The following is a 57,671-nucleotide window of genomic DNA, read 5'->3' as shown; positions in this document are numbered from 1 at the left end:
AAGTTACCTAAAACAACACGCTAAAGAAATTTAATTATTACATTATCGTTCTAACGTTTTATTCAAAAGCTTTGCGTTAACCGGAGTTTATCTCCGGTTTTTTTATCTATTATTTTATTGTAATTTAGAATTATCAAAGCATAGTTTATGCTGAACGTTTTAGTTTTTTTATATGATAAATAATTGGATAATTCAACTTATCGATAAGTAGGATCGCAACAGTGGGGTTTATGTTCTAGTAATGAAATCAATAACAGGCATTGATTAAGATTGATAATATTGCATCACATCGTCATATGTAATCCAACTACTCCAATAATGATGATAAGTAAACCAAATAAACGTTGCATATTTTTAGGTTCATTAAATAAAAATATATTGGCTAATACTGCACCAGATGTTCCAAGCCCTACCCAAACAGGGTAAACAATACTTAACTCAAGATAATGAAGTGAAAAATAAAATAATACAAAAGAGATAAAAAAACCGCCCCAATAGGCAATTAATCTTAGTATATTTTTTTTCTCTGCATAAAGCTTAAGCCCCACTGCACCTACAACTTCAAAAATCGATGCAGTCAAAATTAACAGCCAACCCATGAATACTTATCTCCTACTAATATCCTTATTGTTAACTATCAGTACGTTTAAGTTGAATAACACCAATAATAATTAAAGCCACAAAAAACACGTGAAGCAATGTGATATGTTTATCAAATAATAACACATCAAAAATGGTTGCACCGACTGCACCAACCCCTGAAAAAATTGCATACACAGTACCTGTAGGTATGGTTTTGCAGGCATTTGTTAAAAACGTAAAATCAACAATAAGTAAAGTGATAATGATAAGCCAATGCCATAATTCGGTTGCGACACTGAATCCAAAGATCCAACACAACTCAAAAAAACAGGTAAGCACGACAAATGCCCACTCTTTATTTATATTAGACATAGCTACCTCATTGCTATCATCAACTCTTTTTATCATTATTTAGTTTTGCTTTTTCACCGAATTTGTATCGTAGAAAACAAAAGATGGTTCGCAAACCAAGAAAGTTGCCACCAAAAGAAATTAGTTAATTTGTTAAAAAAGACAAAGCCTGTTTTATACTGAAATGTATATAATTACTTAAACTTTTTTACAAAATTCTATTATAAATTGTTTATAATAAAATAATTCTACAACGAAGAAATAGAAATTGCAAGGTTAAAATCGTTTATTATTCAATAGTTCAAGCTTTTATGATTAGGTTAGTTTTGCATGAATTATTACAATAACGATATAATATTAATGCTGTAACATCTTGAGATTAGCTATGAAAAATTCCGATAAAATGAAAAATACAGGGCCAAAAGGACTTGAAGCCCAAGCAATGGTAATGGCAGCGATAGATTTTATGGAGGAAGTTGGCAATTCCGCTTTTAGTGTACGTAAACTTGCCGCCAAAATTGCTTGTGATCCAATGTCACTACAGTATCATTTTAAATCAAAAAAAGGACTGGAACGGGCAATGGCTGAAGAATTAACCCGTAGAATATCAACTATTGATAACAGCATGCCTTGGGATGAACGCCTTCGACATTTAGCTTATCAATATCGGCAAATAGCTCTTGCCTATCCAAATAGTTTTAAATTAATGCAGCAGTTTTGGAGTACAGGGCTTGCCGATTATATTCGAGCTGAATATGTTTGTCAGGCGTTAACGGATGCTGGCTTTAATGATAATCAAGTAACCCGTTTTTGTTTAGGTTATTACGCTTGTATTATTGGGCTTGCGGCTTCTGAAGCGGGGGGATTACTTCGCCCTGCTGATGATGCAGATCTTAATGACATTGAAAATTTGCCTCAGCAAGGTTTTACATTGACAAAAAAATTAGCCCCCGCATTTCAAGCTGTTGAACCCGGTCAAGTATTTGCTTTTACTGTGGAATTATTTTTGTCTGGCATCAAAAAAGCGTTATAAAAAATGGTTAATAAGTCATAAATTACACTAAGAAATTTAGTTATCAATAAACTTATCTCAGATAAAATTTAAGTATTAAGCCGTTAAATAACCGAGTCGAAATTAACTTATACAGTGCTTTAAAGGTTTAACATTGGATGATCAATATTATTACGCCGACAAAGTCGGCATAATAAAATCTCATTATCTAGCTTTACGATATTCTACAATATCTTCAATTGTTACAACGGGTAAATTATGCTGTTTGGCAAATTCAACTATTTGCGGAGCTCTTGCCATTGAGCCATCATCATTGGTGATTTCACAAATGACCGCAGCAGGTTTGAAACCGGCCAAAGTCACTAAATCAACCGACGCTTCAGTATGGCCACGACGTGTTAAAACTCCACCTTCTTGAGCCACTAATGGAAAAACATGTCCTGGATGATTTAAATCACACGGTTTAGCATGATCAGCAACGGCCGCTTTAATAGTGGTTACACGATCTGCGGCTGAAACGCCTGTTGTTACGCCTTGAGCCGCTTCAATTGATATCGTAAATGCGGTATGATTTTTGCTAGTATTATTCGCCACCATCATAGGTAATTGTAATTTATCACAATAAGCTTTTGGCATACATAAACAGACAATGCCACTGCCATGACGAATAGTCAGTGCCATTTGTGGCGTAGTGATGGTTTCGGCTGACCAAACAATATCGCCTTCGTTTTCACGATCTTCATCATCTAAAACTAAAACACCTTGACCGGCTTTGATGGAACTGATTGCACGCTCTACCCGTTCAATAGCTGTTCCAAATTCATTTAAATTAAACTGATTCATGGTAAATACCTATCCTTTTATAAAATAATTATATTTATCCCAAAGCAATACAGAACAAATCTGATATCGATACATAAAAAAATTGTAACAATTAAGCAGATATCATTAAGTAAAACTATAAGTATAAATAAATTAAATACCAGAATCAGGGCAAGTGCTTGACCATAATGATTTTGCTAATAGCAAATTAAGAAAAGATAAGCTACTCTCTTTCATCCAGACTATAACTGTCGGCTTTGGAATTACACCAAATCTGCTTGTCCTTAATGTTTATCAATATTAAATAATAATAGGATAAATATTAAGCGCTCGTGGGCTATACCACCGGTGGGGAATTACGCCCCGCCCTGAGAACTTTGTCACTAAATTGACGGCATATACTATAATACAAAATAAGTAAAAAAACACGGAAATTTATTAAGTTAGCCTCAAGCAATTGTATCGAAAGTACTATATCAATTAGAAAAACACGTTTATAGCTAATTGCACTAAGCGCTAACCACTGTTATTTAGCTTATCGCTTAATGTTATTTAGGGTAACAACTTTAATAACAGTTAATAGGATTGATTAATATCGATACCTATTGTTATACATTAACAACCTAGACCTAAACGCTAAAGGCGTTTATAAACCCAGTAACAAAGCTAGCTTAAAGTCACTTAATTCTAACTATTCATGTTAATAAACCACACAAAGATAGCAAAGGCTATCATTGTCATGCAAAGTAACATCCTATTACACGCCAAAATCAGCATAATAATTTATGTTGCGCAATACATTGAACCAATCAGCACTGATACAACACAATTACAGATCATGATTTAATAATCGGCCAACAGCAATTCAAGCGCCAAATAGCTTCGACTAAATCTTTTTAACAATGGCACATGAAGGATGAGAATAAGATAAACAAATGCGGCTAAAAGTATTATGTTGAGATTGTGGCAGATGAAGAATTATCATTTTCAATGATTCATAATGTACTTTTATTAACGTAACAAAATCGAGACTAAACTTGTAGTATAAGCGCTAAAACAGGTTATAACCTGAATTTAGCGCTTGCATTGTAACACTCAAAAACAACGGTAGGCAAAGCCTAAAATCCCATTAAACATTAATATTATCTAATGTCCGCGCATTTCACGTATTTTGCGTCGTTCAGCTTTACGCATCCATAACCATGAGATAAAACCAATTATTCCTACTATGAATAAGATAATTGTTGCCAATGCGTTGACCTGAGGATCGACCCCTAATCTCACCTTCGAAAAGATTAATTTTGGCAATGTCATTGCGCCTGGACCAGTAACAAAGTTGGCAATAACCACATCATCAAGTGATAGCGTAAACGCCAATAACCAACCTGAAACTAAAGCCGGTGCAATCATTGGTAACGTAATAATGAAAAATACTTTTAAAGGATTGGCACCTAAATCTAACGCTGCCTCTTCAATTGACTTATCAAGCTCGCGCAACCTTGCACTTATAACGACTGTGACATAAGCTGTACAGAAAGTTGCATGCGCCATCCAAATGGTGATAGCGCCACGATCTTTTGGCCAACCTAATACTTGTCCCATTCCAACAAATAAGAGTAATAATGCTAAACCAGTAATAACGTCAGGCATGACTAATGGTGCAGTAGTCATAAATGAAAAAAGATTAGATCCTTTAAATCGTCTAAAGCGGATAATTGCATACGATGCTAACGTACCAAGAACAATAGCAAGCGTTGCAGCCCCTGCGGCAATGGATAAACTTAATCCTACCGCTTTAAGCAGGGTTTCGTTATGCACTAGTTCAACGTACCATTTAGTCGAAAAATCAGCCCAAACGGTTACCAGACGAGAGCTATTAAACGAATAAACAATTAAAATAATCATTGGGATATATAAAAAAGAAAATACCACCAATAAAATCAGCGCCTTTAAACTGCGACATATTAACGCTAAAGTGATAATCAAGGTAACAATCACACTGAAAATCAAACAACCAATGTATAAATGACTATTACCAATTAATTCTAATCCTGAAGACGAGATCAAAACAGTTAACAATAAAGCGCCTAAGAATGAAGCAATAAAAATAATCACAGCGGATCGCATAATAACAGGTAAATTGTTCATCTATTTACCTCCCAATTGTCGATTTTGGAATTTATTAAAGTAGTAAATAGGTATAATTAATATCAATAACATTACCGAAGCCACTGCAGATGCTGCCGGCCAGTCATGGTTATTAAAGAATTCAGTCCAAAGTTGTGTACCTATCATAATGCCTTCAGATGGACCTAATAGTTCAGGAATCACATACTCCCCAACAGCCGGAATAAAGACCAACATACCGCCAGCAATTACGCCATTTTTAGTTAATGGCACAATAATTTTAAAAAAGGTTTTAATTGGTTTACATCCCAAATCTAATGCTGCCTCGATCAACGTAGAGTCCACTTTACTTAATGAGGTATAAATTGGCAGTACCACAAAAGGTAAATAAGAATAAACAATACCAATATAAACCGCAAAATAGGTCTTCATGATGATAAGTGGTTGATCAATAACGCCTAACCACATTAAGAAATTATTGAGTAGCCCATTAGGATTTAAAATACCTATCCAAGCATATACTCGAATTAAAAACGAAGTCCATGATGGTAAGATAATTAATAATAATAAGATATTTCGAGTTGAGGCTTTACATTGTGAAATAGCCCAAGCTAATGGATAGCCAATTAAAATACATAAAATCGTTGAAATAGCCGCTACTTTCAATGATTGCAAATAAGAATCAATGTAAATGGTATCGCTCAGTAAATTTAAGTAATTACCAAAATTTAAAGCAATATTGAGTAAACCATCATCATAACTGAATAAATCAGTATAAGGCGGTACCGCTGAAGCCATTTCAGAAAAACTAATTCGAAATACAATTAAAAATGGTAATAAAAACAGTAATAACATCCATAAATAAGGGATACTAATCACTGCTAGTCGACCATATAACGTCATTAAATCTGAGTCATTACGTTGTTGGCGCATCTTTTTATAAGCAAAATAGATTGCGACCAAACCAGCAGGAATAAATAAAATACTGCCGGCAATAATCAAACGATAAGCAAATTTAGATGGCTTATAATAGGCTAAGTAGAATCCTAAACATGACAATAAAAAGCTGAATGTCATTGCAGTGAAAAGCGCATCTAAAAATAGATTGTCAAATGAATCTGTTGAGACAAAACGCCAATAAACATTGAGTAATACAAATGCATTCAACAATAAACCCAATAAAATGGATCGCATCATGATATCCTCTTTTGTTTATTCGGTAAGCACAACACAACTATCAATATCCCAACTCAGATTGACAATGTCGCCCCATGTTGGCATACCTTTACGATAACGATGTTCGTTTTGTAACTGCGCAATAATAATTTGCCCACTTGGTAATTTGACATGATAAATTGATAAATCACCAAGATAGGCAATTTCAACAACCTCACCACTTGCTACGTTGTAACCTTGTTCTGGAATTTCGTCACATAATTTAATTTTTTCTGGGCGTAGTGCAACTTGAATAGGAACACCTTCAACCGCTGGTGAATCATAATCGACTTTTAATGGGTGTTTGATCATTGGGCAGTTAAGAATCAAACCATCTTCTAATGTTTCTTGCAAAATACCATCGAAAATATTCACTGATCCAATAAATTCAGCACTGTAACGGCTGTTTGGATGTTCGTAAATCTCTTCTGGTTCACCGATTTGTACAAATTGACCTTTATTCATAATGGCAATTCGTCCTGCCATCGTCATTGCTTCTTCTTGATCGTGCGTAACCATGACACAAGTTGCACCTACTTGTTCTAAAATGCTAACTACTTCAAGTTGCATACGATCACGAAGTTGTTTATCCAATGCACCCATTGGTTCATCAAGTAATAATAATTTTGGTCTTTTCGCTAGACTGCGAGCCAACGCTACACGTTGTCTTTGACCACCTGATAGCTGATGGGGCTTACGTTTACCAAATTGTTCCATATGAACAAGCGCTAACATCTCTTCAACGCGTTGTTTGATTTCGTGCGCATTTAATTTGTCTTGTTTTAAGCCAAAAGCAATATTTTGCTCAACCGTCATGTGAGGAAATAAAGCATACGATTGAAACATCATATTGATTGGGCGATTGTAAGGAGGCACTTGCGATAAGTCCTTACCATCTAAAATAATCTGTCCGGATGTAGGTTGTTCAAAACCAGCAAGCATACGCAATAATGTTGATTTTCCACTGCCCGATGCCCCTAACAAGGCAAATATCTCACCGGTATAAATGGTGAGGTTGACATCATCAACCGCATAATAATCATCATTAAAAACTTTCGTTAAATTTTTGATCTCCAGTAATGGAGTTATCATCTTTTTTTTAGGCTGTACCTGATTTGTTGTTTTATTGTTCACTCTTTTTTCCTCATAACAACAAGCCATAAAAAACGAGACGGAAAGATCAAATTAACCTCTCCGTCTATATTAGACTAGTAAATAGTGTAGTACCAAAAATATCGGTTATTTACCAGTTTTTAGTTTTGTCCACGTGCGGGTAATAACACGTTCAAGTTTTGGTTCTTTTACTTTTAAAGTGAATAATTTTTCCATTACTTCTGGTTTTGGATAAACCGCTGGATCATTTTTCACTTCTGGTTTCACAAACTCATCATTAGCCGCTTTATTCGCACTTGCAAAGTTAACATCGTTGGTTACTTGCGCTGCAATTTCTGGTTTCATGACAAAGTTTAAGAACTCATGTGCTTCTTCTACATTTTCTGAATCTTTTGGAATAGCAAAAGTATCAAAGAAGACTAATGCCCCTTCTTTTGGAATTTGATAACCAATATGTACGCCGTTTTTCGCTTCGTTTGCTCTATCTCGGGATTGTAAAATATCGCCTGACCAACCTAAAATAACGCAAATATCGCCGTTAGCAAGATCTGTAATATATTGTGAGGAATGGAAGTAACGAATATTCGGTCTCACTTTTTCTAACAACTCGTAAGCAGCACCAGTGTAATCTTTAGCATCTGTACTATTTGGATCTTTACCTAAATATTGAAGAGCACTAGCAAAAATTTCGGTCGGAGCATCTAAAAATGCGACTCCACAATCTTTGAGTTTTTCCATATTTTCGGGTTTAAACACTAAGTCCCAGCTATCTACAGGCGCATTATCGCCTAAACGTTCTTTCACCTTATCGATGTTATAACCAATACCCGTTGTCATCCAAACATAAGGAATGGCATAGGTATTATCAGGATCGTGGTTAGCCATCAATTTCATTAAATTAGGATCTAGATTTTTCCAATTTGGTAATTTACTTTTATCTAGCGGTAAATAAATTCCAGATTTAATTTGTCTAGCTAAAAAGCTATCAGAAGGCGATACGACATCAAAACCTGAATGCCCTGCCATGAGTTTTCCTTCTAATGCTTCGTTTGAATCATAAACATCATAAACCAGTTTTATACCTGTTGATTTTTCAAAATCACTGATAGTTTGTGAACCGATTTGTCCTGCCCAATTATAAAAATGGACGACTCGATCTTTAGCTATTGCTGATTGAGATAACGCTAGTGAAACACCAGCTACGATTGAAAGAATTGTTTTACGTTGAGTAAACATGCTCACCACTTCTCCTCTAGTTTAGGGATATTACATGTTAGACACAAGCCCATTGGATAACTTCAATGGACCCCCAAATTTTACCAATAACTTCGTTAAAAAGTATGGCGAAACCGAGGTAATCAGGCAATCACAAGTCATTAATAAATTTAATGAACGAGTAGAGCTAACCTTGCATTACGAGGGATAAAATACCTTTTTTTTTTGAGATGTCTACTTAAAATATCAAATATCCTAAGTTTCGGGGTTGAGTGACGATATTTTGACCGCTCAACCCACTATTTATCATAAATTGACAATTAATTTAGCTGTTTTATTCGGCAGTCGCTTGCAAAATTTTGGCATCTGCTTGCCAAACACGATATTTAACAGTTAAATCATTTGGTACATAAAAAACGATTGGTAAACGGCTATTATAATTTAGCGTTCCAATATTGTTACCGATAGTTACAAATTGATTTTTATTAGCACTTTCTGGGCAAGCCATGAGTGTTGATATGCCATCTTTGGCTTTATCTACCACATAATATGAATATCCCCAACCTTTTAATTCTTGTTGTTTAATAGTCGCGCTAAGGCTATGCGCATTACAATCAACATTCATATCTTTACCAACTAATACTTCGACACGGGCACTATTTTCATCTTTTAATGCAGGAAGATGAATAGCATAGCGAGTATAGCCAGGCATGGCTTCTGGGAAAGGTGCTGTATCATTTACATTTTGTACAACTTTAGCTGATTTTGGTGATGTCGAACACGCCGCTAATGCAACACTCATCATCATTAATAACATTATTTTCTTCATTTTTACACCTCCGAAAAAAGTATAATGGTTAACATACAACATATGCTTTTTAAATCTTATTGCGTATAATAACATTTTCTAGACTAAATAATATGGTACAAAAATGCCAGCTGAAAACAATACGTACGATTTACTTAAATTGATTCTAAACCTATTAATAATAGGATTACTAATCATTATTACTTATCGTGTAGTTGAACCTTTTTTGTTTGGTTTTTTTTGGGCGGTCATGGTGGTTATTGCCACTTGGCCATTAATGATCAAAATCCAACAAAAACTATTTAATAAACGCTGGTTATCACTATTAGTCATGGCACTAATTTTGGCTTTCGTTTGTATTATACCATTTATATTAATTATTAGTAGTGTTGCACAAAATGGTCATTATTTAATTGAATGGGCTAGAACACTACCTCATCGTGAATTACCGACATTAGATTGGTTAAGTAGCCTACCTATGTTTGGAAATGAGTTACACCAAAAATGGTTAGAAATTATTCAAACAGATGGATCGGAGCTGATTTCTGATATCCAGCCATATATCGGTATTTTGGTTGGATGGCTTTTAGAACAAGCGACCAATATCAGTATATTCATCTTCCATGCCGGTGTAATGATCATTTTTAGTTTATTATTATTTCTTAAAGGTGAAAGTATTACAAAATACGTCTATGTTTTTGCTAATCGTTTATCAAAACACTATGGTAAAACAACCGTTACTTTAGCTGGTCAAGCAATAAGAGCCGTAGCTTTAGGTGTTGTCGTTACCGCCATTACGTTAGCACTAATTGGTGGCATCAGTTTTGTGCTTACTAACATGCCTTTCCCTGGCATTTTGACGCTCATTTTATTTATCTGCTGTGTGGCGCAAATTGGTCCGGTCATTGTCATGATAGGCTGCATTATCTGGCAATTTTGGGATGGAAATACCATTTCGGCGATTGTATTAATTTTTGTTGCGATTATTTTAACCACACTTGATAGTGTAATGCGTGCATATTTAATAAAAAAAGGCGCCGATTTACCATTTTTGCTCATATTGTTTGGTGTTATTGGAGGAATACTCGCCTTTGGTATTATGGGATTGTTTATCGGTCCAGTTGTGTTAGCATTGACTTATAAGCTTATTGAATCATGGGTCGATGAACAAGCTTAACAATAAAGTTGAATAGTCATTAATCGAAGCTTGTTACAAACTTGATTTATGCCCTTAATGTAATGTAAAAAGGAGTATTATTTTCTGGTGTATTTTATGCTATGCTACTACATAGTCCAGTTACAATAATATATAAATAATGAGAATACCTTTTATTAGATATAACCATCAAAAGCATCTTGATGATTTAGCAAAAATTCCTCAAGATGCTAGTCAATACCGCATTTTATTTGATCCAAATGCATACAGAATTGCTTTGCTCGACAGCATTTATAAAGCACAACACCGAATTTACATAATAGCGTTATATTTAGAGCAAGATGAAGCTGGACAAGAAATCTTAAATGCACTTTATCAGGCAAAAAAACAAAAACCAAATTTAGACATTAAAATTTTTGTCGACTGGCATCGAGCACAACGCGGACGGTTTGGAGAAGATAAAAACCAAACCAATGCTCGTTATTATAATCAGATGAAGCAGCAGCATCCCGATATTGACATTCCAGTTTATGGTGTACCCATTAACCGTCGAGAAGTACTTGGTGTGTTACATCTTAAAGGGTTAATTATTGATGATACAGTCATATATAGCGGGGCAAGTATCAATAATGTCTATTTACATAAGTTCAATAAATATCGGTATGATAGATATCATTTTATCACAAATAAAACGCTAGCTGATTGCATGATAAAATATGTCAATGATAATTTTTTACCTTTTGAGGGATTACAGCGTTTAGATGTAGAACACCATAAAACCCGTAAACAAATTAAAGCTGAAATAAAAACATTACGCCAACACCTTAGTGAAGCAAATTATCAATATGAAAGTTATGCAAGTAACAATGAATTAACCGTCTCGCCTATTGCAGGACTTGGGCGCAATAATAATTTAAATAAAATTATTCATCATCTGATTAATACAACGCAACATAACGTTATATTTTGTACCCCTTATTTCAATTTACCCAATATCTTGGTTCGCGATATTATTCGATTACTTAGAAAAGGGAGACAAGTGGAAATTATTATTGGCGATAAAGAAGCAAATGATTTTTATATTCCGCCAGATAAACCTTTTAATATTTCGGGTGGATTACCTTATTTATACGAAATCAATTTAAGAAACTTTATTGAACGCTTACAACCTTATATTGATAAACAACAATTAATTATTCGTTTGTGGAAAGATGAAGATCAAACTTATCACCTTAAAGGTGTTTGGGTGGACAATCAATGGATGCTTATTACAGGCAATAATCTTAATCCGCGTGCTTGGCGTTTAGATCTGGAAAATGGCATTTTAGTTCATGACCCTAAACAAGAGTTACAAAAACAAATTAAGCAGGAACTCGATACCATTCGTCAAAAAACGACATTGGTTACTCATTTCCAACAAATTCAAGCTAGTCAATTTTATCCAAAACAGGTACATAAATTGATTAAACGCTTAAGTCGCATTCGTGTTGATAGAATTATTAAACGTTTGTTATAACGTGTTAGACTAAATAAATTTAAATTAGTTGGTATTGAGATCAGTCATTACGCTTTTAATACCCCTTTAGTCATGCAATTTAAATTATTTCAAACGCAAATATCGCGCTTTTTTAATATTTTTTACAACATTTAACTGTGGGAAAATAGAATCGATGACTCACTCTCAAGATGTTTACAATGATTTCAAAAATAAAAAAATTAGTTGGTTATTTTGGCAGTATGCTTTACCGGCGGTAATTGGTACTATTGTCAATACACTGTATAACATTATTGATGGGATATTTATTGGTCACTGGATTGGTCGTGAGGCACTGAGTGGGGCTGGTATTATTTTACCTGTAATGAACCTGACCGCGGGTATCGGTATGCTTGTAGGTATTGGGTCAGCCAGTCGCATATCGATTTTTTTAGGTCGTGGAGAAACGGATAAAGCCGAAAAAATTGCTGGCACATCATTTATGTTAACGGCTGTTTTAAGCGGTATAACTTTAGCATCACTACTCTACTTTGTTGATCCCGTGTTACATTTTGTCGGCTCCAGCCCAACCAATCATCAATATGCTAAAGAGTTTTTGCAAGTATATTTGCCCGGTAGCATATTTATTACGTTAACATTTAATTATAACAATATGATGCGGGCAAGCGGTTACCCATTTAAAGCAATGGTCACCATGTTTATTAGTGTCATTGCCAACATCATTTTAGCACCTATTTTTATCATTGGCTTTGGTTGGGGGATGCGTGGCGCAGCTTTTGCAACTACTTTATCGATGTTCATTAGCTTTTTATTTGTGATGCAGCACTTTATCAGTAAAAATAGTAATATCAAACTGTATCGATGTAACTTTAGACTTAATTGGATATATATTAAATCAATTTTATCAATTGGTATGTCACCTTTTGCGATGCAAGTCGCCGCCTCTATTGTGGTTGTGTTTATTAATTGGCAACTTACCCATTATGCTCCTTTGTCAAACGTTTCAAGTGATGATGCAATTGCAGGTTATTCCAATGCTAATCGATTAATTACATTGATTATTATGATTGTTATTGGTATCAATCAAGGAATGCAACCGATTATTGGTTATAACTATGGTTCGAAAGACTATCTACGAGTTAAAGCCACTTTCTTCTATGGGGTCAAAGTTGCAACAGTCATTACTAGCATTGGCTTTATTTTAGGATTTTTTGTTCCAGATGTGTTAGTGCGCGCATTTAGTTCTGATGAGGATTTAGTGCACATATCGGCGATAGCTTTACGATACACGACTTTATCGTTTGCTTTTGTCGGTTTTCAAATGGTTACCACAAGCTTTTTTCAGTGTATTGGTATGGCAAAAATATCCATTTTATTAAGTCTTTCCCGACAAATTTTGATCTTATTGCCAACACTATACCTATTACCGTTATGCTTTGGATTAGATGGAGTTTGGGCCTCATCACCAACAGCAGATCTTTTATCAACTGGCGTTGCATTTACGGTACTATTTTGGTATTTCAAATCGATAAAGAGTCGATGTCACCAATAGTTAGTATAAAAAAATAAATTCATTACTTTTTTAATCGATATAAATTATGACCAGTTTTAAGGTTAAAGATCAAAAACAAATTGGAATATCACCAACATCAGGGTCATCACATGCTTGAATAAAGTATTGTGTTGACTTGACATAGTTTGGCTCAACAAAAACACCTTGAATAAACATTAATCCTAAGTAATATTTTGCATGAACATCAGTTTTTGCAGCATCTTCAAATAGTTTTATCGCTTGAACATAATCTGGTTGGCTGCCATCATTATTTATATACATAAGAGCAAGGTCATTTTCAATGTTTAATTTGGCGCTGTCTATAATCCATGATTTTGCATCATTATAATTTTTCTCAACGCCGTTACCATTTAAATACATTAGACCTAACATTACTTTAGCGCGATTATCGTTTTGTGCAACTGACTTATCAAACCAACTTTTTGCTTGCTGATAATCTTTTTCAACACCATACCCATTTGTAAACATTAAACCTAATTGCAATTGTGCACGTACATCACCTTGTAGAGCCGCTTTTTCATACCACACTTTTGCTTTAGCATAATCTTGTTCACCAGCATACCCATAAAAGTAATAACAGCCTAAAGCATATTGAGCATCAGCATTTCCTTGTTGTGCTGATTTTTCATACCATTGCTTAGCTAAGTGACTATTGTGTTCAATACCAATGCTATTTTGGTACAATGTGGCTAAATCAAATTCTGCACCAGCATCACCTTGTAAAGCAGCAGCGTCAAGCCATTGTTTTAATTTAATACTATCTTGTAGCTCATTACCATCAACATATTGATATTGAATGCCAAAATCATATTGCGGTTTTTCTGGTAAACTTTCAGCTGTCATTTGCAAAAGTTCATCATTACTTAATTTTTTTAATTCATTAGCGTTGGCTGAACTCACAGACAATAAAAATAAGAGTAAAGCAGTTACATTTTTATTCATCTTTTATTTCTAAACTCCATTACTTGAAATCCCCGTTGTTAGGTCATAACAATGGTGGCTTCAACTATCTTTGATTAAACCCTTACTCAGGTAAAAGCGCTAACAGGTTATTTTATTTAAATACTATTTTTTATTGAATATACACATCATCTATTTGATTATTGACAAATTTGATGTTGAAAGCCATTTTCGCAAGCGTTTTGTAACCATTGCTTAGCTAATTTAGGATTTTTTTTGACGCCTAAGCCATGTAAATACATTACCCCTAAATAATACTGGGAATGCGCAAAACCTTGTGCTGCACTCTGTTCAAAAAATTGTTTTGCTTTAGTAAAATCTGGCTTGATAACATAATTATTATAGCCACTCTTATCATCAACGCCATAATAGTAAATTTGTCCCAAGGCGCTGTTAGCGCGAGGTTGATTTTGATAAGCGGCATTTAGAAAATAATCTAATGAATATCCATTAAACTCGGTACTATCTAGACCATAAAAATCGAAATAAGCCACCATATATGATGCTTTAACATTACCTTGGTCAGCGGATTTCCAGTACCAATAATTAGCTTCAGTATAGTTTTTTAGAGGTACGCCATGCCCCATTCGATACATTTCACCAAGATAAAATTGGGCTTCATCACTCCCCATCAATGCAGCATTTTGGTACCACTGTTTGGCTTTAGTATAATCTTGTTCAACACCATAGCCCTTGTCATATATTAAGCCCAAGTTGAATGCTGCGTTAGCATCATTTTGTGCGGCAGCCTTTTCAAACCATTGTTTTGCAGCAGTGTAATCTTGTTCGATCCCCTTACCTTTGGCATAAATCAGTCCTAACGCCAGTTGAGCACGACTATCATTTTGTAATGCTGCTTTTTCGAACCACGCTTTAGCAATGGTCGAATTTTGCTCAACACCAATACCTTCAAGATAAAATTTTCCGATATTATATTGAGCATCAGCATTACCTTGTAGTGCCGCCTTTTCAAACCATTCTTTAGCTTTCTTATTATTCTGTTGTACTCCATTATTATTCTTTGCATATAAAAATGCTAACTGTAACTGAGCGGTTACATCGCCTTGTAGCGCTAACTGTTCATTCAAGGCTAACATTTTAGCTTCATGCGATAATAGCGTTGTTTCGTTTGTTACATCATCTACACTTTCGGATTTATTTGTTGCTTTTTTTCGCCACTCTTTAGCTTTAGCAGGATTGGGGGCAACGCCTTGCCCTGTTTCATACAAATTAGCCAATGCTAGTTGTGCATCCATGTTATTTTTTAAAGCAGCTCTTTCAAACCACTGTTTAGCTTTTACATAATCTTGATCGGTACCATTCGCTGTTAAGTACAAACTTGCTAATTGCACCTGCGCATCATCATGCCCTTGCTGCGCCGCTTGTTCATACCACTGCTTAGCTTTAATAATATCTTGCGTAACACCATAACCATATTGATAAAATTTGCCCAAAGCATATTGTGCATTCACATTACCTTGTAAAGCGGCTTTTTCATACCATTGTTGAGCTTTAGTGAAATTAATCTCAGTACCTTGTCCCTTTTTATATATTTCACCTAGATAAAACTGATAATTAGAGTTGCCTCGTGAAGCGGCTTTTTCGAACCACTCATTAGCTTTGACATAGTCTTGTTTAACACCTTTACCATTTTGATACATTAGACCTAAATTAAATTCAGCATGATCACTAATTTTTGTTGCCGCTTTTTCAAAAAACTCTTTGGCTTTTACATAATCTTGTTTTACCCCATCGCCATTTAAATAAAGTAATCCTAATTGCTCTTGCGGTCTTGAGTCAGGAAGTGCTGCACTTTTCTCAAACAACTCTTTAGCTTTGACAAAATCTTGTTTTACACCATTGCCATTTTTATACAGCATAGCTAAAAAGTATTGCGACAATTTATCATTTCGTTTAGCTGATTTTTCTAACCATTGCTTAGCTTGTACATAATCTTGTTCTGAACCAATACCATAATAATAGTAGATACCTGTTTCGTATTCACCATCAAGATCGCCTTGTTCTGCGGCTTTTTCGAACCATTGTTTGGCTTTGGAAAAATTGACATCAACACCATATGGTTCTTGATTGGTATAACTAAAAGCTAAAGATACCATTGCATTGATATCGCCTTGTAATGATCTTTTTTCATACCATTGTTGAACTTTACTATAATCCTGACTAAGGTCGTCAACATCTTCATTGTTATCTATTTTGTTAAATTCTGCTTGAGATAAACCTTGTTGACGTGCAGCCTCAAACCACTGATTAGCAATGTTTTCGTCTTGCTTTACCCCTTCACCACGTAGATATAGCTGACCTAATTTATATTGTGCATAAGCATAGCCCTGCTTAGCAGATTTTTCGAACCAATTTTTAGCGTCAATATAATAGTTTGCATCTTCTTGTGCTTTTGCATAGTTTATTATGCCTAAGTAGTATTGGGCTTTGGGATGATTTTGCAGAGCGGCAATGTTAAGCCAATATTTGGCACCATCAATATATTGCATTTGCCCTATACCATAAAGTGCAAACTGCCCTAAATTAGCTTGAGCATCACTGTGCCCCTGATTAGCAGCACTGGCAAACCACTTTCTTGCTAATCTATAATCTTTTATTACACCATATCCATGTTGATATAAAACGCCCAAATAAAATTGAGCATTACTATCACCTTCAGCGGCTGCTTTTTCAAACCATTCTTTAGCTTTAGCGTAATTTTTTTCTAATCCTTCATCACCGATAAAATACAAAAAACCAACTCTAAATTTAACATCATTGTTGGTTTGCGAAGTTAACTTTTCAAATAATTCTTTAGCCTTTAGATAGTTTTTTTCAACACCATTGCCTTCTTGATATCGAACCGCTAACTCATATTGTGCACTTGGAACTTGTTGTTCATAAGCCAACTGTAACAACTCATCTAATTTTAAATTTTCTTGCTCATTGGCATGAACCAAATTTATTGACATGAGTAATAATATTAGTAGATATTTCTTCATTTCTTATTTTGTTCCTTGATTATTATTACCTCAGAAAACAAGTTTATACCGAACAGTTTAAATTGTTTTATTATGATAAGCATAAACGATATAGAGAAAATTAGGAATCTAAAGATGTATTTCTGCATCAGGAAAGATTTTATTAAACATGGATTTGATGACAAAACCGTGTAATCGATTTTTCAATTAAAATAGATTTACTTTAGACCAAATGTTCTTTGGATTGATAGCTTATTTACAAATTTCACTATCCAGTCCATTTTCACATGCTTTTTTGTACCATTTTTGTGCTTGTTCTGGATCTCTTTTTACCGCATTTCCATCTTCATACATGATACCTAAATTATACTGAGCTTCAGGTTGATCTTGAGCTGCGGCTCTTTCAAACCACTCTTTCGCCAATTTTAAATCTTTTTCAACGCCTTTGCCTTCATAATATATCCACGCTAAATTAGTTTGTGCTTCAGCATCACCTTGAAGTGCTGCCTTTTCAAACCACTCTTTTGCTTTGGCATAATTTTGCTCTATTCCCTCTCCAGTGTCATACATAATGCCTAAATTGAATTGAGCATCGACAAAACCTTGTGCAGCTGCTTTTTCGTACCATGTTTTTGCTTGAGTAAAATCTTGTTCAACACCTCTACCATTCTCGTACATCATGCCCAAATTAAATTGCGCATCAACATCACCTTGTGATGCGGCTTTCTCAAACCAGTTTTTAGATTGAACATAATCTGGAGCACTTCCCATACCTGTGTAGTAAATTTGTCCTAAATTGAATTGAGCCTCAACAATACCTTGCGATGCCGCTTTTTCATACCATTGCTTAGCTTTTTCATAGTCCTGTTCAACACCTTTACCCTGTTCATACATTACACCTAAATAAAATTGTGCTTCAGGATCGTTTTGTTCTGATGCTAAGTTAGACAAATCGTTAATACTTAAATTTTTGATATCTTGTGCACTTACTGCATTAGTTAAAAATAAAAAAAATAAAATAATTGTGTATAATTTTTTCACTTCTTATTCCTTAACTACGAGATAGTTATATTATTTAGATTATCGTATTTACATTTTATTCTAGCAATATAAATAATGATTACCAATTAATTTTAATTAAGTTTATTAAATTACGTTTATGCTTAAAATGGACGATAGTGGCAAAATATGAAAACAATACTGGGGTTGTCGTAATTATTTAGGAGGCGACTGCCTCCGTGTAGTAAGTTAAATTTTGTTTATTATTTACAAATTGGATGATTAACACCATTTTCACAAGCTTTTTCAAACCATTCTGATGCTTTGTCGTCATCTTTTGGTAAACCACCCATACCGTTTTGATACATCACACCTAAGTTAAATTGTGCTTCTGGTTTTCCTTGCTGTGCAGCTTTTTCCATCCAAACTCTTGCTTTATTGTAATCTTTTTTGACACCTTCGCCTAACAAATACATTTGACCATATTGATATTGTGCATTAACAAAACCTTGTTCTGCAGATTTTTCAAAAAGCTCTTGGGCTTTTGCAAAATTTTGCGATACACCACGACCATTTTGATACAAGGTTGCTAAATTGTATTGACCATGCTGATCATTTTGCGCTGCTGATTTTTCATATAACTGTTTAGCTTTTTCATAACTTTGTTCACCAGCAATACCATTTTCATAAAAAACACCTAAATTAGACTGTGCCGGTGCATAACCTTGTGCCGCTGATTTTTCGTATAATTCTCTCGCTTTAGCTTGATCTTTCTCAACATTTATACCGTCTTGATAATCTTGTGCTAAAGAGTATTGTGCTTTAGCATCATTTTTTTCATTAGCAAGTTTAATAATTTCTTCTCGAGGCAGTTTTTCTATATCTTCTAAAGAGGTTTCTGCATTGGCTATACCCGCTAAAAACAAAAACAGTAAGCATGTGGTGAATATTTTTTTCATGTTTTTTCCTTATCATCTTTATAGGTTAAATAATTTATATTATTTTCTATTGTTGTACTTGGTAATATTGTCAAAAGTATTGTCTAATAACAAATGATAGCATTAATAATTTTGACTAATATCAAAATTATTTAATAAAAATAGGTCATTGATTTCAGGGTAACTCTTTGCTATGAAAAATTTAATGATAATATGAATTTTATAAATATATCGGTGGAGGACAACTACTATTTACTAACAATGTATTTAATTATCTTGAGTCTAAACTGATGCTTTACTTAAGGTCGATAGCGTAACTAAAACAAGGCAAATAAAAATAAATATCACCCCCAACCAACCTAAAAAAGATAGATACTCACCGACAATTAACATGGCCAAAATAGCTGCAATAACCGGCTCCAATAGTGTAATAGTCGTTGCTGTGCTAGATGATATTGTTGACAGCCCATAACCATAACACAAATACCCGATAAACATGGGAATCAATGCCATATAAAGGCTTATGGTTATATTGATTAATGAATCAAACAACTGAGATCCTGCTAAAATCATAACTGGAATTAACAATAAACCTCCGCATCCAAATGTCGTTCCCATCGCTGATTTGCTAGATATACCTTTTAACATCATTTGACGAGCCGACCAAGAGTATAATGCATAAGTGAATCCAGCAATTAAACCAAGCAAAATACCAATAGCCAAATGACTATATTGCGTTGATGTCGCACTATTTTCAGAAAAACAAAGAAGCATAATGCCTAAAATGCCAAAAGCCGCGCCAATAACCCATTGTTTAGTAATATGAAAATCCTTGCTACGATACTCAATTATTGCTGAAAGAATCGGTGCCGTTCCAATAGATACTACTGTACCAACAGTCACACCAGATAGTCGCATAGAAGAGTAAAATGCTAGCGGATAAAGGGAAACAGCAATACTTCCAACCAGTAAAAAACCTAAGTGATTTGCTATTAACCTACGTTCTTTAAATATATTAGATAGAGCAAAAATAGATTGTAATAATCCCCCTACCCCCATGGCAAAGGAACCAATAAATAAAGGAGAGAGTGATGGGGCTAACGTTGCTGCCGTACCTGTTGTACCCCATAAGATTGATGCCAATATGGCGGCAATAACACCGTATGAACGATTCATTGTGGCTTAAAGTGAGTTAGTTTTTTACTCAATGTTTTGTACTTGTTCTCTAATTTGTTCAATGAGAACTTTTAGTTCAATAGCACTTGCTGTCACCTCAGCATTGATTGATTTAGAGGCAATTGTATTCGATTCACGGTTAAATTCTTGCATCATAAAGTCCAATCTACGACCCACTGCTTCGTTTTTCTTTAAAATCGAATAGGTTTCTTTCACATGCGTTGTTAAACGATCAAGCTCTTCTGCCACATCAATACGTTGGGCAAGCATAAGTATTTCCTGCTCAAGACGAGAGTTATCAAGTTCTATATTCGCTTCTTCAAGTTTACTTTTCAGTTTCTCTTTTTGCCATTCCAATATTTGAGGCATACACTTTTTAATTTTATTAACTTGTTCTGTAATACCTTCTAATCGTTGAATAATTAAATCACGAAGAGCTTGACCTTCTCGTTCACGAACGGTGATAAATTCATCAATAGTAATATCCAATAGGGCCAAAATCTCTTGTGAAATCGTGTCAAGGTTTTGCTCTTTTGCTGATAACACACCAGGCCAACGCAACACATCGATAGGATTGACTTCAGCAGCTTGGTGCTGCGTTTTAATCCAATCAGCAGCAGTTAAAATTTGTTTAGCTAATTCTTTGTTAAGTAATAATTCTTGACCTTGTGAAGCAGGGTCTAATTCAAAGCGCAAATTGCATTCAATTTTTCCTCGAGTTAAACGATTACGTAAGCGTTCACGAATAATAGGCTCTAACGATCGAAACTGTTCTGGCAAACGGATATACGTTTCTAAATATCGTTGGTTGACTGAACGTAATTCCCACGAAGCATTACCCCATTGTTGATTTAGTTCTTTTCTTGCATAAGCCGTCATACTTGAAATCATAATTGCACCCTAAAATTGAAAAACTTGCTGGGCATTGTATCACAAATTCTGTATAATATGCTCTTAGCTTAGGCTAAACATCAACGTAATCCAGTTGATGTCCTCCTAAATGATTAGCTCAATACGATAATTTTTTAAATTAAACTGCTGGAGAATTGCATGCGCCCGTCTGGTCGATCTGCGGAACAAGTCCGCCCAATCAAAATAACCCGTCATTATACTAAGCATGCAGAAGGTTCTGTATTGGTTGAATTTGGTGAAACCAAGGTACTTTGTAATGCCACTGTTGATGAAGGTGTTCCACGCTTTTTAAAAGGTCAAAATCAAGGTTGGGTTACCGCCGAATATGGTATGTTACCGCGCGCGACCAATTCACGAAATCAACGCGAAGCAGCTAAAGGTAAACAAACAGGCCGTACAATGGAAATTCAACGCCTTATAGCGCGTTCATTACGAGCAATGATTGATCTTAAATTACTCGGTGAATATACCATTACTTTAGATTGCGATGTCATTCAAGCTGACGGTGGCACCAGAACGGCGTCTATAACTGGTGCTTGTGTCGCGCTTAATGATGCCATCAACCAAATGTTGGTTAAAGGACAAATTAAACAAAACCCAATCAAATCTTTAGTCGCTGCGGTATCTGTTGGTATTGTTGAAGGCGAAGCATTATGTGATTTGGAATACATTGAGGATTCTAACGCAGAAACCGATATGAACGTGGTCATGACCGACGATGGTCGAATAATTGAAGTACAAGGCACGGCCGAAGGCGAACCGTTCAGCCACGATGAATTATTGAAATTATTAGATCTAGCTAAAAACGGCATTGCCGCTATTATTGAAGCACAAAAGCAGGCCTTAAAAGATTAATTGGAGATAATCGATGAAATCATATAAAAGTGAATTTATAGAATTTGCTTTAGAAAGGCAAGCATTAAAATTTGGTGAATTCACCTTAAAATCGGGTCGTAAAAGCCCCTATTTTTTTAATGCAGGACTGTTTAACACTGGCAAAGATCTCGCTTTATTAGGTCGTTTTTATGCAGCAGCATTAACCGATGCTAATTTACAATATGATGTCATTTTTGGTCCAGCCTATAAAGGTATTCCTATCGTCTCATCAACGGTTGTTGCACTTTCAGAACACCATAATGTTGATGTGCCTTACTGTTTTAATCGCAAAGAGGCGAAAGATCATGGTGAAGGCGGTAATTTAGTAGGAAGTTCTATTTATCAACAGCGAGTTATGTTAGTTGACGATGTAATTACAGCCGGTACAGCCATTCGTGAATCAATGCGAATACTTGAAGACAACAAATCTAAATTAGCGGGTGTGCTTATCTGCTTGGATCGTCAAGAAAAAGGCCGCGGTGACCTTTCAGCTATTCAGGAGATTAAACAAACTTATCAATGTGATGTCATTTCAATCATCACACTAGATGACTTGATTCAATATTTATATAAAGATCCTGCCCGCCAAGACCAAGTTAAACAGGTCGAGGCTTATCGCGCGGAATATGGCATAAGGTAATTACTGGCTGATGTTGTTTAAAAATAGATTCAATCAAGCGCTTTTAAAGCGCTTTTTTTATCTTAAACAGTGATAAAACAATAGTAATAATTAAGTCAATCGACTAAATGAGGATGAAAGGTTTTTAACTATTACTTCGAATGACTTTGCACATAAAATTTGGCATTATCATAATGATAAATGATCTGGGAAAAATCGAAAGGCTCACCGGCCGAAGTATAAAAGATCTCCTCAACACATAGCGCGGGATCACCCGCTTTTAACCCTAAATAGGTTGCAACATCTTGCTCTAATTTTATCGCGTTAAAATATTTATCCGAAAATCCGATATTGATATTACACGTCTCTTGTACATAACTAAATATAGAATGCTCTGCTATTTGTTTATTCAAATAAGAGACTAATTTTTTGCGATAATAAGATTGTTCAAAGCCATAGACTTCACCATCGACATAACGTAAACGTTTAATAAAGTATACGTCTTCGTCATCACTGCATTGCAGATTTTCTTTAACTTTCTGGTTGGGCTTAATGATATCAACATTAAACACTTCGGACGATCCGGGTAGATCATTTAAATCAACACTAAAGCCATGGCTTTCTAGAAAGTTAAGATAACCACTCTTTTTAGGTTGACGAACAAAAATACCGCTACCTTGAATCTGGTAAATAACACCATGACGCTCTAAACGATTAAGGGCTTTTATAATCGTAGTCCGGCTAACCTGATATTGATTTATTAATCCTTCAATATTAGGTAACTGGGTATCTTTAGGCATTTTTTGTTGATAGATAGTTTGCTTAATTTTTTCAGCAACATCTTGATATTTCAGCATGGCGAACTCTTTATTCTTCTTATAAGTAAATGTTATATATTTTATACAGGTTAATAAGATTTTTAAACTAAGCGAATGAAAAGTTAGATCTAGATCACAAACAATATAATTGGTCATTAACAATTTCAATTTTATCGATAAGATAAGCTTACTAACCTTTTTGAGGAGTAAAATCGATGTCGTCAAAAATCAGAGACTATAATCAACTCGCTATTGATATTCTAAATGAGCTAGGAGGTGAAAATAATATTGTTACCGTAGCTCGCTGTACTACGCGTCTACGAATTGTTACCCAAAAAACACCTGAACACGCTAAAGAAACCATTGCTAAAATGCCAGGAGTCATCACGGTAGTTGAAAAAGGTGGACAAATTCAGATTGTTATTGGTACCAATGTTGAAAAAGTTTACAACGCATTTATAAAACTCATTAACACGGATAACAAAATTGAAAAAAATGCCCAAAGCGGAATGTTAAATCGCATTATTGCAACCATGTCAGCTGTTTTTGCCCCATTTGTTTATGTTCTAGCTGCATCAGGGATTCTACAAGGGATCTTAATTTTAATTAAATTAGCTTTTCCTCAGTTTGCAACAACCGGTACCTGTCAAATATTCAATTTTATTTCATGGGCACCTTTTGCTTTTTTACCTATTTTTATTGCAATTACTGCCTCACAACACTTTCGTTGTAATATTTATATTGCGGTCGCTTGTTGTGCAGCTTTATTATCGCCAACATGGGCAGAACTTGCGGCTTTAATAAAATCGGGGCAAGAAATTGATCTATTTGGTATCGCTTTATCTGAAACCACTTACACTTCAACCGTATTACCACCCCTATTTTTAGTATGGTTGCTATCTTACCTTGAACGATTTTTAGAACCACGTTTACACAGCATTATTAAACCACTGTTAATGCCTCTTATCTGTTTAGTGATTATGGTGCCACTAACCTTACTAGCTATTGGACCAGTAACAGCAGGTGCCGCTCACTATATTGCTCATGGCTATAACTGGATAGTTAACCTTGCACCATCTGTTGCAGGTGGAATAATTGGCGCTGTATGGCAAGTCTTTGTCATATTTGGCGTACATTGGGGTATTACGCCTGTTATCATTGAAAATATTAACCAGTATGGTCAAGACTCATTCCAAGCTTTTCAAACTATCGCCGTTATTGGTCAAGTTGGTGCTGCATTAGGTTTTTATTTGAAAACTCGCACGCAAGAAATGAAAGGGGTATCATTATCCGCTTTCGTGACAGGACTATTTGGTATTACCGAACCAGCCATTTATGGCGTTAATTTACGCTTTAAAAAACCTTTTATTTATGGTTGCTTATGTGGAGCACTTGGCGGGATTGTTGCAGGTTTGTTTTCACCCTATTACTATACTTATGCCGCATTACCTGGACCATTAACTATTGTCAATGCAATTAATCCTGAACATCCTGGATCATTTATTGGTGTTTTAATTGGATCAGCAATTGCATTATTCGGTCCTGTGTTGATAATCCAAATTTTAGGAACGGGTGAAGCGAAACAAGCACAGTCAAATGAGATTGAAAATGATACCCCCAAATTAGTATTGGGCGATCTAGAAATAACAAGTCCAATGTCAGGTAAAGCATTACCACTGAGTGAAGTCCCTGATCCTGCTTTTGCTCAAAAACTTATGGGGGAAGGTATTGCCATTGAGCCAACTGATAATCATGTATATGCGCCTGATGATGCACAGGTTACCGCTGTGTTTGCAAGTTCTAAACATGCTATTGGTTTAACATTAAATAATGGCGTTGAATTACTGATCCATGTTGGAATTGATACCGTTAATTTGACAAATAATGAATTTAGTTATCATGTAGAACTCAATCAAAAAGTGAAAAAAGGTGATTTGTTAATTAGTTTCGATCCAAAAGCGATCAAGCAAGCAGGATATCCACTAATTACACCAATTATTATTGTCAATACCGATCAATATCAACAAATTATTTTAACGGAAAATACAGAAGTTACACCTAAAAATATCATATTTAAAATTAAGCAATAATAGGGAAAAAGTTATGAAGCAAAAAACATTTTTATGGGGTGGAGCGTTAGCTGCCCATCAATTTGAAGGCGGTTGGAATGAAGGAGGCAAAGGCCCAAGTGTTGTCGATGTAATGACAGCGGGTGCCCATGGTGTTCCAAGACAAATAACTGAAGGTATAGAAGCGGATAAATTTTATCCGAATCATACTGCTATTGATTTTTATCATCACTATAAAGAAGATATTAAGCTATTTGCAGAGTTAGGTCTAAAATGTCTGCGTACTTCCATTGCATGGACGAGAATTTATCCTAAAGGGGATGAACTTGAGCCTAATGAAGAAGGACTAAAATTCTACGATGCGGTATTCGATGAATTAATTGCCCATGGCATTGAACCCGTTATCACCCTATCGCATTTCGAGATGCCACTGCATATTGCCCGTCACTATGGTGGATTCCGTAATCGTAAAACCGTAGAGTTTTTTGAGCGTTTTGCTATTACCTGTTTTGAACGTTATAAACACAAAGTCAAATACTGGATGACGTTTAACGAGATTAATAACCAAATGGATACCAGTAATCCAATCTTTTTCTGGACTAATTCAGGTGTTCAAGTTAAACCGGGCGAAAATCCTCAAGAAGTGCTTTATCAAGTTGCGCACTATGAGCTGTTAGCGAGTGCTAAAGCTGTGATTGCTGGCAAAAAAATTAACCCAGATTTTCAAATTGGTTGCATGGTATCTCATGTACCTATTTATCCGTTTTCTTGTAATCCTGAAGATATGATGTCCTCAGAAATCGCAATGCATCAGCGCTTCTTTTTCCCTGATGTACATGTTCGTGGCTATTATCCAGCATACGCATTAAAAGAGTTTGAACGCGAAGGCTACAAACTTGATATTACTGAAGAAGATTTAGCTTTTTTAAAACAAGGTACTGTTGATTACATCGGCTTTAGCTACTACATGTCAACTGTCGTAAAAGCTGATGTTAAAAATGATAACCGTAATAATATCGTCAATGGTGCACTACCTAATGCAGTTGAAAACCCTTATATAAAAAGCAGTGACTGGGGCTGGCCAATAGATCCTGAAGGTTTGCGCTATACACTTAACCGTTTATATGATCGCTATCAGTTACCTTTATTTATTGTGGAAAATGGTTTTGGTGCAATTGATGAATTAGAACATGATAATCAAATTCATGATAAACCTCGCGTTGAATATCTGGGCGCACATATTAAAGCAATGTTAAAAGCTATTGACTATGATGGCGTTGACGTGATGGGCTATACCGCATGGGGAATTATTGATGTGGTTTCTTTCACTACGGGTGAAATGAAAAAACGTTATGGTGTCATTTATGTTGATCGTGATAATGAAGGTAACGGCACAATGAAACGCTATAAAAAAGATTCATTTCAATGGTATAAACACGTCATAGCCACCAACGGCGCTGATTTAAAATAGTGCCGTTTATTGCTTGATTAGACACAATGAGGATTTTATTACTACAGGTAAAATCCTCATAGACACGTTATATTGTTAACCGTCAGCTAACACAATGATTGATTGACTAACAAACATTTTCAGAATCATCAAAAATTAAAAATTAACTGTTTATCCAATTGTGGGTCAATTAATGTAACATGAAAACCAATTAACCTGACACCTCGATTATTACGCCTTTCTTGCCATACTTTATAAGCTTGAGCAATTAAATCTTGTTTATCTAATTTTGGCCAGACGTGTTCTTGAGTGGTTAATTGAAAATCATCGAATTTGAATTTGACGCCTTGTCTTGCAATCGATAGATCTGTTCTAACTTTACTTAACCTTTTCTCTAATTCATCATACAGAGGATCAAGTTGGTCTAAACATGCTTCCCATTGATAAATATCATCGATTAACGTGCGTTCAACCCCTACCGATTTACGTTGTCGATCATTACAGACCTCGCGTTCATCAATACCTTGGCATCGTTCAAATAACACTCGACCAAATTTACCAAACTGATTAAGCAGCTTGGTAAGATCGTAATTAACAACATCGTTACAAGTAAATAAGCCCAATTCAGTCAGTTTTTTTTCGGTCACTTTACCTACACCGGGAATTTTATTAAGTGGTAACTGTGCAATAAAATTGTTCACTTGTTCGGGTCTAATGACATACTGACCATTAGGTTTATTCATATCTGATGCAATTTTTGCGAGAAATTTTAAAGGTGCAACACCGGCTGAAGCTGTTAATTCTAGTTCATTAAAAATAGCTTGGCGTATATCTTGGGCAATAAGCGTTGCTGAACCATGACAAAGTTTACACTCTGTTACATCTAAATAAGCTTCATCAAGCGAAAGTGTTTCAATTGCAGAAGTATAACGCGCAAATATTTGGTGAATCTGATTTGATACCTCTTTATAAACTGCATGCCTACCAGGAATTACTTTAAGATTAGGACATAGTTTTATCGCTTGTGCTGTTGACATTGCACTATGTACACCAAATTGACGTGCTAAATAATTAGCTGTTGCAACAACACCTCGTTTGCGTGGATCGCCGCCTACTGCAATAGGTAAATGACGATAACGAGGATTATCTCGCATTTCAACTGCAGCATAAAAACAATCCATATCAATATGAATAATTTTTCGCATAATGGGTTTAATTGTACTTAAGATATAACTGTATAAATATACAATATCATACCTTAAGTACTCGTGCAAACGGACAATAAATTAGTGTGATAATTTATCAAAATCGATCAATCCATTTTTATCATAAGGATCGCCTATCCACCGAGTTGATTGATGAAAGTTAGGATTAACAATACTTTTTTGCGGTTCATATAAGTTATAACTCAGTCCAGCTAAATCAGACCAAGTATGAATCAAATCTTGGGTACTGTATTTACGATCAACATAATTTTGATAATTATTAGGATGCGTTGCCCGCCACTGCGGTGATTGCCAAAGCATAAATGGTACGGTGTACATGGTTTTCGTTGGTGCTTTTTCATTACGACCTAATACATCATGAGGTGGAGTTTGGTAAACATCTTCACCATGATCAGAAAAATACAAGATAAAACCATTTTCGTGGCTTTGTTTAAACATTTTAAACAAGGTTGTTGTGACATAATCATTATAACTGACCGCATTATCATAACTATTATAAACATCTAACTTATCGTCATCTAAAGAATGAGCAATGCCAGTTTTATCGCGAAAACGGTCATGTTCGCCATCTTTTGGATAGCGAAACTCATATTTCATATGTGTACCAAGCAGATGAATAACAATGAATTTCTTTTCTGCTGGATCGGCTAACACAGATTTAAAAGGCGGAAAAACTGACTCATCATACTGCCTTGAACTTTGATTGCGATCATTATTCATATAAAACTGCTCATCAGCCTGTTTTGAAAACATAGTTAACATGGTATTACGTTCTGTCATTGTCTGTTGATTAGTGATCCAAAACGTTTTATAACCTGCTTGTTTCATCAAGTAAATTAGTGAGGGAGTTTTCAAATATAAATCAGGATGCCGCTCATCAGCAAAGGTTAACGCTTGTTGTAGAATTTCAATGGTATACGGTCTTGAAGATACAACATCATTAAATACGAGTAAATCTGGATTATCCTTTTTAAATTGTTCAATTTGAGGCGTCGTATCGCGTCCATAACCATAAATCCCCATGCGATTACGAGTGGTGGATTCACCAATAATTAGCACTAACGTTCTTGGCGTATCACCATTAGCATCGGTTAAATTTTCTAACTTTGGTAAGGTTTGCAAGTGATTTAAGATATCTTCCATGCTAGATAATTGCGAACGATAAGCTATGTAACTATTGATTAATTGCCAAGGTACTGTGGTTTCCATACGTGTTAATAAATGTTTATACGCCTCTTCAAAGGTGTTTTTTTTGACAGTTAAGCTAATTACTAACGGCATTATCGCGTAAATAGCAATTAGCATAGATACTATCCACTTGGTACCATTTTTAACATAAACAGGTTTGACTTTTTTCCACAAATAAATTGCAATTAAAATATAAACAACAAGGATAACCACCAATTTCCAACTTAAATATTGTTGAATAAATTCATGTGATTCATTGAAGTTTGATTCCGCCATGACAAAAAATACACTCTGTGAAAATTCTTGTCGGTAAATGACAAAATATCCAATTGAAATCAAAGACAGGCCACCAACAATTATTCCATAAACAGCGGTGATTTTACGGGTATAATTAGGAAAAAATAAAACAGGAATTAGCCAAATCAAACTATAAATTATTGCATCGCGCAAACCAATAAAGTTGGAGTGTCCAGATAAGGCTATATAAAGTTGTAAAGCACAAGAAAAATAGCAAAAAAATAGAATGATAAAAATAAGATTTGACCAACTAAATTTTGCAGACTGGTTAAATTTTTGCATAACTTTTTTTTCAACAAGGAATAATTAAGTTTTATAAGTTATCTTTTCGAGATTAATAAAACCTTAAGGTATTTATTAAAGTTAATAATTAATAACAACCCTAGTTACTAAAATAAAAAAACTTAATATATAATTGATCAAGTTATCACTAAATTAACATTATTATCATATTAGTCAATTTTTATACCTAACAATTTTGCAACAGCACTATACTGTGGTTGCATTAATTGCGCAGGCCGTTCATTAAAAATAATCTGTCCATCTTCTACCACTAAACAACGCGAGAAATAGTTCAATGATTCATCTAGATAATGCGATACCATCATTAGCGTTAAATCATACTGATGACAAATTTGATTAACTAACGATAACATTTCTTGACGTAAAGCTTGATCAAGGGCTGAAAAAGGCTCATCCAACAATAAAATTGGACGATGTTGTATCAAACAACGAGCCAGCGCTACTCGTTGACGTTGCCCTCCTGATAATTGTTCTGGATAACGCTCTGAAAATCCAGCCAATCCGACTTGTTCAAGAATATTAGCGATTGTATTTTGCTCAGCTTGTGTAAGTTTTAATGATGGTTTAATTCCTAAAGCGATGTTTTGTTGAACTGTTAAGTGACTAAATAAATTATTGTGTTGAAATAACATCGACACAGGGCGTTTGCCCGGCGCAATTTTTGTCATATTTTGATGATTAAGTTTAATTGTGCCTGAATTTGGAAAAATAAACCCAGCGATTAAACTCAATAAAGTACTTTTACCTGCACCACTTGGTCCAACAATCACGACGTGCTCTTTTGCTGCAATATTAATTTCAAAATGCATATTAAAATTATCGTAATGATAATTTACTTGATTAAGTTCGATCATAATCCATCACAACCATTAAGCTAAAAGATAACATCAATAAAATTGCAGCCGTCACAGTACCTTCTTGATAATGATAGTGTGATATTTGCTCATATAAATAGTAAGGTAAGGTAGTTAAAGCTTGCCCACCAAACAAAGCAATAACACCAAAATCACCAAATGACAAAATAACAGCAAAAGCAAAACTCATTACCATTAACTTTTTTAATGCCTTAAATTCAATCAAGTAAAAATGTGTTAAACCTTGAATATTAAGCGATTGGCAAAGTTGCCAATAACGTAAACTCACTTCATACATGGGGATTGAAAGATTTTTTAGTAAAAAAGGTAACGCTATCAGTGCGTTACACAACATCACTAATATTGAAATAATAATTATATTGTTGGCATATTGAAATAATAATAAGAAAAGCCCTGAAGCTAAAACCATACTTGGAATGGCCAAAATTAATGAACCAATTAACATTAAACGATTGCTCCATTTAATTTGTTGATTAATCAATAATCGGCTATTGGTCCAAAGTAACAATAATGCAAGAAACATTGCAATAAAAGCAGAACCTACTGCAATGATAATTGAGGTAAGCAGTGCTTTTAAAAGTGCCGCTGTTAATAACGCAAATTTGAAAAAATAAATACCTTCAATCAATATTGTAACCAACGGTAATAAAATAAATAAACTCCCAATCAAAATGATGACATAACTGATCAATGATAAATAGTAAGGAATCGGAACTTGATAAGTTTGATGAACAAATCGAATATGCATTTTTTTGATTCGATTTATTCTTTGCATGATGATAAGAAAACCAATACAACAAATTAGTTGCAAAAAAGAAAGTAACACGGCTTGTATAAGATCAAAATCACGTATCGACTGATATATTGCTACCTCAATAGTGGTATATTTTGGCCCGCCGCCAAGAGCTAACACGATTGCAAAACTTGAAAAACATAACATAAAAATCAGTGCTGCCATTGGTAAGATTTGTCGACGCAATAATGGCCATTCAACTAACTTAAAAAAAGTAAAAGCAGAAAAATTTAACTGAGCAGCTAACTGTTTTTGTTCGATAGGAACACTTTTTAAGGATTGATAAAACAAACAACAAGCATAAGGAAAATTTAAAAACACATGGGCTAATAATATACCTTTCAAACCATAAATTGATAATTCAATTGGTAGGTTCAAAAATTGAAAAATTAACGAAACGATACCATGCTGACCATACACTGAAAGCAAACCAGTAACCACAACTAAAGTTGGTAAAATAAAGGTAACCGGCATTATTTTGATGAGTAATCCCTGACATGGAAAGTCTACCATAGCTAATGCTTTCGCCATCAATACTGCCAATATGATGGCTAAACAAGTTGATAAACCAGCTTGCAAAACTGTTACCCAAATAATATGCAGTAAATAATGATCAAAATAGATGCTTATATTATCGGTTCGAATTGCAAATCCCCAAAGCGCAATAAGTGCCGTGCCTAATATGAGCAAAATCAAACCAACAGCACTGATACCTGGAATTAAGGATTGAAATTTCAATATTCGTTCCGATGACATTATTTACTGACAGCAACTTGCCATTCACGCACCCACGATTTCTGATTTAATTCAACTTGCTTTGCATCAAATTCAAGGGCTTTTTTCACTGTATCAATCTGTTGATAAGCTGCTGGCAAATCGGTTTTTATGATTGGATACATGACATTTTTTTCAGCAAATTGACGTTGAATCTCGGGTGTTAATAAATAATGTAAAAATTGGCGAGCTAACTCTGGTTGTTGTGTATATTTTACAATGGCAGCCACTTCAACTTGACGATAATGCCCCTCATCAAAAATGGCGGCAGCAAAACGATGATCGTTATCAGAAATTATATGTGCAACAGGGGAAGTGCTGTAACTTAATACTAAATCTGCTTCATTTTTCAAAAACATGCCGTAAGATTCGCTCCAACCTTTTGTTACTGTTACGGTATTTTTAGCTATTTTTTGCCATGCTTGCGCAGCATCATCACCATAAACTTTTTTAACCCACAGCAGCAAACCTAATCCAGGCGTGCTAGTTCTAGGATCTTGATAAATGATTTTCCAATGATCTTTATTGTCAACTAACTGTTGCATAGATCGCGGTGGATTTTTTATCTTCTGTTTATTATAAATAAAGGCAAAATAACCGAAGTCATATGGCATAAACTCATTATCCCACCAGTCAGTATAGAGATTATCGGGTTTGTCGATCTGATGTGGAATAAAAATATTCGTTAATTTTGCTTGCTCAAGTAGATTATTATCCAACCCTAAAACAACATCAGCATTGGTTTTATCACCTTCAAGCTGAATACGATTTAAAATTGAAACACCATCACCTAACGTAATTACTTCTAGCTGACAATGACATTGAGCTTCAAAACCCTGTTTGATAGCTTCTCCAGGCCCCCACTCCGACATAAACGAATTATAGCTATATATTGTTAAAGTCGGTTGCTGTGCGCCAGAAAAATGCGACCAAAACAATGATATAAATAGAACAGTTGATAACAACAATTGACGAAACATTTTGCCTCCAAATAGCAAGAAAAAGACAAAAGGTTTGAGCAGATATAATAACTCAAATCCCTCCGCTGGCATGATCCAGTTCAGGTTCGACGGGTTATGTTAACACAACTAACACTCTCAGCCCATTAGGGCACCCCGTTGAGAACAGCATTAGTGTAGTCGGTGAAGGCTTAATTGTAAATAGTTGTTACTCACTGTTGCCATTCAAACTTCTTTGCCATTTTAGAATAAATTAACTTAAACTTACCAGTGTTGATCTTATATTGCTCTCCTTTACAAAATTCCGGTTTAGGATCTTTTATTAGTCCAGCTTCATCACCATATTCATGTTCATCATCATAATAGTCAGTCACATAATGTTTTAGGTTTATCGTTAAATCCTTATTAACCGAAAATTCAATAAAACAACTCACATCCTCATAAGAATATTGACTATCCAAAAGCACCGCATCAAGCAATTTACCTTGTTCATCATAACTAGCTAGTTGAATATTGAGTAATGGGGTATCAGATATCCCATACCAATTATAAATAATCACTTAAAGACAATTATTCCGCATAAAACCACCTAATTCGTAATAACGAATTCCTTCATGAAAGGGAATAAATTCATAGGACGTATTTTGGATCGGGAAATCAATCTCTTGCTCATTTAAAGGTCAAGTGAGTTTTGCATACTTATCCAAAAGGACATTTTCACCATGATTATTTGATTTATAGTATTTTATCAATTGTGAGGAGGTTATCGGTAGTTTGAGCTCTTGCAGATTGTTATGGTCTTGGGCAAATGCCAAAGTTGAAAAGACAAAAAGCATTGACAATCAGTTAGTTAAATAAATTTTGGCACATGTTTTCTTTTTATTTTTTTCTATTTTATAGTTAAGTTAATCTATCACCCTTAAATTAAAAAATTTTTGTTTATAAAAAAATTAGCTATTTACTTGTCCTTAACTAATCCCACAGTGACAATTTATCAATTTATCAGTATTATATTGGGCATTTTATTTTAATTGATTAGGTTCAGTGTGAATATTCAACAACTATTAACACAACGTGTTTCCCAAGCAATGATTATGGCCGGTGCTGATAAAAACTGTGACGCTTTAATCAAGCAATCCGCTAAAGTTCAATTTGGTGATTATCAAGCAAATGGTATCATGTCTACCGCTAAAAAATTGGGAATGCCACCACGCGCATTAGCTGAAAAAGTTTTACAACATCTTGATATTGATGATATTGCCGATAAAGTGGAAATCGCTGGGCCGGGTTTTATTAATATCTTCTTAAAAAATAGTTGGATTGCTGAACAAAACGAAGTCGCGCTAAGTAGTGATAAACTCAATATTACTTTACCCGCCAAACCTCAAACTATTGTGGTTGATTACTCGGCACCCAATGTTGCTAAAGAGATGCACGTCGGTCATCTACGCTCAACCATTATTGGTGATGCCAGTGTACGAGTATTAAGCTTTCTTGGTCATAATGTTATCCGTGCCAACCATGTTGGAGATTGGGGAACCCAATTTGGGATGTTAATTGCCTATCTTGAAAAAATGGAAAATGAACATGCCAACGACATGGAGCTTTCAGATTTAGAATCGTTCTATCGCGCAGCTAAAAAACATTACGATGAAGACGAAGCCTTTGCCGAAAAAGCCCGTAATTATGTAGTAAAACTTCAAGGTGGTGACAAATATTGCCGTGAAATGTGGCGAAAATTGGTTGATATCACCATGACGCAAAATATTGCCACATATAAACGCCTTAATGTCACATTATCGATTGAAGATACAATGGGCGAAAGCATCTATAACAGCATGCTACCAGGCATTGTTGCCGATCTAAAACAGAAAAAATTAGCGGTTGAAAGTGACGGTGCAATCGTTGTATTTTTAGATGAATATAAAAATAAAGAAGGCGAACCCATGGGCGTTATCATCCAAAAACGTGATGGTGGCTATCTTTATGCAACAACCGACATTGCCTGTGTTAAATATCGTTATGAAACACTTCATGCTGAACGTATTTTATATTATACCGATTCACGTCAACATCAACATTTAGAACAAGTTTGGGATATCGTGCATAAAGCGAAATATGTACCAGAATCCTTAAAACTTGAGCATCACATGTTTGGTATGATGTTAGGTAAAGATGGCAAGCCGTTTAAGACGCGTTCTGGTGACACTGTTAAATTAAATGATCTACTTGATGAAGCGACAGAACGAGCGACTACTTTAATTCGAAATAAAAATCCAGACTTAACCGATACTGAGCTTGCCCAAGTGGTTGACGCTGTAGCAATAGGTGCGGTCAAATATGCTGATCTTTCCAAAAATCGTACCACCGATTATGTGTTTGATTGGGATAATATGTTGTCATTTGAGGGAAATACGGCCCCTTATTTACAATATGCTTATACGCGCGTGCTTTCTGTATTTAGAAAATCAAATATCAGCGAAGACAGCTTAAGCGGCACTATTAATTTAGGTACGGATAAAGAGCGAGCATTAGCGATTCGATTAATACAATTTGATGAAACTGTATCAAACGTTGCCGCAGAAGGCACACCACATGTACTTTGCGCCTATTTATACGATATCGCTACCCTATTTTCTAGTTTCTATGAAAATTGCCCTATTTTAACGGCGGAAAACGAAAACTTGAAACAAAGCCGCTTAAAATTGGCTTCGTTAACCGCTAAAACCCTTAAAATCGGTCTTGATATGTTAGGAATCAAAACTGTCGAAAAAATGTAACATTAGCATACCACCGATAAAATTCATCATCGGTGGTTTTTTCATTAAAACACATAAATTCTTTTAAAATTTTTACACGCTGATATATTAAAGAACGCTAAAAATCCAATTCATCCATATACTCTTTAGTGTTAAACAAAGCAATACTACACTTTTTGAGATTGACAATAAATCGCATAATGCTTTTGTTGGTCTCGATTTTTGGACAATAGATTATTGATATAAAATAGGTAGTTATTGATTAAAAATCCTGTAATACCAAAATTAAATTTTATATAAAAGCTTGAATTTGGGATAAAAATCTAAAAAATAATACTTTAACCTTTTCATTTATTTACATATTTTCATAAGGACGGCACTTGATATTAAAAATAGTTTAGTTAGAATTCTTTCAAATTATTTAAGCAACCAAGAGTAGTTGACCATGACAAAATATAAATCAACAGTCCTAAACAACATTGTTGATTTATTGTTAATCCTCCATCTTAGGGGGATTTTTTTTATCTATTATTTTATCTAATTTAGCTCAATTGAATCGTAGAGGCACATTATGACCGATAATAAAAAGATGTTATTAACCAGTCGAGATCAAAGTTTAAAAGCATATTTAATGAATAAAATTAAACAAAATGGCGGTTGGGTTAATTCACATATGCATGCCGATCGTGCTTTTACGATCACTGTTGACAGTTTTGATGTTTATCAAAAGCAGACTTTAATTGAAAAATGGGATACGTTAGATAAAGTCAAAGCATCGATGAGTGAAGACGATTATTACCGCCATTTCAGCATGGCGGTTGAGCGAATGATCGAACAAGGGGTCAGTGCCATGGGATCATTTGTCGATATCGATCCAATTGCAGAAGAGCGAGCAATCAAAGGCGCACTAAGAGCCCGTGAAACTTATAAAAATGACATTATCATAAAATTAGTCAATCAAACCCTTAAAGGTGTTATTGATAAAGAAGCACGTTACTGGTTTGATAAAGGTGCAGATTTAGTTGATATCATTGGTGGATTACCACGTCGTGATGAACGTGATCATGGTGAAGGAATGGGGCTAAAACATCTTGATGTATTGATGCAAACAGGAAAATCATTAGGCAAAATGGTCCATGTTCATGTTGATCAATTTAACTCCTCAGACGAGATTGAAACCGAACAACTCACCGATAAAACTTTGGAACATGGCATGCACGGACGCGTAGTAGCAATTCATAGTATTTCAATTACTGCGCATAGTTTGGAATATCGTCAAAAACTCTATAAAAAAATGAAAGAAGCGAAAATGATGGTCATCGCTTGCCCATTCGCATGGATCGATAGCCCTCGCCGTGAAGAACAAGGTCCTACTCGTAATTCTCTTACTCCTGTTGATGAACTTGCCGCTGCAGGTATTCCTGTTGCGATTGGTACCGATAATGTCAGTGATTATATGTTACCATTTTCAACAGGCAACATGTGGGAAGAGCTTAAACTACTCGTTACAGGATGCCGGTATACCGATTTAGACAATGTGGTAAATGTCGCTACCAAAAACGGACGAATGGTATTAGGACTTGAATAATAATTGAATGAAACACAATAAAATTTGACCAATAAAAAATCCCACAGTTTTTAATCTATTGTGGGATTTTATTTTTTCAGTTTGGTATTTAACAACTTATTAAAGTATAAAATTATAATCTTTTTATATCTTGCGCAATATGAGATATTTCATTCATAATTTGCGTTTCAAGCTCATTTTTTGCCTCTTGCGTTAATTGGTATTGTTGTAAATAATTGCCATCTTGATGATCAAATTCGTAACTTGGTTTATCTCCCGTATAGGAATAGTTAACCTGCATTGAGTTTTTTTCAACTCGAAACGTTTTATCATAGCTTATTAGCCCTGTCACGTTTAGGTAAGCAGTCACGGTTATTTTATTCATCAATGTTTCTATTTTTAGGTTATAATCCTTTTCGCCATTCTTTTTAGTTTCATTTTTAACCGATCCACCCTGATCAGAGTAGTTTTCATCAAATCGGAGTCTGACATTAACTTGACTAGCATTGCTATCATCAGTAGTGGTCACAATTCCTTGATCGCGGATTGCATCCATTATTCGACTTTGCATACCACCATTAACGTTAAAATAGACTGTTATACGACCTTTTTCGGCATAAACTTCAGCCTTTTTACTTGCATCTCGATAAGAGCCATTGGGATAGGTATTAGAAGCTTTTTGGTACTGATATGCCGCATTACGATAATCAGCTCGCGAACTTGCTTTTTTAGCGATTTGTTCACCTTCAGCATAAGAGGAAATCGCAATTTGAGTTTTGAAGATTTTAATGTAATAATTCGCTAGTTTTTCACTATCTTTATAGTGTCCGATTGGACTATAAACTTCAGCGGCTTTGTTAAAGGCAGCCGCTGCTTGATGATAATCTTTTTTACGAGCAGCTTGCTGCCCTATTTTATAGTACTCTTGAGCAACTAATTGCAAATAACGATTATTTGCTTTTTTATATGAAGCATTAATATCTTTATAGTCATAAATATCTAAACCTTGTTTATATAGCTCGGCTTTCTTTTTATAACTTTCACTATCCTTAGCTACAATTGAGTTTGCTTGGTCATAATAAACTTTGGCAATATCTTGTTTCAATTTTGAACTGGTATACTTATCTAAAAAAAAGCTCAACTCTGGACTATAAAATTGATTACTTAAGCGATCATGCATTTCCATTAATTTATTATAAGTGGAAATTTTGTCTTCGTAATCGTTAGCCGCGCTATCAGCTAAGTCTGCTTCATATTTAACCATCACGCGATTAACCAAATTGCGCAAATGCTCAGCATCTTCTTGCTTGAATTTAGCTATACCTTTTTGTTCAATATTGAGTGCTAATATATTAATACTTTGAAGATAGTATCCTTCATTATATGCTTCTTCATAAGTGCGTGTATGGCTACAACTCGCTAACCAAAACATTAACAAAACAACAATTAAATTCCTCATAATTTTTACTTCCATTTGTTAAACCTATCTTTAATCATTGAAAATAATTTACATTATTCTAATTAGTTACATAAAAAATTATATAGTTAAAACTAAAAAAAATATCCATTTATTTTGAATTTAAAATCCCTGCCTCAATTCATATTTGTAGGGATTTAATTGTTACTCGTTGCGATAGCGCCTGATCTATTATTTTATTAGCTAAATCCGATCTCATTTCTAATGTTTCTTTAGTTTCATTACATAACTTTGGCTGTCGGTACCGGTAATTGATTTACCATATTCATAATATTATTTAGCAATGGTTTGTTCTAACTGCTCAATAGTGTATTTATCATCAAAGGAAGTTACTGTTTGACTAAAGAAACAATCGTTTAACATGATTCTGAGCAAGCTTTGATAGATATCAATGCAAGTCTGATAATCTGTGGTTGCGGTATTAGCTAATACTTGTTTCATAATGTGCTGTAATATTACTAACTAAAGAATGTAGTTTTTTTTAGCACTATCTTTATCAAATTTACGTTCACCTTTCTCTTCAATACCGGTGGCTAATAAACTAATACTTTCTAAATATTTTCCTTCTTTATATGCATCGTCACCAGTACGAGTATACAGGCTGTTAAAAGAAAAATTAAAAAATTGCTATAGTTAACCGCATCATATTTCCTTTCAAAAATTTTAGTTAAATTATCAGTCCATTGCAGATGACAATCGTTTGTTTTTTTATCACTAATTAACTCAGTATTAATCAGCGTAACAAAGTTTATAAAAAATTTTTGGCGATTTATTAACTTTTTTGGCTATAGTCATGAGCAAAAATCTAAATTAAATTTAATTTTGAAAAGATGAGATAGCGTTGTTGAAAGTATCCTCCCAATAATATCGAATTCATTAGGAGGACAGATTCTATTTACGAGTCGGCTTTTTTGCTGTCGCTTGGCGCGATGATCGAGATAAGTTATTCAGTTTGACTCGCTTAGGCCGAACATTAGACTTACCCGAAGTAGAATTTACAGTAAAACTTTTAATTTCGGCAGGTAAACCAACAATTTCCCGTAAATAATTGACTGAATCAAGGCTTAACTCCATCCATGTACCACGTGATAAACCTTTAGGTAGCGTGATGTTACCATAACGAATACGCAACAATCGACTTACTTGTACATCTATGGCTTCCCACATTCTACGAACTTCTCGATTACGGCCTTCGGTAATGACCACATTAAACCATTGATTAAGACCATCACCACCTTGCGCTTTGATCGATTTAAATGATGCAGGACCATCTTCAAGTTGTATACCTTTGCGCAGTTGACTAATTTGTTGATCGGTCACATTACCAAAAACCCGAACCGCATATTCTCGCTCAATTTCATGTCTGGGATGCATTAACCGATTGGCAAGTTCACCATCTGTAGTAAATAGTAGCAATCCCGAAGTATTAATATCAAGCCGACCGATATTCACCCATCTAGCATTTTTCAAACGAGGCAAACGTTCAAACACGGTTGCTCGACCTTGAGGATCGTTACGGGAACAAATCTCACCTTCTGGTTTATAGTAGGCAAGTACACGACAGATTTCTTTTTCTTTACTCCGAAGTTGTACTAGATGACCGTTAATACGAATTTTAGGATTAGTATTAATATCAACGCGATCACCTAATGTTGCAATTTTACCATCAACACTAATTTGACCTGCGGCGATCATTGCTTCAATTTCACGGCGAGAACCATTACCCAAGTTGGCTAAGACTTTCTGTAATTTTTCGCTGTTATCGTGTACAGACGGTGCCCGCTTTGTCGAAAATGATTTTTGCAGCTTTACCGGTTTGTCTGTTGATTTATTGCTTTTTATTTTTCTTGTATCTGCTGTGTTTTCATATTTTGAAACTGCTGTTGTGCTATGTTTCATATTGTCCTCACTGTTACCTTCTCAGGTATCATTTATCTATTCAAAACATTATCAATATTAAAATAACGTATAAAAAAACGGCTATTCAAATGGTGTAGTATCACCACTACCTTGACGAATAATATCAGGGTAGTCATGGGTCAAGTCTATAACGGTTGTTGGTTGTTCGCTAATATAGCCGCCATGTACAATTGCATCAAGTTGATGGCCAATTTTATCTTCTATCTCATCGGGATCGGATTGGGCCTGAGTATCATTGGGTAAAATTAATGTAGTTGTCATCAAAGGTTGACCTAATAATTCCAATAAAGTCAGATCTATTTTGTTATCAGGAATACGTAATCCAATCGTTTTACGTTTTTCATTCATTAATCGTCGTGGAACTTCTTTACTCGCGGACAAAATAAAAACATACCGACCTGGTGTATTATTTTTTAAGAGCCGAAAAGTGGTATTATCCACAAAAGCATAGGATGAAAGTTCTGAAAGATCACGGCACATTAGCGTAAAATTGTGATGTTTATCTAACTGACGGATTTGACAAATACGATCTACGCCATATTTATTATCTAACAAACAACCAAGTGAATAGCCAGAATCAGTCGGAAAAGCTATTACGCCACCATCATTCAATATTTTTACCACTTGCTCTAATAATCGAGTTTGTGGATTATCAGGATGAATATAAAAAGTTTGGCTCATAATGTTGTTCAATCCAATTTTATATTTAACATATCATTTTAGTTTAAATGATCACAATTAATAATTTTAACAATATCAATCTGACGTATCTTAATATCAATCTTCATTTATAACACCCAATTATGCCAGATTGGTGTAACACTGCTTGGTAGTGGTGCTGTTTTACCTAAATCAAGATAATTAACCAAATCATGAAAATCCGATCCTTGTGATGCCAGTAATCCAAATTCATTTGCGAGTTTAGCTAATAATTGTAGATCAGTTGGTGTTTGTCGACTTTGCGAAACTTCCATTGCATCACCGCCAAATTGTTTAAAATCACTAAGCAAAAGTTTTAACTTAGTTAACGTTAAATCATAACGACTGGGATGTGCAAGTACTGCTTGCCCTCCCGCATTATGTATCGCATTTACCGCGTGATCAATCGTGCAACATTGCGAAGGTACGTAAGCATAACCACTTTTGCCTAAATATTTTTTGAAGGCTCGATTCACATCTTTTACATACCCTTTAGCCACTAAAAAACGTGCAAAATGAGCACGTGAGACAATATCACCTTTAGCATATTCTTGAGCTTGTTCATAAGCATTTTCAATACTTACTTTTGCTAATTTATTACTAATAGCCTTTGCTCTATCTATGCGACCTTGCTCTTGCCGTAATAACAAAGCAGTTAATTGGGGATCTTCAATATCAATATTTAAGCCAACAATGTGTATTTCATTATTTTTCCAGGCTGTTGATATTTCAACGCCACGAATTAATTTTATAGGTAATTTGTCTTTTTCAATAGTGTATATAGCTTCTGGCAATCCTTTTACTGTATCATGATCGGTAATTGCTAACATTTGAAGTTGATTTTCAACGGCCCTTTTGACTAAATCTGTTGGCTTTAAAATTCCATCCGATGCAGTAGTGTGCGAATGTAAGTCAACGATCATTTTTTTCTCGATAATTATTTTTAAACGTGTAATATACCACACAATTTGTATGACCACTAAAAGGTATATTATGAAAGATCAAATTATGCTTGCTCAGCAAGATACATTAGCTATTATTGAGGAACTTTTAGATGATGGTAGCGATCCTCATGCACTTTATTTGATTGAACATCATATTTCATCACAAAATTTTGATAATTTAGAAAAGGTTGCAGTAGAAGCTTACAAATTAGGCTATGAAGCAACCGATCCCGATGAAGATGTAGATGATGCGGGTAATTTAGTTATTGGCTTTGATATTATTGCAGAAAGCCCTCTTAATGCCGAACTTATTAACGCACAAATTGCTGAAATAATCACGCTGGCCAATCAATTTAACGTCAATTACGACGGATGGGGTACTTATTATGAAGATGGTAGTGATGATGATTTTATTGAAGACGAATCTGCTGAGACCCTCCACTAATCATAAAAAATAATAAACGGCATTCTTATCCGCATATTTAACGGATAAGAATATTTATTGCTTAACGTATTATAATTCTTCGATACGACTCTTTCTTTTCTGATTTGGCGAAACACTACGCACCAAAATTTTGTCGTGATGATTCAGCGAAACTGGACCTTGATAACGCTGCCACTGCTGCCCTTTATCAATTGAATATTCAATACTTAAACCAGGGAAAACAATATTTGCTATCAATTTACCATTTTCAATTTTTGCTCCAGGGACAGGTAGACGATAATCAACTAAAGCCGCATCCAATTTAGCTAATTCTCGTTGCCCTAATAAATTGGCAAATTGGTTCCAATCATTAAAAAGTTTTTGCTGATCAACATAATGGGTTTCACCTATTTTGAATTGGCGATCTTTTTGATAATTTGTTTCCCAATCGGCTTTATGCCATGCGCGTTCGGCAACACTGAGTAATCGAGGATAGGCCATATAAGCCATTTTCTCATCTGTGCGAATATTTTCAGTCCAAATTTGTGCTGATAAACCATATGCACCTGGCCAATCCATTGTACCCTTAGCTGCAAAGGCATCACCGTTACGATCAAAAGAAGTTTCAGCATTTTGTGGCAAGTTATCTGGCGCAAAACTGAAGATTTTGCGTTCGTCATTAAACCGAGCAGCCCAATAATACCCGCTTTCTTTTGGATTAACTTCGTAAGGCATATCTAAATAGACATAATCAGGATTAGATACAATAACTTTATAGCCCTTATTGGCAAATTCATTCACTGAATCATACCCGCCCCAATACAAGTTATCCCAGAAATTGACAATCACTTCATCGGTGGCAAAAGCGTTGGCATCATTAGCAAATTTTACACCATCTTGCCAAACTTGCATGCGATTAATCCCATTGTCTTTAATGATTTTACTTACTTCGACGGCAAAATAACTTGGTAAATGTTCAAAATTCTCAACTACGCCAGTATTGACAAAGGTTTGGCAGGCTTGTGATTTTGCCCATGGATGATCTTCAACACTTTGATCGATTAAACCTTTACCAGCCTCTTTTTGAGCGGCATGGATATCTTGGTAGCCATTACCGAAATGAATGTTTTTTGCTTCATCACCACCAAAATGCCAAGTTGTAATGGGCTGGTTAGCTTCAACATGCATTTTAGCGATTTCACTAATGACTTTATTAACAAATTTTTTCGAAGACTCCAAACATGGATTGAGATAACTTTGTCGATTATAAAATTGTACCGTTGTTGTATTGGATGTATCGCTTGGATCAACCAATCGATATTCATTCGCTTGTTGTTCTTGTCCTTGTTCCATTAGGCGTTGATATCTCACTTCCATCGACCTAATAGCGGCTCTAGCATGAGCAGGCATATCGATTTCTGGGATGACTTCAATAAAACGAGCATTGGCGTATTTTACGATTTCAATATAATCATCTCGAGTAAAGTATCCACTGCCGCTATTATTGCTATTTGGACCCGATCCGAGTTGTGGTAATAAGCATTTTTTCTCACTCAAATCATGACAACGTTTACTACCAAAATTGGTCAGTTCAGGTAAACCTGGAATTTCAATTCGCCACCCCTCATCATCACTCAAATGGAAATGAAATTTATTCATTTTATATTTTGACATCGTATCAAGTAACTGTAATACCGCTTCTTTACTTTTGAAATTTCGACCGGTATCTAACATCATTCCACGATATTCAAATCGCGGGGCATCCTCAGCTGAAAGTACAGGAATAATTTGAGGGTTATTGACATGTAATACAGATAATATCGATTCTACACCATAAAAAATGCCACTTTGATCAAAAGCTAAAATGGTTGCCCCTTCAGGAGTGATATCTAACTTATAACTCCCTTTTACCCCTTTCTCAAATGCACTTTTATCAATTGAGGCTTTAATGTTAAAGCCTTTACCGCTAACAGGGATATTCAATACTTTAAAATGTTCATTTAATACCGATTCGCTCTCTTTTGCTAAGCCATTAAGGACTAAATTAACACCATTTTCATTGAGGGTGACCATTTCCTTACCAACAGTAAGTTTCGATGGTGTCGGCAAAATCTGTCCTCTTAACAACTCGGCATTAATAAGTTGTATATCATTGTTATGATGATAACGATGTTCAGGCGTCATTAAAATATTATGATCATTGGGGGATATTTTCCATTGTTCGCCTAAAGGTTCAACAAATGCCGATAGATTATCAGAATCAGTATCCGTATTAACAATCACTTTAGGTTCAGCATTTGACGAGGTAACATACCATCTAGGCATCACATCACTTTCACTAATTTGCCAATATTCACCAATGATGGGGATGTTCACAATAGCTTTCTCGGGAATACCTTTGAATTTGTTAGTCGGTTCAAGCTTGTGCAAATCACCTGTCACATGGGTGATTTTAAATTGATCATTATTGACGGCTAAAATCATCCGAATATTATGAAAATAGATTGCCCAATCTTTGTCAGTTATCGCAGGCCCCGTGTTTTTAAGTGTTAACGTCACTTTGTTACAAGATGCCCAATCTGCTCCCAATGCAGCACAATCTATACCATGATTTACAGCATTATTATCAACTATATGATAATTTAGGCGTAATTGTGAACTCATGGTATCCACAATTTTTTGTGAAGCATTCACTGATTGTGCAGTGCCCATACTGAATAATGATGCTATCGATGTAGCTATAATAGCTGATTTAAATTTTATCATGACAATTACCTATTTTTGTTTAGCATTGAAAATGGTGAAAGGAACAGTAACAATAAATTTGATATCGTGTTCATCTTGGAAGATATTGCCATATCCGCCCTCCCAGCTTGGGATATTGGTGTGATTGTTGTATTTGGTATAATGAAGTTGTAAAGACGTATCTTTTATCCAACCATTTTGTACGGTATAACCTAAATCAAAATTATAAGCTGACTCAATTAAACGTTTCTTTTGGTTAAACTGTTTGTTTGTGCTCGGTTTTGCATCCCAACCATAAGCATAAGACGTACCTGCTTTCCAACCGGTTAAGTAATTTGATAGATCGCCTAAATCATAAGTGACTTCAGTAAATATCGCCTTCTCACCATTGGCATTAAAGTCAGAACGTGAATTCCACCACACATCTAATCGACCATTTGAAGAAGCATAATCCGGCGTCATGCGCTGTAGAAAGTAGCCCTGTTCCCCTTTCGCTTTAACAACCACACCTTCAAGTCGTAGACCAACCGGTCCCATTTGATAACCTAAAGTAGCTGCTTGCAACCACGCCAAACCATCATAAACATTTTTTCCTTTATGAGACTGATCTTTAGCCCCATAAAATTGATAACTCATGGTAAGTGGATTATTGAAAATATCGGTTTTATATGAGGTTTTACCAAAAAATTGGTTCATATAATTTTGCGCTTGACCAAAGGCGGTTTCTAACACTAAATCATTTTTAAAGTCATATTTCAAACCAGCAGAATGGAGGTAATCAATTTTTTTTCCTTTGCCCCATTGTTTAAATTCATAAAGTCGTTTATACCAAGGCGCTTTGTATTTATCGGTCCACATATAAGACATGGATAAAGCGCCGGCATCATCGAAATCAAGCAAACTACCAAACTCCACACCTCGATAAGTACCGGGTAATAAACTTAAGTGTGGCGCCAGTAATGTTTGACCTGAAGGTTGAATATACCCTGCTCTAAGCCAAAATTTGTCGTCGAGTTTAAAATTTACTAGCGCTTTATAAAAACTCAGCCCACTGACATCTTTCTTCCAATCCTCATCCCATCGGGTATTGGCACCACTAAAACCGATTTCATTAGGGTGTCCATTGCCACCATTACTGACTTCCCAAGCACCATAACCACCTAACTCAATTGCAAAGCGATCAGCCATATAACCCGATTTGAAATCTAAATTTGTGTTAAATGATGAGTGCCTGAGGTTTTTTTCATATTTATGTTCTTCAATATTTTTTCTTTCTCGATCACGATTCCAGAAAAATACATTTCCCGTGAGTGATGAATCATCAACAAAATTATTTTCATAAACGGCATACACAGGATTAATACTATAAAAAAAAGAGAAGGATAAAATATATTTTGTTAGAAAATGAAAACGGGATGGTACAACAGCAAGCGTATTTAGATTCATGTTTGTTTCCCTAAAATTATTTTATTTATACAACAAGTCACAGCCTCACTTTAAAAATTTTTTGCAAAGTTAAATCACTAACTTATTTTCATGTAAATGACAATTAACGCCTATTTTGGCAAGCGATTTACATCAGATAACAGATAAATAAGTATTTTTATAATGCATAAACATATTTTAGTTCGCAAATTAAATGATCTTAAATCGTGATCAAAATCACCAAAAAATAGAAATTAATACTATTTTTATTAAATAAAAGCCGACTTTTTTCAGATAAAAAAATAATTATTTAAGCGATCTTTAAAACCTAAACAGTAGTGTGATAGGTAAAGTAATAAATTGAATATATTGAATTATTATCAATATGAGCAATATTTAGAAAGTATCGAACAAAAAAAAGAGAAACGATTCACATTTCTCTTTATTTGATTTGCCGTTAATAACAGACTTTATTAGTATTAGTTTTCCGTATCGATTTCGTCAAAACTTTTTACTAACTCATCAATTGCTTTCATCTGTTTTAAAAATGGTTCTAGTTTTGCTAATGGTAACGCTGATGGACCATCACATTTTGCATGACTAGGATCTGGATGAGATTCTAAAAATAACCCTGCAATACCTACAGCCATACCTGAACGCGCAAGCTCAGTCACTTGACCCCGTCGACCGCCAGACGCTGCGCCCATTGGATCTCGACATTGTAAAGCATGGGTGACATCAAAAATAACAGGTGAACCATGACTGGCTTTTTTCATAATATTAAAACCCAGCATATCAACGACTAAATTATCATAACCAAAACAGCTACCACGATCACAAAGAATAATTTGATCGTTACCGGCTTCTTCAAACTTTTCGACAATATTTCCCATTTGGCCTGGGCTTACAAATTGTGGTTTTTTAACATTTATCACCGCACCAGTTTTAGCCATTGCAACAACCAGATCTGTTTGCCTTGCTAAAAATGCAGGCAACTGAATTACATCAACTACATCTGCAACTGGCTGGCATTGCGCTTCGGTATGCACATCGGTAATCACTTTTATACCAAATTGTTTTTTTAGTTCTTCAAAAATTTTCAAGCCTTCTTCCAAACCTGGTCCACGATAAGAGTGTACTGAAGAACGATTTGCCTTATCAAAAGAGGCTTTGAAAATATAAGGGATATTCAATTTATTTGTCACGGTAACATAATGTTCACAGATTTTCATGGCTAAATCACGTGATTCAAGAACATTCATACCACCAAATAACACAAATGGTAAATCATTAGCGACAGTAATATCGCCAACTTTAACTCTTTTTTGTTGCTTCATAAAATATTCCTAGTTAAGGTTTAAACCATCGACCAAGCGTAACCCTATCGTTACCACTATAGTCAGCGACGGTTTCGACTAATTGAAATCCATGTTGTTTGAAAATTGTTTGAACGGCCAAACCTTGTTTCCAGCCGTGTTCAATTAGCAACCAACCATATTGATGAAGGTGTTTAGTTGCACCTTGTACAATTAATTTAATATCTGCCAGCCCCTCATCTTCCGAAACCAGTGCTGTTCTTGGTTCATATCGCACATCACCATGCGATAAATGTATATCGGTTGGTTCGATGTAAGGCGGATTACTGGTAATCATTGAAAATTTACGATTCTTAATCGGCTTATACCAATCACCTTGTAAAAAATAAACGTTATTAACCCCAATTTGATTAGCATTTTCTTGAGCTAAAATTAATGCATCTTTATTTTTTTCTACTGCGGTAAATAAACAATCTGGGCGCTCTGTAGCCATTGCAATAGCAATAGCACCTGTCCCTGTCCCCAAGTCTAGGACTTCGCAAGGTATTTTAGATAAATATTCCAAACCTAATTCAACTAATTTTTCAGTGTCGGGTCTTGGAATCAATGTGGCATTTGAGACATGAAACTTTAAAGACCAAAATTCCTTTTCACCCGTGATATAGGCAATCGGTTCGCCAGCTTGACGTCTTTTAAGATATCCATCTAAGGCAATTAGCTCATCATCATTAAGTAATGTTTCACTAAAAGCCATCAAAAATGTGCGTGTTTTATGCGTAACAAAGCTCAATAAAATTTCAGCATCACGTTTAGGGCTCTCACTTTCAGTGAGCGTTTGTGATGCTGATTTTAGCCATTCTAAATAAGTCATTCATCCTGTTCCGATAATGCCGCAAGTTGATCCGCTTGATACTCTTGAACGATTGGATCAATTAACATTTCTAATTTACCTTCCATCACTTCATCTAGGCGATAAATAGTCAGGTTAATACGGTGATCAGTAACTCGACCCTGTGGGTAATTGTACGTTCTAATTCTATCTGAACGATCACCTGAACCTAATAAATTACGTCTGGTTGAAGCTTCTTCTTGTTGTCGTTTTCGCGTTTCTGCATCTTGAATACGTGCAGCTAATACAGACATCGCCTTAGCTTTATTTTTATGTTGTGAACGCTCATCTTGACACTCAACGACAATACCGGTTGGAATATGGGTAATACGAATAGCTGAATCAGTGGTATTAACGTGCTGACCACCCGCCCCTGAGGAACGATAAGTATCAATTTTTAAGTCTGCTGGGTTAATTTCTGGCATTTCCGCTTCGGGAATTTCAGGTAATACTGCAACTGTACACGCTGAAGTATGAATTCGACCTTGCGATTCGGTTTCTGGTACACGTTGAACACGATGGCCACCTGATTCAAATTTCAAGTTACCGTATACACCATCACCACTAACCAGCATAATCACTTCTTTATAACCGCCATGTTCACCATCATTTGAGCTCATGATTTCAACTCGCCAATTTTTTGATTCAGCATAGCGAGTATACATTCTTGCCAAATCCCCAGCAAAAATGGCCGCTTCATCACCTCCAGTCCCTGCTCTAACTTCAACAAAGCAGTTGTAATCATCATTAGGGTCTTTAGGTAATAATAGAACTTGTAATTGTCTTTCTTGTTCTTCAACTTGACCTAATGCTTCATCGAGTTCTTCTTGAGCCATTTCACTCATCTCAGGATCTGACAACATCATTTTAGCGGTTTCAATGTTTTCTTGTGTTTGCTTCCAACTCGTAAAACATTTAACCACGCCAGATAATTGAGAGTATTCTTTAGAAAGCGTACGAAAACGATTTTGATCGGCAATAACCGAAGCATCAGATAATAATGCTTGAACTTCTTCATAGCGCTCTTGCAGGGTTTCTAACTTGCTGATAATAGAAGATTTCATAAAAAGTATAATTTTAACGATAAATAATTAAATTTGCTGGGCATTATATACTTTATTGTATGCAAAATACAGTTTCAGCTTGTTGTCTGCTTAGTTAAATAACCTTGATAAAAATCGGCAAAAATTAATCCATAAAAAATCAATCTACTAAAAATGTTGCACATGTCACATAAATCGCTTTTTCAAGTTTTAAAAAATTGAATCACCTCATAACATATAAATGTAAACGTTATCATTTATTTTGCAAACATAAAAAATAATAACAAATAAATCATATAATAATTGAATGTTATCGTATACATAAACTAATTTTAAACTATTTAAGGAGTCGCAATCATGAAAAAATTTTTTGTATTAAGTTTATTGGGATTAAGTTCTATTGCCAATGCTGCAATTCAATGGGATACACAACAAGGAAAATTAAAATTATATGGTGATGTTGAATTCAATACCGATGCAGCAAGCAGTAAACAACAACTAAGTTCATTAAAACAAACCGCTGATAAAAAAAATCAACCTGCCGACAAAGATCGCTGGGATATCAATGGGCGAATTTTGATTGGTTTAGATGGTTATCGAGAAATCAACCATTCTAATTATGCTGGTTTTACAGTACAACCTCTTGCTGATTTAAGTGGTGATATGAACCTTGATGATGCAGCTTTTTACTTTGGGCAAAAAAAGGAGTGGAATATTAAAATTGGTCGTTACGAAGCTTATGACATGTTTCCACTGGGTCAAGATACGTTTATCGAATATTCAGGCAATACCGCCAATGATCTTTATGAAGACGGTTTTGGATATATTTATATGATGAAAGAAGGTCGAGGTAGGAGCAAAAATGGCGGGAGTATTCAATTAAATAAACCCTTTTTAACTAATTTTAATTTCGAATTAAATGGATTAATTAACAATGGTGAGAAGATGTTCAACAAATCAACTTATCATGGCTATAACATCGACAAAAAGAAAAATGTTGCGTATGTTCGTCCTGTTTTATCTTGGAAAAATGATAGTGTATCAACAGCAATTGCAGCCGAAACCAATGTTGTTAAAAATGCTTATGGTTACTATGACAATGATGAAAAATTTCGAGATCAATCTAAACGAACAGGCTATGGCGCAACATTCTCATGGAATAACGAAGGTGACTGGAACGCATCGAATAAAGGACTTAAAATCAATACTAGCTTTGCATATATGAATGCCAAAGATGAAAAAGATATGACTATAGCTACCAATCTAGTTTGGGAACAAATTGGATTTGGGTACATTTTTGCCAATAATGATATTAAAAAATTTAACCTAGAAAATCGTATCAAAGACGGTCATATCAATAATAAAGGAAAATATAAAATCCATACAGTTAATGCTTCTTACTTAATTAATAACGTATTAGATATGGACAATTTTAATATTTATTTAGGTACCTATTATTCACTATTGGATAGAAGTAAATCTCATGGTGATAATACCGATGATCGCTATGGTGCACGTGTAAGGTTTAAATATTTCTATTAATTAGTAATAAAAGCCAGTTTAGCTATTTAATTTGCTGGCTTATATTTATTAGTTTGCAAGTTTTTTTATCAAGGGTATAGTTACCTACAATTACTTAGTGATTTCAACACCAATTTTTTATTGTTAATGGTAAAAACGATGAAACAAACAATATGGAAACTCGAAAACCCAATTAAACACTTTGATTGGGGTAGTATGGATCAGATAACAAAAATTTTGGGGATCAGTAATCCCAGTCAAAAACCAATGGCGGAAATTTGGATGGGAGCGCATCCAATCGGCTGTTCAACAGCCATTGAAATTGACAATCACAAAGTCAAACTTGATAAATTGATCAATGATAACCCGCAAGCTATTTTAGGTGAAGATACATACAAAAAATTTGCTGGTTTACCTTATCTTTTTAAAATACTTTCCGCGAATAAAGCCTTATCAATACAGGTTCATCCAACAAAAACCGCGGCTAAATGTGGTTTTGAAAAAGAAAATCAATTAGGCATTGCCCTTAATGATCCAAAGCGAAATTATAAAGATCCTAATCATAAACCAGAATTAATTTACGCCTTAACCCCCTTTAAAGCGATGCGATCATTTCGACCTATCGATGAAATACTTATGCTGTTTGCAAAAGTTAACGTTTCGATACTTGAAAATGAAATCTTAAAATTGAAAAATAATTGTACACCTCAGCAATTGAAACTGTTTTTTACAGCGTTATTGAATCTTTCTGAAAAAGAAAAATTACAATTAATTAATCAATTACTAAATAGCATAAACGATATAGAAATTGAGCCTTTTTCAACAATCAAGATGCTTGCTCAAGAATATCCAAATGATATCGGTATATTTATGCCATTAATTTTAAATGTTATTGAACTACAACCCGGGCAAGCTATGTTTTTAGATGCGCAAACGCCTCATGCTTATATCAAAGGAACAGGACTTGAAGTAATGGCAAACTCAGATAATGTGCTTAGAGCAGGCTTAACGCACAAACACATTGATATACAGCAGTTAGTAAACAATACAAGTTTTGATAGCTTAAGTTTAAATAATTTACTAATAAAACCAATAATCAAAGCTAATAAAACCTCTTTTCCGGTTCCAGTTGACGATTTTAATTTCGAAATTATATACAGTAATGATCAACAACAAGAACAAAAGGTAACTAGCGCACAAATAGTATTATGCCTTGAAGGAAAGATTTGCTTGACCACAGAATTTGAATCAGTAGTCCTTAGCAAAGGAGAATCAGCTTTTATTGCTTATCAAGCTAAAGCGTATTGTTATACAGGAAAAGGGATTTTAGCTACAGTTTCTAATTAAAATAAAAATCTAGCCTGATTGTGGATGATTAACTATCTTTTTTCACCGCTGATTTAGTGGTACGCATGTCTTTATCACTGTTTTAATATGCCACTGAGGCATCGAGTACTACCGTACCGCCACTTATCGATACCGGTATCACCTTAAAGTCGGCTTTGTTTTCGATACTATGTTGATTGATAGACATCTGAAAAAATAGGAGAAACTAAAGCCACCGGATGAACTTAAGTTTAAGTTTGAGGCGCTCAAGCAGATAACATCTGACAAACAAAAGTCGGTAAAAGAGATTTTAGACGCAATGTTCTTAAAGCATCAGACTAAGCAGTTGATTAAAACCTGGCGAGTTACACAAGACAGTAAATAACAGCGTAGATTAACGGTGTACCACCACCGCTAAACTGCTAACCACAAACTTACTCGGAGTTAACTATAGCTAAGGTTCATTCTAAGCTAAAATCAACCAAAGACAAAGCACCTGCACCGCAACTTAATGAACGATTTTATACTATCGGTTATGTGCCACAAGGCACAAAGCCCAACCCAAGACCACAACTGACCATCAAAGGCAGATGGCTGGAGCAGATAAGATTTTATGTAGGCTGCCCTGTTATTATTAAGATTAAACAAGGCAAGTTGGTGATAGAGATTGATTTGCAATTTTAAAAATAAATGGTAGATTTTCTCCACTACAATGTGCGAATTATCCAGGAAATAAATATGAGCAAACAACTAGATAAAATAAGTAAATTTTTAAGTTATATTTTGAGACATCAACCAGAAGCTATTGGTATTACATTAGATTCTGATGGTTGGGTTAATATTGATAACCTAGTAAAGCAAGCAAATCAATATGGAGAACCGCTTACTAGAGAGTTGATTGAGCGAGTTGTTAAAACAAATGATAAAAAACGTTTTACTATTTCGGATGATGGTTTAAAAATACGTGCAGCACAAGGACATTCAACTCAACAAGTAAACATTAGCCATGCAGAAAAAATGCCTCCAGAATTTTTATATCATGGCACTGCAACCCGATTTATTGATTCCATTAAAAAACAAGGATTAGTTGCTGGTAGTCGTCATTATGTTCATTTATCTGGTGATGAGAAGACGGCAAATAAAGTAGGAGAAAGACATGGGAAACCGGTAGTATTAAAAGTAAAAACCTTGCAGATGTATCAACAAGGTTTTAAATTTTATTTGGCTGATAACGGTGTTTGGTTGACTAATACAGTCCCTAATACTTTTTTAATATTTGATTAAATCTTATCTAACTCAACCTGTTCTGCTTTATATTGGGCTGATTCTTCTTTGGCTAATTCAAACCAAGTTGAAAAATTATCTAAATGGTAGCGGTTTTCCCAAGATGGTTCTTCCCCACGATAACCATAATCATGAAAATACACTTTCGGATCTCCACTCGTATCTTTTCCATCAAAGCAGGCTAAAATAATATATCCATCATTAAAAAATCCTGATTGATCATCTGCTATAGCAAAAGGTATTAAAGGATGCTCCTTATATTTTATCAGCATTGAACCATAATAACTTAACGACATTCCTTTATCTCGACATAAAAAAGACCACGGGTCAATTTCAATAATATTATTATTTATTATTAGATCAATATAGGTTTTAGGAAAAACAAAACCATTAGGTAATATAGGACAATTATATAAAAAAATATTTGACATTACTTTTTACCTTTTATTTTTGGAGATTCTATAGATCCATTTGGGTTTATTTTTCCAAACCCTCCCGATTGTTTATTTATACGTCCTTGGATTGCTTTTCCCCCAAGTATTGTATTGTATTGTTCCCAGCCTCGAGCTTTCTGGATTTCAGGTGTTAGTTTCTCGTTAAAATTATGAATAGTTGCCTTAACATCTATACCAGCTTCTCGCGCTGCAGTAATCCGTGTATTATCCATACTTGTTATTTTTCCATCTGGCATTTTTACTACATCAACTGGATCACCTTTCCAACCATTATTTTTCATACTAGTTACAAGGTCATCGTAAGTATATTTGCTCCCTGTAACTCTATCTGTTTTAGAGTATGAAACCGTATTCTGTGAGAATCTAATTTCATTAGGATTTAGATTAGATATATTATTGACTGTCCCATTTCCAGCATTAATTTGTTTAATGATTGTATTATTTGCTCTATCATAAACAATTTTATAAGCCCCGTTTTCACTAAGAGTCGTTCTTATTTCATTTAATAGGGCTGATGGATTTTCTATTAGGTTATTTTTATATAATTCCATTATTGCGGCAAGGTCATTTAATTCAGCCTTACTTAATGAATTAGCAAATACGCTAGCAGCATCCCAAAACCTGCCGCTGGATTACCTTCAAATCCAACTGTTTCGATTAACCACGTTGCTACATTATTAGCACACAAGATTGGATTAGCTGAACAAGAAACAATGTGCTGCGATGAGGATCACGGATATAAAAAATCCCAGTTTTTACGCTGGGATCTTAATTATTTGCCAAAGATCTTAATTCCTAAACGACGACACTCCAAATACCACATAGCGATTCCTGCAGGAATACCAAAAGGAACTATTTTTAAAGCTAGATAAAAGTCATCTATATTAAATATAAAGTTACCATATTTAATATAAATAAGTGTTGATATTATTAATTCAATTATAATAGTACAGCAAAAAAACATAAAAGGAGTTGCTATTACTAAAAATAATAAGGCATTATATTTTCTATTTTTTCTCATTTTCAGTCTTTTTCAACTTAATATTAATGACTTTTTGTGTAATTTCACTTAGCCCTGAATCAAGCGCACTTCCACTAATAGCAGGAACTGAACTTTGTGCTGCAGGTTTAGTTATTGTCCAAATACCTATAGGTACCCATTCATATTGTTTTGAAACTGGATTAAATACTTTCTGCAATGAGCCTTTTAACAATTTACCGCCGAAATATCCAACGCCAGAACTTATTGTGCCTATTGCTGCGCCAACTAATGGATCTTTTCCCTCTAAATAACTTGATGTTGCTCCTCCTGCCGCATTCCAACCAACAGTTCCCAAAAAACCGGTTCCGATTCCGCCAGTAATAGCTCCAACACCAGTCGAAATTCCGACATCAGTCCAAGAAATACTACCGTCTTTATTCAATACATATTGCATCCCAGCATTAATAGCACCACTTAATGATCCACCAATAATGGCGCTTTCTGGTAATACTGGTGCAGCGAATAAACTACCTAATCCAATCAATGCAGCTTGACCTTTATCAACAATAATACCATTGGCATATTCAGCTGCTTTCTTTTCATCTCCATTGAAAAGTAATAAACCATCTTTGTAATCTTTTTCATGCTCATCCATCACTTGTTGAGCCATAAAATTATTCTCAACCGCATTTTTACCAGCAGCGATAGCAGTGCCGGCATCACCCACATCTCCCCCTGCAACGGCAATAGTCAGTCCAGTGACAAGTTGGGCCTGTGCGCTGATGTTTTGTTTTTCTGCTTCGGTTAATTCGTTGTCGTTTTTATCCCCATAGAATGTTTTTCGAATGACTTGCGCTGCCAGTTCTCCCCCAACTGCGCCCAGACCACCCGATAATCCTGAGTTGCCTTGTAGCTCCGCAACCACAGCGCCTAAAATCGCATGAGTAACTAAGTTTCCGGCAACATTATCGGTTACCCAGTTGCCATTTTCATCCATATGGCCGGTATGCTTTTTGATTTGCTCTGCCAGCCAAGGAGCACTGGCACCAGCCAGCCCACCGGTAATATCACCCGAAATAATACCTGTCACAATGGCAACTGCACTATCTATCCCTTTGCTGACATCCCCCCCCCATTGTGCCCAGGTTTTTACCATTTTTTAGGTTGGATGCTAATTGCGTATCAACCGCTGAATAATACCAGTAATCTTTAT

Annotated in this window: 50 protein-coding genes, 1 pseudogene and 2 riboswitches (1 of these 53 running past the window's edge); of the genes and pseudogenes, 16 read left to right on the top strand and 35 right to left on the bottom strand. The window is 34.9% G+C overall.

Annotated elements, in window-relative coordinates:
- On the top strand, positions 1 to 34 hold the end of the coding sequence (locus J3U56_RS05065) for a peroxiredoxin C (RefSeq protein ID WP_267332554.1). Its footprint begins 569 nt before the window's first position; only the last 34 of its 603 coding nucleotides appear in the window; the start codon falls outside the window, past its left edge; it ends in the stop codon at positions 32 to 34.
- Positions 35 to 284: 250 nt separating this feature from the next.
- Here the strand turns inward: J3U56_RS05065 and J3U56_RS05060 are convergent, their stop codons facing one another.
- Complete coding sequence (locus J3U56_RS05060; protein ID WP_267344805.1) at positions 285 to 599, bottom strand: DMT family transporter; 315 nt, start codon at positions 597 to 599, stop codon at positions 285 to 287.
- 31 nt (positions 600 to 630) lie between these two features.
- Positions 631 to 954, bottom strand: coding sequence for a DMT family transporter (locus J3U56_RS05055; protein ID WP_267332552.1), 324 nt, complete (start codon positions 952 to 954; stop codon positions 631 to 633).
- Between the two features lie 364 nt (positions 955 to 1,318).
- Between J3U56_RS05055 and J3U56_RS05050 the strand changes: the two genes are divergently transcribed.
- Complete coding sequence (locus tag J3U56_RS05050) at positions 1,319 to 1,966, top strand: TetR/AcrR family transcriptional regulator (protein ID WP_267332551.1); 648 nt, start codon at positions 1,319 to 1,321, stop codon at positions 1,964 to 1,966.
- A 183-nt stretch (positions 1,967 to 2,149) separates the two neighbouring features.
- Here the strand turns inward: J3U56_RS05050 and ribB are convergent, their stop codons facing one another.
- The 6 genes and pseudogenes from ribB to eco all read right to left on the bottom strand — a co-directional run bounded on the left by ribB (position 2,150) and on the right by eco (position 9,266).
- Positions 2,150 to 2,788, bottom strand: a complete 639-nt coding sequence (gene ribB, locus J3U56_RS05045; protein ID WP_267366918.1) for a 3,4-dihydroxy-2-butanone-4-phosphate synthase — start codon at positions 2,786 to 2,788, stop codon at positions 2,150 to 2,152.
- A gap of 200 nt (positions 2,789 to 2,988) precedes the next feature.
- Positions 2,989 to 3,147, bottom strand: a riboswitch (FMN riboswitch).
- A gap of 766 nt (positions 3,148 to 3,913) precedes the next feature.
- On the bottom strand, positions 3,914 to 4,750 hold the full coding sequence (locus tag J3U56_RS05040; protein ID WP_416379722.1) for an ABC transporter permease subunit: 837 nt from the start codon (positions 4,748 to 4,750) through the stop codon (positions 3,914 to 3,916).
- A 165-nt stretch (positions 4,751 to 4,915) separates the two neighbouring features.
- A pseudogene (gene potH, locus J3U56_RS05035) lies at positions 4,916 to 5,788 on the bottom strand (putrescine ABC transporter permease PotH); the annotation flags it as partial.
- A 318-nt stretch (positions 5,789 to 6,106) separates the two neighbouring features.
- Complete coding sequence (gene potG / locus J3U56_RS05030) at positions 6,107 to 7,243, bottom strand: putrescine ABC transporter ATP-binding subunit PotG (protein ID WP_218056922.1); 1,137 nt, start codon at positions 7,241 to 7,243, stop codon at positions 6,107 to 6,109.
- A 105-nt stretch (positions 7,244 to 7,348) separates the two neighbouring features.
- Positions 7,349 to 8,458 (bottom strand): extracellular solute-binding protein, encoded by a 1,110-nt coding sequence (locus tag J3U56_RS05025; RefSeq protein WP_065635108.1) that lies wholly within the window; start codon positions 8,456 to 8,458, stop codon positions 7,349 to 7,351.
- A gap of 313 nt (positions 8,459 to 8,771) precedes the next feature.
- On the bottom strand, positions 8,772 to 9,266 hold the full coding sequence (gene eco, locus J3U56_RS05020) for a serine protease inhibitor ecotin (RefSeq protein WP_267332547.1): 495 nt from the start codon (positions 9,264 to 9,266) through the stop codon (positions 8,772 to 8,774).
- Between the two features lie 103 nt (positions 9,267 to 9,369).
- Between eco and ydiK the strand changes: the two genes are divergently transcribed.
- The 3 genes from ydiK (at position 9,370) to J3U56_RS05005 (ending at position 13,448) form a co-directional block, all read left to right on the top strand.
- Positions 9,370 to 10,422 (top strand): AI-2E family transporter YdiK, encoded by a 1,053-nt coding sequence (gene ydiK / locus J3U56_RS05015; protein WP_267332546.1) that lies wholly within the window; start codon positions 9,370 to 9,372, stop codon positions 10,420 to 10,422.
- Positions 10,423 to 10,561: 139 nt separating this feature from the next.
- Positions 10,562 to 11,917 carry a CDP-diacylglycerol--serine O-phosphatidyltransferase gene (pssA, locus tag J3U56_RS05010; protein WP_267366911.1) on the top strand — a complete coding sequence of 452 codons (1,356 nt, stop codon included), beginning with the start codon at positions 10,562 to 10,564 and terminating at the stop codon, positions 11,915 to 11,917.
- Between the two features lie 154 nt (positions 11,918 to 12,071).
- Positions 12,072 to 13,448, top strand: a complete 1,377-nt coding sequence (locus J3U56_RS05005) for an MATE family efflux transporter (protein WP_267332544.1) — start codon at positions 12,072 to 12,074, stop codon at positions 13,446 to 13,448.
- 69 nt (positions 13,449 to 13,517) lie between these two features.
- Here the strand turns inward: J3U56_RS05005 and J3U56_RS05000 are convergent, their stop codons facing one another.
- From J3U56_RS05000 to J3U56_RS04975, 6 genes are all read right to left on the bottom strand, one after another.
- The gene (locus J3U56_RS05000; protein ID WP_267332543.1) at positions 13,518 to 14,411 is read right to left on the bottom strand and encodes a tetratricopeptide repeat protein; all 894 of its coding nucleotides are present in this window, start codon (positions 14,409 to 14,411) and stop codon (positions 13,518 to 13,520) included.
- A gap of 158 nt (positions 14,412 to 14,569) precedes the next feature.
- Positions 14,570 to 17,431 carry an SEL1-like repeat protein gene (locus J3U56_RS04995; RefSeq protein WP_267366908.1) on the bottom strand — a complete coding sequence of 954 codons (2,862 nt, stop codon included), beginning with the start codon at positions 17,429 to 17,431 and terminating at the stop codon, positions 14,570 to 14,572.
- Between the two features lie 231 nt (positions 17,432 to 17,662).
- On the bottom strand, positions 17,663 to 18,451 hold the full coding sequence (locus tag J3U56_RS04990; RefSeq protein WP_267348233.1) for a tetratricopeptide repeat protein: 789 nt from the start codon (positions 18,449 to 18,451) through the stop codon (positions 17,663 to 17,665).
- Positions 18,452 to 18,672: 221 nt separating this feature from the next.
- Positions 18,673 to 19,368 (bottom strand): tetratricopeptide repeat protein, encoded by a 696-nt coding sequence (locus J3U56_RS04985; protein ID WP_267366905.1) that lies wholly within the window; start codon positions 19,366 to 19,368, stop codon positions 18,673 to 18,675.
- A gap of 261 nt (positions 19,369 to 19,629) precedes the next feature.
- Positions 19,630 to 20,523 carry a DMT family transporter gene (locus J3U56_RS04980; protein WP_267366903.1) on the bottom strand — a complete coding sequence of 298 codons (894 nt, stop codon included), beginning with the start codon at positions 20,521 to 20,523 and terminating at the stop codon, positions 19,630 to 19,632.
- Between the two features lie 24 nt (positions 20,524 to 20,547).
- Entirely contained in the window at positions 20,548 to 21,414 is an 867-nt protein-coding gene (locus J3U56_RS04975; RefSeq protein ID WP_267366901.1) for a YicC/YloC family endoribonuclease, read from the bottom strand.
- Positions 21,415 to 21,573: 159 nt separating this feature from the next.
- Here J3U56_RS04975 and rph point away from each other — a divergent pair, with 159 nt between their 5' ends.
- Positions 21,574 to 22,290: a ribonuclease PH gene (gene rph, locus J3U56_RS04970; RefSeq protein ID WP_267332537.1), complete on the top strand. Its 717-nt coding sequence runs from the start codon at positions 21,574 to 21,576 to the stop codon at positions 22,288 to 22,290.
- A gap of 13 nt (positions 22,291 to 22,303) precedes the next feature.
- Positions 22,304 to 22,951, top strand: coding sequence for an orotate phosphoribosyltransferase (gene pyrE / locus J3U56_RS04965; protein ID WP_267332536.1), 648 nt, complete (start codon positions 22,304 to 22,306; stop codon positions 22,949 to 22,951).
- 131 nt (positions 22,952 to 23,082) lie between these two features.
- On the opposite strand, the gene J3U56_RS04960 is transcribed toward pyrE, so the two are convergent.
- Positions 23,083 to 23,787 (bottom strand): GntR family transcriptional regulator, encoded by a 705-nt coding sequence (locus J3U56_RS04960; RefSeq protein ID WP_267332535.1) that lies wholly within the window; start codon positions 23,785 to 23,787, stop codon positions 23,083 to 23,085.
- 176 nt (positions 23,788 to 23,963) lie between these two features.
- On the opposite strand from J3U56_RS04960, the gene J3U56_RS04955 reads away from it, so the two are divergent.
- The gene (locus J3U56_RS04955; RefSeq protein WP_267332534.1) at positions 23,964 to 25,838 is read left to right on the top strand and encodes a glucose PTS transporter subunit IIA; all 1,875 of its coding nucleotides are present in this window, start codon (positions 23,964 to 23,966) and stop codon (positions 25,836 to 25,838) included.
- 13 nt (positions 25,839 to 25,851) lie between these two features.
- A complete protein-coding gene (locus J3U56_RS04950) occupies positions 25,852 to 27,288 on the top strand; it encodes a 6-phospho-beta-glucosidase (RefSeq protein WP_267366898.1) in 1,437 nt (478 codons plus the stop codon).
- A 128-nt stretch (positions 27,289 to 27,416) separates the two neighbouring features.
- On the opposite strand, the gene dinB is transcribed toward J3U56_RS04950, so the two are convergent.
- From dinB to J3U56_RS04920, 6 genes are all read right to left on the bottom strand, one after another.
- On the bottom strand, positions 27,417 to 28,472 hold the full coding sequence (gene dinB / locus J3U56_RS04945) for a DNA polymerase IV (protein WP_267332532.1): 1,056 nt from the start codon (positions 28,470 to 28,472) through the stop codon (positions 27,417 to 27,419).
- 81 nt (positions 28,473 to 28,553) lie between these two features.
- A complete protein-coding gene (cptA, locus tag J3U56_RS04940; protein ID WP_267366895.1) occupies positions 28,554 to 30,260 on the bottom strand; it encodes a phosphoethanolamine transferase CptA in 1,707 nt (568 codons plus the stop codon).
- Positions 30,261 to 30,430: 170 nt separating this feature from the next.
- A complete protein-coding gene (thiQ, locus tag J3U56_RS04935; protein ID WP_267332530.1) occupies positions 30,431 to 31,135 on the bottom strand; it encodes a thiamine ABC transporter ATP-binding protein ThiQ in 705 nt (234 codons plus the stop codon).
- Positions 31,122 to 32,687: a thiamine/thiamine pyrophosphate ABC transporter permease gene (gene thiP / locus J3U56_RS04930; RefSeq protein ID WP_267366891.1), complete on the bottom strand. Its 1,566-nt coding sequence runs from the start codon at positions 32,685 to 32,687 to the stop codon at positions 31,122 to 31,124. Before thiP ends, thiQ begins: the two co-directional genes overlap by 14 nt.
- Before the next feature lie 17 nt (positions 32,688 to 32,704).
- On the bottom strand, positions 32,705 to 33,703 hold the full coding sequence (gene thiB / locus J3U56_RS04925) for a thiamine ABC transporter substrate binding subunit (protein WP_267332528.1): 999 nt from the start codon (positions 33,701 to 33,703) through the stop codon (positions 32,705 to 32,707).
- A gap of 39 nt (positions 33,704 to 33,742) precedes the next feature.
- A riboswitch (TPP riboswitch) is annotated at positions 33,743 to 33,851 on the bottom strand.
- 43 nt (positions 33,852 to 33,894) lie between these two features.
- The gene (locus tag J3U56_RS04920) at positions 33,895 to 34,242 is read right to left on the bottom strand and encodes a hypothetical protein (protein ID WP_267366888.1); all 348 of its coding nucleotides are present in this window, start codon (positions 34,240 to 34,242) and stop codon (positions 33,895 to 33,897) included.
- A 486-nt stretch (positions 34,243 to 34,728) separates the two neighbouring features.
- Between J3U56_RS04920 and argS the strand changes: the two genes are divergently transcribed.
- Positions 34,729 to 36,462, top strand: a complete 1,734-nt coding sequence (argS, locus tag J3U56_RS04915) for an arginine--tRNA ligase (protein ID WP_267344826.1) — start codon at positions 34,729 to 34,731, stop codon at positions 36,460 to 36,462.
- Positions 36,463 to 37,012: 550 nt separating this feature from the next.
- Positions 37,013 to 38,029: an amidohydrolase family protein gene (locus tag J3U56_RS04910; protein ID WP_267332525.1), complete on the top strand. Its 1,017-nt coding sequence runs from the start codon at positions 37,013 to 37,015 to the stop codon at positions 38,027 to 38,029.
- Between the two features lie 112 nt (positions 38,030 to 38,141).
- On the opposite strand, the gene J3U56_RS04905 is transcribed toward J3U56_RS04910, so the two are convergent.
- From J3U56_RS04905 to rnm, 5 genes are all read right to left on the bottom strand, one after another.
- Positions 38,142 to 39,467 (bottom strand): hypothetical protein, encoded by a 1,326-nt coding sequence (locus J3U56_RS04905; protein ID WP_267348249.1) that lies wholly within the window; start codon positions 39,465 to 39,467, stop codon positions 38,142 to 38,144.
- Positions 39,468 to 39,758: 291 nt separating this feature from the next.
- Entirely contained in the window at positions 39,759 to 39,926 is a 168-nt protein-coding gene (locus J3U56_RS04900) for a hypothetical protein (protein WP_267348250.1), read from the bottom strand.
- Between the two features lie 450 nt (positions 39,927 to 40,376).
- On the bottom strand, positions 40,377 to 41,384 hold the full coding sequence (rluB, locus tag J3U56_RS04895) for a 23S rRNA pseudouridine(2605) synthase RluB (protein WP_267332522.1): 1,008 nt from the start codon (positions 41,382 to 41,384) through the stop codon (positions 40,377 to 40,379).
- Positions 41,385 to 41,465: 81 nt separating this feature from the next.
- On the bottom strand, positions 41,466 to 42,086 hold the full coding sequence (locus J3U56_RS04890) for an L-threonylcarbamoyladenylate synthase (RefSeq protein ID WP_267332521.1): 621 nt from the start codon (positions 42,084 to 42,086) through the stop codon (positions 41,466 to 41,468).
- A gap of 107 nt (positions 42,087 to 42,193) precedes the next feature.
- Positions 42,194 to 43,027 carry an RNase RNM gene (gene rnm, locus J3U56_RS04885; protein WP_267344832.1) on the bottom strand — a complete coding sequence of 278 codons (834 nt, stop codon included), beginning with the start codon at positions 43,025 to 43,027 and terminating at the stop codon, positions 42,194 to 42,196.
- Between the two features lie 70 nt (positions 43,028 to 43,097).
- Here rnm and rraB point away from each other — a divergent pair, with 70 nt between their 5' ends.
- Positions 43,098 to 43,493 (top strand): ribonuclease E inhibitor RraB, encoded by a 396-nt coding sequence (gene rraB / locus J3U56_RS04880; protein WP_267332519.1) that lies wholly within the window; start codon positions 43,098 to 43,100, stop codon positions 43,491 to 43,493.
- A gap of 69 nt (positions 43,494 to 43,562) precedes the next feature.
- Here rraB and J3U56_RS04875 read toward each other — a convergent pair whose 3' ends face one another.
- From J3U56_RS04875 to prfA, 5 genes are all read right to left on the bottom strand, one after another.
- A complete protein-coding gene (locus J3U56_RS04875) occupies positions 43,563 to 46,238 on the bottom strand; it encodes a beta-N-acetylhexosaminidase (protein ID WP_267366885.1) in 2,676 nt (891 codons plus the stop codon).
- A 9-nt stretch (positions 46,239 to 46,247) separates the two neighbouring features.
- Positions 46,248 to 47,663 carry an OprD family outer membrane porin gene (locus J3U56_RS04870; protein ID WP_267366882.1) on the bottom strand — a complete coding sequence of 472 codons (1,416 nt, stop codon included), beginning with the start codon at positions 47,661 to 47,663 and terminating at the stop codon, positions 46,248 to 46,250.
- Between the two features lie 458 nt (positions 47,664 to 48,121).
- Positions 48,122 to 48,979, bottom strand: coding sequence for a 3-deoxy-8-phosphooctulonate synthase (kdsA, locus tag J3U56_RS04865; RefSeq protein WP_267332516.1), 858 nt, complete (start codon positions 48,977 to 48,979; stop codon positions 48,122 to 48,124).
- Between the two features lie 13 nt (positions 48,980 to 48,992).
- Positions 48,993 to 49,829 carry a peptide chain release factor N(5)-glutamine methyltransferase gene (gene prmC, locus J3U56_RS04860; protein ID WP_065798068.1) on the bottom strand — a complete coding sequence of 279 codons (837 nt, stop codon included), beginning with the start codon at positions 49,827 to 49,829 and terminating at the stop codon, positions 48,993 to 48,995.
- A complete protein-coding gene (gene prfA / locus J3U56_RS04855) occupies positions 49,826 to 50,911 on the bottom strand; it encodes a peptide chain release factor 1 (protein WP_267332515.1) in 1,086 nt (361 codons plus the stop codon). The genes prmC and prfA overlap by 4 nt, the downstream gene beginning before the upstream one ends.
- Before the next feature lie 336 nt (positions 50,912 to 51,247).
- Here prfA and J3U56_RS04850 point away from each other — a divergent pair, with 336 nt between their 5' ends.
- From J3U56_RS04850 to J3U56_RS04840, 4 genes are all read left to right on the top strand, one after another.
- On the top strand, positions 51,248 to 52,432 hold the full coding sequence (locus J3U56_RS04850) for a carbohydrate porin (protein ID WP_267366880.1): 1,185 nt from the start codon (positions 51,248 to 51,250) through the stop codon (positions 52,430 to 52,432).
- A gap of 138 nt (positions 52,433 to 52,570) precedes the next feature.
- Entirely contained in the window at positions 52,571 to 53,758 is a 1,188-nt protein-coding gene (manA, locus tag J3U56_RS04845) for a mannose-6-phosphate isomerase, class I (RefSeq protein ID WP_267366878.1), read from the top strand.
- 429 nt (positions 53,759 to 54,187) lie between these two features.
- Complete coding sequence (locus J3U56_RS12115) at positions 54,188 to 54,421, top strand: SymE family type I addiction module toxin (RefSeq protein ID WP_416380295.1); 234 nt, start codon at positions 54,188 to 54,190, stop codon at positions 54,419 to 54,421.
- A 54-nt stretch (positions 54,422 to 54,475) separates the two neighbouring features.
- Positions 54,476 to 55,021: an RNA 2'-phosphotransferase gene (locus J3U56_RS04840; RefSeq protein WP_267366876.1), complete on the top strand. Its 546-nt coding sequence runs from the start codon at positions 54,476 to 54,478 to the stop codon at positions 55,019 to 55,021.
- On the opposite strand, the gene J3U56_RS04835 is transcribed toward J3U56_RS04840, so the two are convergent.
- The 4 genes from J3U56_RS04835 to J3U56_RS04820 form a co-directional block, all read right to left on the bottom strand.
- A complete protein-coding gene (locus J3U56_RS04835) occupies positions 55,018 to 55,452 on the bottom strand; it encodes a hypothetical protein (protein ID WP_267366874.1) in 435 nt (144 codons plus the stop codon). The two genes, J3U56_RS04840 and J3U56_RS04835, sit on opposite strands and share 4 nt — an antisense overlap.
- Entirely contained in the window at positions 55,452 to 56,027 is a 576-nt protein-coding gene (locus J3U56_RS12070) for a hypothetical protein (protein WP_324101528.1), read from the bottom strand. The genes J3U56_RS04835 and J3U56_RS12070 overlap by 1 nt, the downstream gene beginning before the upstream one ends.
- Positions 56,028 to 56,248: 221 nt before the next feature.
- Positions 56,249 to 56,497 (bottom strand): hypothetical protein, encoded by a 249-nt coding sequence (locus J3U56_RS04825; RefSeq protein WP_065635144.1) that lies wholly within the window; start codon positions 56,495 to 56,497, stop codon positions 56,249 to 56,251.
- Positions 56,484 to 57,614: a VENN motif pre-toxin domain-containing protein gene (locus J3U56_RS04820; protein WP_267366871.1), complete on the bottom strand. Its 1,131-nt coding sequence runs from the start codon at positions 57,612 to 57,614 to the stop codon at positions 56,484 to 56,486. The genes J3U56_RS04825 and J3U56_RS04820 overlap by 14 nt, the downstream gene beginning before the upstream one ends.
- Positions 57,615 to 57,671: the final 57 nt, after the last annotated feature.

The organism is Gilliamella sp. B2824 (genome assembly GCF_026536245.1).
Lineage (GTDB): Bacteria > Pseudomonadota > Gammaproteobacteria > Enterobacterales > Orbaceae > Gilliamella.
Note: the sequence above shows the minus strand (reverse complement) of the source record. Positions and strands in the feature narration are given on the sequence as shown.

Excerpts from the sequence above, each read along its gene's own strand:
- J3U56_RS05060 (WP_267344805.1), bottom strand. The coding sequence starts at position 599 with ATGGGTTGGCTGTTAATTTTGACTGCATCGATTTTTGAAGTTGTAGGT.
- J3U56_RS05055 (WP_267332552.1), bottom strand. The coding sequence starts at position 954 with ATGTCTAATATAAATAAAGAGTGGGCATTTGTCGTGCTTACCTGTTTT.
- J3U56_RS05050 (WP_267332551.1), top strand. The coding sequence starts at position 1,319 with ATGAAAAATTCCGATAAAATGAAAAATACAGGGCCAAAAGGACTTGAA.
- ribB (WP_267366918.1), bottom strand. The coding sequence starts at position 2,788 with ATGAATCAGTTTAATTTAAATGAATTTGGAACAGCTATTGAACGGGTA.
- J3U56_RS05025 (WP_065635108.1), bottom strand. The coding sequence starts at position 8,458 with ATGTTTACTCAACGTAAAACAATTCTTTCAATCGTAGCTGGTGTTTCA.
- eco (WP_267332547.1), bottom strand. The coding sequence starts at position 9,266 with ATGAAGAAAATAATGTTATTAATGATGATGAGTGTTGCATTAGCGGCG.
- ydiK (WP_267332546.1), top strand. The coding sequence starts at position 9,370 with ATGCCAGCTGAAAACAATACGTACGATTTACTTAAATTGATTCTAAAC.
- pssA (WP_267366911.1), top strand. The coding sequence starts at position 10,562 with ATGAGAATACCTTTTATTAGATATAACCATCAAAAGCATCTTGATGAT.
- J3U56_RS05005 (WP_267332544.1), top strand. The coding sequence starts at position 12,072 with ATGACTCACTCTCAAGATGTTTACAATGATTTCAAAAATAAAAAAATT.
- J3U56_RS05000 (WP_267332543.1), bottom strand. The coding sequence starts at position 14,411 with ATGAATAAAAATGTAACTGCTTTACTCTTATTTTTATTGTCTGTGAGT.
- J3U56_RS04995 (WP_267366908.1), bottom strand. The coding sequence starts at position 17,431 with ATGAAGAAATATCTACTAATATTATTACTCATGTCAATAAATTTGGTT.
- J3U56_RS04985 (WP_267366905.1), bottom strand. The coding sequence starts at position 19,368 with ATGAAAAAAATATTCACCACATGCTTACTGTTTTTGTTTTTAGCGGGT.
- J3U56_RS04980 (WP_267366903.1), bottom strand. The coding sequence starts at position 20,523 with ATGAATCGTTCATACGGTGTTATTGCCGCCATATTGGCATCAATCTTA.
- J3U56_RS04975 (WP_267366901.1), bottom strand. The coding sequence starts at position 21,414 with ATGATTTCAAGTATGACGGCTTATGCAAGAAAAGAACTAAATCAACAA.
- rph (WP_267332537.1), top strand. The coding sequence starts at position 21,574 with ATGCGCCCGTCTGGTCGATCTGCGGAACAAGTCCGCCCAATCAAAATA.
- pyrE (WP_267332536.1), top strand. The coding sequence starts at position 22,304 with ATGAAATCATATAAAAGTGAATTTATAGAATTTGCTTTAGAAAGGCAA.
- J3U56_RS04960 (WP_267332535.1), bottom strand. The coding sequence starts at position 23,787 with ATGCTGAAATATCAAGATGTTGCTGAAAAAATTAAGCAAACTATCTAT.
- J3U56_RS04955 (WP_267332534.1), top strand. The coding sequence starts at position 23,964 with ATGTCGTCAAAAATCAGAGACTATAATCAACTCGCTATTGATATTCTA.
- J3U56_RS04950 (WP_267366898.1), top strand. The coding sequence starts at position 25,852 with ATGAAGCAAAAAACATTTTTATGGGGTGGAGCGTTAGCTGCCCATCAA.
- dinB (WP_267332532.1), bottom strand. The coding sequence starts at position 28,472 with ATGCGAAAAATTATTCATATTGATATGGATTGTTTTTATGCTGCAGTT.
- cptA (WP_267366895.1), bottom strand. The coding sequence starts at position 30,260 with ATGCAAAAATTTAACCAGTCTGCAAAATTTAGTTGGTCAAATCTTATT.
- thiQ (WP_267332530.1), bottom strand. The coding sequence starts at position 31,135 with ATGATCGAACTTAATCAAGTAAATTATCATTACGATAATTTTAATATG.
- thiB (WP_267332528.1), bottom strand. The coding sequence starts at position 33,703 with ATGTTTCGTCAATTGTTGTTATCAACTGTTCTATTTATATCATTGTTT.
- J3U56_RS04910 (WP_267332525.1), top strand. The coding sequence starts at position 37,013 with ATGACCGATAATAAAAAGATGTTATTAACCAGTCGAGATCAAAGTTTA.
- J3U56_RS04905 (WP_267348249.1), bottom strand. The coding sequence starts at position 39,467 with ATGAGGAATTTAATTGTTGTTTTGTTAATGTTTTGGTTAGCGAGTTGT.
- J3U56_RS04900 (WP_267348250.1), bottom strand. The coding sequence starts at position 39,926 with ATGAAACAAGTATTAGCTAATACCGCAACCACAGATTATCAGACTTGC.
- rluB (WP_267332522.1), bottom strand. The coding sequence starts at position 41,384 with ATGAAACATAGCACAACAGCAGTTTCAAAATATGAAAACACAGCAGAT.
- J3U56_RS04890 (WP_267332521.1), bottom strand. The coding sequence starts at position 42,086 with ATGAGCCAAACTTTTTATATTCATCCTGATAATCCACAAACTCGATTA.
- rnm (WP_267344832.1), bottom strand. The coding sequence starts at position 43,027 with ATGATCGTTGACTTACATTCGCACACTACTGCATCGGATGGAATTTTA.
- rraB (WP_267332519.1), top strand. The coding sequence starts at position 43,098 with ATGAAAGATCAAATTATGCTTGCTCAGCAAGATACATTAGCTATTATT.
- J3U56_RS04875 (WP_267366885.1), bottom strand. The coding sequence starts at position 46,238 with ATGATAAAATTTAAATCAGCTATTATAGCTACATCGATAGCATCATTA.
- J3U56_RS04870 (WP_267366882.1), bottom strand. The coding sequence starts at position 47,663 with ATGAATCTAAATACGCTTGCTGTTGTACCATCCCGTTTTCATTTTCTA.
- kdsA (WP_267332516.1), bottom strand. The coding sequence starts at position 48,979 with ATGAAGCAACAAAAAAGAGTTAAAGTTGGCGATATTACTGTCGCTAAT.
- prmC (WP_065798068.1), bottom strand. The coding sequence starts at position 49,829 with ATGACTTATTTAGAATGGCTAAAATCAGCATCACAAACGCTCACTGAA.
- prfA (WP_267332515.1), bottom strand. The coding sequence starts at position 50,911 with ATGAAATCTTCTATTATCAGCAAGTTAGAAACCCTGCAAGAGCGCTAT.
- J3U56_RS04850 (WP_267366880.1), top strand. The coding sequence starts at position 51,248 with ATGAAAAAATTTTTTGTATTAAGTTTATTGGGATTAAGTTCTATTGCC.
- manA (WP_267366878.1), top strand. The coding sequence starts at position 52,571 with ATGAAACAAACAATATGGAAACTCGAAAACCCAATTAAACACTTTGAT.
- J3U56_RS04840 (WP_267366876.1), top strand. The coding sequence starts at position 54,476 with ATGAGCAAACAACTAGATAAAATAAGTAAATTTTTAAGTTATATTTTG.
- J3U56_RS04835 (WP_267366874.1), bottom strand. The coding sequence starts at position 55,452 with ATGTCAAATATTTTTTTATATAATTGTCCTATATTACCTAATGGTTTT.
- J3U56_RS12070 (WP_324101528.1), bottom strand. The coding sequence starts at position 56,027 with ATGGAATTATATAAAAATAACCTAATAGAAAATCCATCAGCCCTATTA.
- J3U56_RS04825 (WP_065635144.1), bottom strand. The coding sequence starts at position 56,497 with ATGAGAAAAAATAGAAAATATAATGCCTTATTATTTTTAGTAATAGCA.
- J3U56_RS04820 (WP_267366871.1), bottom strand. The coding sequence starts at position 57,614 with ATGGTAAAAACCTGGGCACAATGGGGGGGGGATGTCAGCAAAGGGATA.